This is a genomic window from Variovorax sp. PBS-H4 (assembly GCF_901827205.1).
GTDB lineage: Bacteria > Pseudomonadota > Gammaproteobacteria > Burkholderiales > Burkholderiaceae_C > Variovorax.
On the sequence record NZ_LR594675.1, the window covers coordinates 5,196,026 to 5,252,683 of the forward strand.

The 56,658-nt window shown below is 68.2% G+C and carries 47 protein-coding genes and 1 pseudogene (2 of these 48 only partly in view); 15 read left to right on the top strand and 33 right to left on the bottom strand.

All coding sequences use genetic code 11. The features are described from left to right. Positions 1-403, bottom strand: the 5' end (the start) of a protein-coding gene (locus E5CHR_RS24800; protein ID WP_162582297.1) for an amidohydrolase family protein. Its footprint begins 959 nt before the window's first position; only the first 403 of its 1,362 coding nucleotides appear in the window; its start codon is at positions 401-403; its stop codon lies off the left edge, out of view. Between the two features lie 13 nt (positions 404-416). Next, positions 417-1,907, bottom strand: a complete 1,491-nt coding sequence (locus E5CHR_RS24805; RefSeq protein ID WP_162582298.1) for an ABC transporter substrate-binding protein — start codon at positions 1,905-1,907, stop codon at positions 417-419. Positions 1,908-2,054: 147 nt separating this feature from the next. On the opposite strand from E5CHR_RS24805, the gene E5CHR_RS24810 reads away from it, so the two are divergent. Further along, positions 2,055-2,969: a LysR family transcriptional regulator gene (locus E5CHR_RS24810; RefSeq protein ID WP_162582299.1), complete on the top strand. Its 915-nt coding sequence runs from the start codon at positions 2,055-2,057 to the stop codon at positions 2,967-2,969. Between the two features lie 83 nt (positions 2,970-3,052). On the opposite strand, the gene E5CHR_RS24815 is transcribed toward E5CHR_RS24810, so the two are convergent. The 11 genes and pseudogenes from E5CHR_RS24815 to E5CHR_RS24865 all read right to left on the bottom strand — a co-directional run bounded on the left by E5CHR_RS24815 (position 3,053) and on the right by E5CHR_RS24865 (position 14,510). Continuing rightward, positions 3,053-3,844: an SDR family oxidoreductase gene (locus tag E5CHR_RS24815; protein ID WP_162582300.1), complete on the bottom strand. Its 792-nt coding sequence runs from the start codon at positions 3,842-3,844 to the stop codon at positions 3,053-3,055. A 17-nt stretch (positions 3,845-3,861) separates the two neighbouring features. After that, positions 3,862-4,782 (bottom strand): DMT family transporter, encoded by a 921-nt coding sequence (locus tag E5CHR_RS24820; RefSeq protein ID WP_162582301.1) that lies wholly within the window; start codon positions 4,780-4,782, stop codon positions 3,862-3,864. 6 nt (positions 4,783-4,788) lie between these two features. Then, complete coding sequence (locus tag E5CHR_RS24825; protein WP_162582302.1) at positions 4,789-6,402, bottom strand: gamma-glutamyltransferase family protein; 1,614 nt, start codon at positions 6,400-6,402, stop codon at positions 4,789-4,791. A gap of 4 nt (positions 6,403-6,406) precedes the next feature. Beyond that, on the bottom strand, positions 6,407-7,381 hold the full coding sequence (locus tag E5CHR_RS24830) for a Bug family tripartite tricarboxylate transporter substrate binding protein (RefSeq protein ID WP_162583884.1): 975 nt from the start codon (positions 7,379-7,381) through the stop codon (positions 6,407-6,409). 90 nt (positions 7,382-7,471) lie between these two features. Beyond that, positions 7,472-8,986: a tripartite tricarboxylate transporter permease gene (locus E5CHR_RS24835; RefSeq protein ID WP_162582303.1), complete on the bottom strand. Its 1,515-nt coding sequence runs from the start codon at positions 8,984-8,986 to the stop codon at positions 7,472-7,474. A gap of 11 nt (positions 8,987-8,997) precedes the next feature. Next, entirely contained in the window at positions 8,998-9,486 is a 489-nt protein-coding gene (locus E5CHR_RS24840; protein WP_162582304.1) for a tripartite tricarboxylate transporter TctB family protein, read from the bottom strand. A 122-nt stretch (positions 9,487-9,608) separates the two neighbouring features. After that, complete coding sequence (locus E5CHR_RS24845; protein WP_162582305.1) at positions 9,609-11,483, bottom strand: GspE/PulE family protein; 1,875 nt, start codon at positions 11,481-11,483, stop codon at positions 9,609-9,611. Positions 11,484-11,741: 258 nt separating this feature from the next. Next, a complete protein-coding gene (locus E5CHR_RS24850) occupies positions 11,742-12,497 on the bottom strand; it encodes a spermidine synthase (RefSeq protein WP_162582306.1) in 756 nt (251 codons plus the stop codon). Beyond that, the gene (locus E5CHR_RS24855; protein ID WP_232062184.1) at positions 12,494-13,027 is read right to left on the bottom strand and encodes a DNA-deoxyinosine glycosylase; all 534 of its coding nucleotides are present in this window, start codon (positions 13,025-13,027) and stop codon (positions 12,494-12,496) included. Before E5CHR_RS24855 ends, E5CHR_RS24850 begins: the two co-directional genes overlap by 4 nt. Positions 13,028-13,093: 66 nt before the next feature. Then, entirely contained in the window at positions 13,094-13,528 is a 435-nt protein-coding gene (locus E5CHR_RS24860; RefSeq protein ID WP_162582308.1) for a hypothetical protein, read from the bottom strand. 120 nt (positions 13,529-13,648) lie between these two features. Beyond that, positions 13,649-14,510 (bottom strand): annotated as a pseudogene (locus tag E5CHR_RS24865) (TatD family hydrolase). An 89-nt stretch (positions 14,511-14,599) separates the two neighbouring features. On the opposite strand from E5CHR_RS24865, the gene E5CHR_RS24870 reads away from it, so the two are divergent. Genes E5CHR_RS24870 through E5CHR_RS24890 form a run of 5 tightly spaced genes read left to right on the top strand, consistent with a single transcriptional unit; the run spans position 14,600 to position 19,511 of the window. Next, positions 14,600-15,601, top strand: a complete 1,002-nt coding sequence (locus tag E5CHR_RS24870) for a S1C family serine protease (RefSeq protein ID WP_162582309.1) — start codon at positions 14,600-14,602, stop codon at positions 15,599-15,601. A gap of 56 nt (positions 15,602-15,657) precedes the next feature. Beyond that, positions 15,658-16,677 carry an AAA family ATPase gene (locus E5CHR_RS24875; protein WP_162582310.1) on the top strand — a complete coding sequence of 340 codons (1,020 nt, stop codon included), beginning with the start codon at positions 15,658-15,660 and terminating at the stop codon, positions 16,675-16,677. Then, positions 16,658-17,653: a DUF58 domain-containing protein gene (locus E5CHR_RS24880; protein WP_162582311.1), complete on the top strand. Its 996-nt coding sequence runs from the start codon at positions 16,658-16,660 to the stop codon at positions 17,651-17,653. The genes E5CHR_RS24875 and E5CHR_RS24880 overlap by 20 nt, the downstream gene beginning before the upstream one ends. Next, positions 17,650-18,714, top strand: a complete 1,065-nt coding sequence (locus E5CHR_RS24885) for a VWA domain-containing protein (RefSeq protein ID WP_162582312.1) — start codon at positions 17,650-17,652, stop codon at positions 18,712-18,714. Before E5CHR_RS24880 ends, E5CHR_RS24885 begins: the two co-directional genes overlap by 4 nt. Positions 18,715-18,752: 38 nt before the next feature. Next, complete coding sequence (locus E5CHR_RS24890; protein WP_162582313.1) at positions 18,753-19,511, top strand: SDR family NAD(P)-dependent oxidoreductase; 759 nt, start codon at positions 18,753-18,755, stop codon at positions 19,509-19,511. A 17-nt stretch (positions 19,512-19,528) separates the two neighbouring features. On the opposite strand, the gene E5CHR_RS24895 is transcribed toward E5CHR_RS24890, so the two are convergent. Beyond that, entirely contained in the window at positions 19,529-20,431 is a 903-nt protein-coding gene (locus tag E5CHR_RS24895) for a LysR family transcriptional regulator (RefSeq protein WP_232062185.1), read from the bottom strand. A gap of 126 nt (positions 20,432-20,557) precedes the next feature. Between E5CHR_RS24895 and E5CHR_RS24900 the strand changes: the two genes are divergently transcribed. Then, positions 20,558-21,538, top strand: coding sequence for a tripartite tricarboxylate transporter substrate binding protein (locus tag E5CHR_RS24900; protein ID WP_162582315.1), 981 nt, complete (start codon positions 20,558-20,560; stop codon positions 21,536-21,538). Positions 21,539-21,545: 7 nt separating this feature from the next. After that, positions 21,546-22,958 (top strand): FAD-dependent oxidoreductase, encoded by a 1,413-nt coding sequence (locus E5CHR_RS24905; protein WP_162582316.1) that lies wholly within the window; start codon positions 21,546-21,548, stop codon positions 22,956-22,958. Between the two features lie 19 nt (positions 22,959-22,977). On the opposite strand, the gene E5CHR_RS24910 is transcribed toward E5CHR_RS24905, so the two are convergent. From E5CHR_RS24910 to E5CHR_RS24950, 9 genes are all read right to left on the bottom strand, one after another. Next, positions 22,978-23,943 carry a DUF2272 domain-containing protein gene (locus tag E5CHR_RS24910; protein WP_162582317.1) on the bottom strand — a complete coding sequence of 322 codons (966 nt, stop codon included), beginning with the start codon at positions 23,941-23,943 and terminating at the stop codon, positions 22,978-22,980. A 161-nt stretch (positions 23,944-24,104) separates the two neighbouring features. Continuing rightward, entirely contained in the window at positions 24,105-25,583 is a 1,479-nt protein-coding gene (locus E5CHR_RS24915) for an N-acyl-D-amino-acid deacylase family protein (protein ID WP_162582318.1), read from the bottom strand. Continuing rightward, the gene (locus E5CHR_RS24920) at positions 25,576-26,475 is read right to left on the bottom strand and encodes a MurR/RpiR family transcriptional regulator (RefSeq protein WP_162582319.1); all 900 of its coding nucleotides are present in this window, start codon (positions 26,473-26,475) and stop codon (positions 25,576-25,578) included. The genes E5CHR_RS24915 and E5CHR_RS24920 overlap by 8 nt, the downstream gene beginning before the upstream one ends. Positions 26,476-26,480: 5 nt before the next feature. Further along, positions 26,481-27,791: an amino acid deaminase gene (locus E5CHR_RS24925; protein WP_162582320.1), complete on the bottom strand. Its 1,311-nt coding sequence runs from the start codon at positions 27,789-27,791 to the stop codon at positions 26,481-26,483. After that, positions 27,788-28,759, bottom strand: a complete 972-nt coding sequence (locus E5CHR_RS24930; RefSeq protein ID WP_174255741.1) for an ABC transporter ATP-binding protein — start codon at positions 28,757-28,759, stop codon at positions 27,788-27,790. Before E5CHR_RS24930 ends, E5CHR_RS24925 begins: the two co-directional genes overlap by 4 nt. Then, positions 28,756-29,787 carry an ABC transporter ATP-binding protein gene (locus E5CHR_RS24935; RefSeq protein WP_162582321.1) on the bottom strand — a complete coding sequence of 344 codons (1,032 nt, stop codon included), beginning with the start codon at positions 29,785-29,787 and terminating at the stop codon, positions 28,756-28,758. The genes E5CHR_RS24930 and E5CHR_RS24935 overlap by 4 nt, the downstream gene beginning before the upstream one ends. Before the next feature lie 321 nt (positions 29,788-30,108). Next, on the bottom strand, positions 30,109-30,948 hold the full coding sequence (locus tag E5CHR_RS24940; RefSeq protein ID WP_162582322.1) for an ABC transporter permease: 840 nt from the start codon (positions 30,946-30,948) through the stop codon (positions 30,109-30,111). 11 nt (positions 30,949-30,959) lie between these two features. Beyond that, complete coding sequence (locus E5CHR_RS24945) at positions 30,960-31,901, bottom strand: ABC transporter permease (protein ID WP_162582323.1); 942 nt, start codon at positions 31,899-31,901, stop codon at positions 30,960-30,962. Between the two features lie 21 nt (positions 31,902-31,922). Next, positions 31,923-33,491 carry an ABC transporter substrate-binding protein gene (locus E5CHR_RS24950; RefSeq protein WP_162582324.1) on the bottom strand — a complete coding sequence of 523 codons (1,569 nt, stop codon included), beginning with the start codon at positions 33,489-33,491 and terminating at the stop codon, positions 31,923-31,925. A 182-nt stretch (positions 33,492-33,673) separates the two neighbouring features. Between E5CHR_RS24950 and E5CHR_RS24955 the strand changes: the two genes are divergently transcribed. Together E5CHR_RS24955 and E5CHR_RS24960 are read left to right on the top strand one after the other, a co-directional pair. Next, positions 33,674-34,063 (top strand): RidA family protein, encoded by a 390-nt coding sequence (locus E5CHR_RS24955; RefSeq protein WP_162582325.1) that lies wholly within the window; start codon positions 33,674-33,676, stop codon positions 34,061-34,063. Between the two features lie 4 nt (positions 34,064-34,067). Then, entirely contained in the window at positions 34,068-34,907 is an 840-nt protein-coding gene (locus E5CHR_RS24960) for a peptidoglycan DD-metalloendopeptidase family protein (RefSeq protein ID WP_162582326.1), read from the top strand. Positions 34,908-35,766: 859 nt separating this feature from the next. On the opposite strand, the gene E5CHR_RS24965 is transcribed toward E5CHR_RS24960, so the two are convergent. The 7 genes from E5CHR_RS24965 to E5CHR_RS24995 all read right to left on the bottom strand — a co-directional run bounded on the left by E5CHR_RS24965 (position 35,767) and on the right by E5CHR_RS24995 (position 46,779). Next, a complete protein-coding gene (locus E5CHR_RS24965) occupies positions 35,767-36,159 on the bottom strand; it encodes a hypothetical protein (protein ID WP_162582327.1) in 393 nt (130 codons plus the stop codon). Positions 36,160-36,166: 7 nt separating this feature from the next. Continuing rightward, entirely contained in the window at positions 36,167-42,409 is a 6,243-nt protein-coding gene (locus tag E5CHR_RS24970) for an RHS repeat-associated core domain-containing protein (protein WP_232062186.1), read from the bottom strand. Between the two features lie 69 nt (positions 42,410-42,478). Next, entirely contained in the window at positions 42,479-42,673 is a 195-nt protein-coding gene (locus tag E5CHR_RS24975; RefSeq protein WP_197893873.1) for a hypothetical protein, read from the bottom strand. Positions 42,674-42,932: 259 nt separating this feature from the next. After that, positions 42,933-44,270: a type II toxin-antitoxin system HipA family toxin gene (locus tag E5CHR_RS24980; RefSeq protein ID WP_162582328.1), complete on the bottom strand. Its 1,338-nt coding sequence runs from the start codon at positions 44,268-44,270 to the stop codon at positions 42,933-42,935. Between the two features lie 3 nt (positions 44,271-44,273). Continuing rightward, the gene (locus tag E5CHR_RS24985; protein ID WP_332061328.1) at positions 44,274-44,600 is read right to left on the bottom strand and encodes a helix-turn-helix domain-containing protein; all 327 of its coding nucleotides are present in this window, start codon (positions 44,598-44,600) and stop codon (positions 44,274-44,276) included. A 177-nt stretch (positions 44,601-44,777) separates the two neighbouring features. Then, on the bottom strand, positions 44,778-45,530 hold the full coding sequence (lolD, locus tag E5CHR_RS24990) for a lipoprotein-releasing ABC transporter ATP-binding protein LolD (protein WP_162582329.1): 753 nt from the start codon (positions 45,528-45,530) through the stop codon (positions 44,778-44,780). After that, the gene (locus E5CHR_RS24995; protein ID WP_162582330.1) at positions 45,523-46,779 is read right to left on the bottom strand and encodes a lipoprotein-releasing ABC transporter permease subunit; all 1,257 of its coding nucleotides are present in this window, start codon (positions 46,777-46,779) and stop codon (positions 45,523-45,525) included. The genes lolD and E5CHR_RS24995 overlap by 8 nt, the downstream gene beginning before the upstream one ends. Before the next feature lie 35 nt (positions 46,780-46,814). Here E5CHR_RS24995 and E5CHR_RS25000 point away from each other — a divergent pair, with 35 nt between their 5' ends. Genes E5CHR_RS25000 through E5CHR_RS25015 form a run of 4 tightly spaced genes read left to right on the top strand, consistent with a single transcriptional unit; the run spans position 46,815 to position 51,128 of the window. After that, on the top strand, positions 46,815-47,783 hold the full coding sequence (locus E5CHR_RS25000; protein WP_162582331.1) for a hypothetical protein: 969 nt from the start codon (positions 46,815-46,817) through the stop codon (positions 47,781-47,783). Next, positions 47,783-49,588, top strand: coding sequence for a single-stranded-DNA-specific exonuclease RecJ (gene recJ, locus E5CHR_RS25005; RefSeq protein ID WP_162582332.1), 1,806 nt, complete (start codon positions 47,783-47,785; stop codon positions 49,586-49,588). The genes E5CHR_RS25000 and recJ overlap by 1 nt, the downstream gene beginning before the upstream one ends. Further along, on the top strand, positions 49,585-50,463 hold the full coding sequence (locus E5CHR_RS25010; protein WP_162582333.1) for an NUDIX hydrolase: 879 nt from the start codon (positions 49,585-49,587) through the stop codon (positions 50,461-50,463). Before recJ ends, E5CHR_RS25010 begins: the two co-directional genes overlap by 4 nt. 59 nt (positions 50,464-50,522) lie before the next feature. Next, the gene (locus tag E5CHR_RS25015) at positions 50,523-51,128 is read left to right on the top strand and encodes a hypothetical protein (RefSeq protein WP_162582334.1); all 606 of its coding nucleotides are present in this window, start codon (positions 50,523-50,525) and stop codon (positions 51,126-51,128) included. A gap of 84 nt (positions 51,129-51,212) precedes the next feature. On the opposite strand, the gene E5CHR_RS25020 is transcribed toward E5CHR_RS25015, so the two are convergent. The 3 genes from E5CHR_RS25020 to E5CHR_RS25030 are packed head-to-tail and all read right to left on the bottom strand — an operon-like array spanning position 51,213 to position 56,511. Further along, positions 51,213-51,881 carry a hypothetical protein gene (locus E5CHR_RS25020; protein ID WP_232062187.1) on the bottom strand — a complete coding sequence of 223 codons (669 nt, stop codon included), beginning with the start codon at positions 51,879-51,881 and terminating at the stop codon, positions 51,213-51,215. Positions 51,882-51,931: 50 nt separating this feature from the next. Then, positions 51,932-52,948 carry a response regulator transcription factor gene (locus E5CHR_RS25025; RefSeq protein ID WP_162582335.1) on the bottom strand — a complete coding sequence of 339 codons (1,017 nt, stop codon included), beginning with the start codon at positions 52,946-52,948 and terminating at the stop codon, positions 51,932-51,934. Beyond that, on the bottom strand, positions 52,945-56,511 hold the full coding sequence (locus E5CHR_RS25030) for a hybrid sensor histidine kinase/response regulator (protein ID WP_162582336.1): 3,567 nt from the start codon (positions 56,509-56,511) through the stop codon (positions 52,945-52,947). Before E5CHR_RS25030 ends, E5CHR_RS25025 begins: the two co-directional genes overlap by 4 nt. A gap of 74 nt (positions 56,512-56,585) precedes the next feature. Here E5CHR_RS25030 and E5CHR_RS25035 point away from each other — a divergent pair, with 74 nt between their 5' ends. Further along, positions 56,586-56,658, top strand: the beginning of a protein-coding gene (locus tag E5CHR_RS25035; protein WP_162582337.1) for an urease subunit gamma. Its footprint extends 230 nt past the window's final position; 73 of the gene's 303 nt are visible here — the first part of the coding sequence; it begins with the start codon at positions 56,586-56,588; its stop codon lies off the right edge, out of view.

Consider the following 56,658-nt stretch of genomic DNA (forward strand, 5'->3'; position numbering starts at 1 on the left):
TCATCACGTTGTGGCAGAAGTCCAGAACGGTGGTGATGCCGTGGTCCAGCATCTCGACCCCGCAGGCGAAAGTGGCGTCGTGCATGTCGTCGGCCGAGAACTTCTCGCGCAGCGGGAACACGTGCCGGCTGTAGTCGGCGGCGCCCCACAGGCCGGCGCCGAGGCCCTTGAGCGGCGCCTGCCACATGTGGGTGTGCGAATCGATCAGGCCCGGGATCAGGACCATGCCCTCGGCCTCGATGCACTCGGCGCCTTCCGGCATGTCGAGCGAAGGGCCGACGGCGGCGATGCGCTCGCCATGCACCAGCACGTCGCCGCGGGCGAGCTCGCCCACCTGCGGGTCCATGCTGAGCACGGTGGCGCCCCGGATCAGGAGGAGGCGCTCGGGATTGCTGGCGGTCATGGTGCCCTTCCCTTCAGCGCGCCAGCCGCACATCGGCGTAGCGGAACACCGCCACGTCCCCGACGGTGGAGACCACCTTCGCGATCTTCTTCGGGTTGTAGGCCCAGTAGGCGGCGTAGTCGAAGAAGCCGCAGTCCAGCGCCTCGTCGTTGACCACCTTGATCATCTTCTGCCAGCTCGCGTTCTGGGCCTTCGGGTCCTCGGCGGCAAGCGCCTCCTTGACCGCCGCGTCGACCGCCGGGAAGGTGGTGCCCAGCGGGTTGCCGGCGCCGGTGGGAGCGAAGTGGTAGAGGTAGTAGTCGTAGGGCCCGGTGTCCTGCGAGTCGGTCAGGATGGCGGCCGCGTACTTGCCGCTGCGGAAGGTGCTGAAGAACTGGCCGAAGGTCATCAGGTCCAGCTTCACCTCGATGCCGATCTGCGCCATCTGGCTCTTGAACAGCTCGGCGATGGTGCGCTGGTTGTCGAAGCTCGCCAGCGTGACCTGCGGCTTGGGGTTGCCCAGTTCGGCCATCAGCTGCTTCGCCTTCGGGAGGTCGTGGGGGTAGCCCTTCACCTCCGGGTTGTAGCCGGGGACGCCCTCGCGCACCCGCTGGGTGTGGACCTTGCCGCGGCCGCCCAACTGGGCATCGATGTAGTCCTGCGGGTTCATCGCATGGCAGACGGCCTGGCGCAGCTTGGTGCTGTTGAAGATCTTGACCGTGTCCATCATCTGCAGGTGCCACAGCACCGAAGGGAACCAGCTCACCTTCATGCCCTCGCGCTCGGCACGCGTGGCGATCGACGCGTTGGTCCAGACGATATCGACCTGGCCTGTGCGCAGCGCGTTGTAGAGGCTGTCGGCGTCGTTGATGTAGGTCACTTCGATGCGGCGCACGCCCACTGCTTCCGGCGCGTAGTAGCCGTCGTAGTAGCTGACCACCTGGCGCAGGCCTTTGACCACATCCTTGGCCTCGTGCTTCCAGGGGCCGGTGCCGACCGGCGCGGTTTTCCAGCTGCCGCTGTCGAGCGCCTTCGGCGACACCATGTACGCGCCACGGCGTGCCAGGTTGGGCATCAGGTTGGGCGAGGGCCGCTTGAGCAGCACGTCCACCTGCGTCGGCGAGACAGCGACGAACTTGTCCACGCCGTCCATCACGCCGCGCCACTGGCCGGGCGTGTCGCGCACGCGCTCGAGGTTCTTCACCACGGCGGCGGCATCGAAGGGTGTGCCGTCATGGAAGGTGACCCCCTGGCGCAGCGTCAATTCGACCTTGGTCGGGCTTTCCTTCCAGGCGGTGGCCAGGCGCGGCACGATCGCAACCCCGTCGGGCGCCATCTCGGCCAGGCCTTCGTAGACCAGCGAGGTGTAGGTGCTGTTGGCCTTGGTCAGCGTCTCCCAGTCGTCCAGCTGCTGGTTGGTGCCGAAGCGCAGGGTGCCTGCCGGCTCGGCGGCTGCGAGCCCGAGGCAGCAGGCCAGGCCTGCCGCGAAGGTGAGGCGCCGGATGCGCGCACGCATGGTCATCATTTCTCCTCCAGGTCGTGGGTGGTGGTGGCGGCGGGCTGGTGCCGCTGTGCCAAGGCCCCGTCGTCACTCCTGAAGGAATGTTGACAGTTTCCTTATCACGCATAAACATCTCGAACGAGAAGAATCGCTTTCGAGATTGGAAAGAATTTGGACCGACTGACCTGCATGGCCGTGTTCCGCAAGGTCGTGGAGCGCCACAGCTTCAGCGACGCCGCGGAAGAGCTCGCGATGTCCGCGGGCTCGGTGAGCAAGTACGTCGCCGCGCTGGAGACTCACGTGGGCACGCCCTTGCTGGCGCGCACCACGCGGCGCATCAGCCTCACCGAGGCGGGCCGCACCTACTACGCGAGTTGCATCCGCATCCTCGACGACATCGAGGAGGCCGAGAAGACCGCCGGCCGCCTGCACCCCACGCCGCGCGGCCTGCTCAAGGTGCGCGCCCCGGTGTCGTTGGGGTCGGCGCACCTGGGCCGCAGCATCGCGGACTTTCTTGCGAGCTTCCCCGAGGTCAAGCTCGAGCTGACGCTGAACGACTACTTCGTCGACCCGGCCGAGGCCGGCTTCGATGTTTCCATCCTGATCGCCGGCAAGGACCGCGAACCCATGCGTGGCGCGCGGCCCATCGGCCGCATGGCGCGGGCGATGGTGGCCTCACCGGCCTACCTCGCGCGCCATGGCGAGCCGGCGACCCCGCAGGAGCTCAAGCGCCACAACTGCATGGTCTACAACCGCGGGCAGCTGCCTGACGAATGGCACGTGACCGCGCCCGGCGGGGATCGCACCGTGCGCGTGACCGGAAACTGCCGTTGCAACAACAGCCTGGTGCTGCGCGAGTCCCTGCTGGAAGGCGCAGGCATCGGCCTGCTGCCGACCTTCCTGGTCGCCGACGACATCGCCGCCGGCAGCTTGCGCGCGGTGCTGCCCGAGTGGGCGCCCGAATCACGCACGCTCTATGCGGTGTTCCCGCAGCCGCGCCAGCCATCGGCCAAGGTGCGGGAATTCGTGGACTTTCTTGCGCACAGCTTCGCGGTGGACAGCCAGTGGAGGCTGGCGTTCGAGTGACCTGTTCTGCGTGCCTCTGGCTTGCCGTGGCTGTTGTGGGCAGCGTGAACGAAGTGAACGCGACAGAGTGCGCGGACGAGGTCTCAATAGGTCCCCGGGTACGCCCCACCATCGGCCAGGATGTTCTGCCCGTTCAAATACCCCGCCTGCACGCTGCACAGAAAGGCGCAGATCGCGCCGAATTCCTCGGGCGTGCCGAAGCGCTTTGCCGGGATGGTCTTCTTGCGGCTCTCCCATACCGTATCGAAGTCCTGCCCCGACTTCTTGGCGGCGCCGGCCATCGTGCCCTTGAGGCGGTCGGTCTCGAACGCCCCCGGCAGCAGGTTGTTGAGCGTCACGCCCCGCGCCGCGACCGGGCTGCGCGCCACGCCGGCCACGAAGCCGGTGAGCCCGCTGCGTGCGCCGTTGGACAGGCCGAGAATGTCGATCGGCGCCTTCACCGAGCTGGAAGTGATGTTGACGATGCGTCCGAAACCGCGCGCCGCCATGCCGTCGATCGTGGCCTTGATCAGCTCGATCGGCGTCAGCATGTTGGCCTCGACCGCCTTGATCCAGGCCTCACGGTCCCAGTCGCGAAAGTCGCCCGGCGGCGGGCCCCCGGCATTGGTGACGACGATGTCGAAGTCCTGGTGCGCGGCAAAGGCTGCCGCGCGGCCCTCGGGCGTGGTGATGTCGGCGGCCACCGGCCGGACCCACGGCCCACCCGCACGCGCGGCCGCCTCGAGCTTCTTCGCAGCGTCGTCGAGCGCCTCGGCACCGCGCGCCACGACCACCACGTTCACGCCCTCGCGCACCAGCGCCTCGGCGCAGCCATAGCCCAGCCCCTTGCTGGCACCGCACACCAGGGCCGTGCGGCCCGTGATTCCAAGATCCATGATCGATTCCCCGGGGCCTAGCGCCCCTTTGTGAAGACAAAGATGCCCGCGATCACCAGCGCCGTGCCGGCCGCGATCCACGCAGTGAAGGGCTCGCCGAGGATCAGCGCGCCCATCACGACGGTCGACATCGGCCCGATCATGCCTGTTTGCGCGGCCATCGCGGGGCCGATGCGCTCGATCGCCATCATTACCGCGAGCACCGGCAGCGCGGTACACACCGTCGCGTTGAGCACCGACAGCCAGATCACCTCGGGCGCCACCTGCAGGATCGTGTCCAGCGGACGCAGCAACGCGAACTGCACGATGCACAACACGCAGGCCACGCCGGTCGCCAGCCCGACCAGCCGGAGCGAGCCGAGGCGCTTGACGAACTCGCCGCTGGCGAGCAGGTAGATCGCGTAGCTCACCGCGCTCAGGAACACCAGCAACGTGCCAAAGGCCGCCTCGCTGGACTGGCCCAGGCTCATCTCATGGCCAAAGACCAGCAGCACGCCCGCATAGCTGATCGCCATGCCGGCCATCTGCCAGCGCGTGATGCGGCGGCGGTAGGCGATCCAGCCGAACAGCAGCACCAGCGTCGGGTTGAGATAGAGGATGAGCCGCTCCAGGCTCGCCGTGATGTAGGCCAGCCCGGCGAAATCGAGAAAGCTGGCCAGGTAGTAGCCCGAGAAGCCCAGCCCGACCACGCCGATCCAGTCGCGCCGCGTGAGCGCCGGCCTGCCGCGCCCGGCCCACCACGCCATGAGCGCAAACAGCGGCAGCGCAAACAGCATGCGAAGCATGATCAACATGACCGCGTCCACCCCGTAGCGATAGGCCAGCTTGACGATGATGGCCTTGCCGCTGAAGGCGATGGCCCCTACCGAGGCGAGCGCGAGCCCGGGGCCGAGGTGCTTGTGTGCGCGCGATCCTGTGGCGGCCGGGGCGGAGGACATCGGCGATCAGAACCCGGCGGCGAGGCCGTCGCGGCGCGCATCGCTCGCCGCCACATAGCCTTCGACCGCCGGCTCGCCCGCGCGCCAGATGAACTGGCCGGCGCCGAAGTCCTGGTAGGAGTCGTTGATCACCTCGACCTTGTGGCCGAGCGCGCCGAGGCCTTGCACGAGTTCAGGCTTCATCGCCGCTTCGGCGTTGATCTCGAGCCCGTGGTTGAAGCGCCAGCGCGGAGCATCGCAGGCGGCCTGCAGGTTCTGGCCATGGTCCAGCATGCGCACGAGGGTCTGCATGTGGCCCTGCGGCTGCATGTTGCCGCCCATCACGCCGAAGCTCATCACCGGCTGGCCGTCCTTCGTCAGGAAGGCCGGGATGATGGTGTGGAAGGGCCGCTTGTGCGGCTCGACCACGTTCGGGCTCTTGGCGTCCAGGCTGAAGCCGTGCCCACGGTTCTGCAGGCTGATGCCGAAGGACGGCTCCACGCAACCCGAGCCGAAGCCCATGTAGTTGCTCTGGATGAAGCTCACCATCATGCCGCTCTCGTCGGCCGCGGTGAGATAGATCGTGCCGCCCTTGATCGGGTTGCCAGCCTTGAAGTCCTGCGCCTTGTTCACGTCGATGAGTCTGGCACGTGATGCGAGGTACGCGCCATCGAGCATTTGCAGCGGGGACACCTCCATCGACGATGGGTCCGACACGTACCGGTAGGTATCGGCAAAGGCCAGCTTCATCGCCTCGATCTGCAGGTGCTGCGAGGCCACCGAGTCGACCGGCATCGAGCCCATGTCGAAGTTCTGCAGGATGCCCAGCGCGATCAGGGCCGCGATGCCCTGTCCGTTGGGCGGCATCTCGTGCACGGTGTAGCCGCGGTAGTCCTGCGCGATCGGCGCCACCCACTCGGGCTTCCAGTTCGCGAGGTCGCGCACCTTGAGGCTGCCACCCTGCGCGCCCGAGAACTTCTCCAGCGCCTCGGCGATCTCCCCGCTGTAGAACGCATCCCCCTTCGTGGCGGCGATGGCCTTGAGCGCGCGGGCCGCCGCCGGAAAGCGAAACAGCTCGCCGACCTCGGGCGCGCGGCCCCAGGGCAGGAAAGCATCGGCGAAGCCGGGCTGCGCTTGCAGGATCGGCGTGGCGGCGGCCCACTTCTGCTGCACCACCGGCGGCACCAGGTAGCCGCGATCGGCGATCTCGATGGCCGGCGCCATCAGGTCCTCGAAGGCCAGCTTGCCGAAGTGCTCGGACAGCGCGACCCAGCCGCCCACGGCGCCTGGCACCGTGACCGAATCGATGCCGCGCTGCGGCGGCGTCCTGGCGTCGTTGCCGTACTTGCGCTGGAAGTACTCCGGCGTCCAGGCGGCAGGCGAGCAGCCCGAGGCATTGAGCCCGTGCAACTTCTCGCCGTCCCACAGGATGCAGAAGGCATCGCTGCCCAGGCCGTTGCTCACGGGCTCGACCAGCGTCATCACGGCCGCGGTCGCGATCGCGGCATCGACCGCGTTGCCGCCCTGCTGCAGGATGCGAAGGCCGGCTTGCGCGGCGAGTGGATGCGAGGTCGACACCACGTTGCGCGCGAAGACCGGAATGCGGGTAGACGTGTAGGGGTTGGCGTAGTCAAACTTCATGGCTTCAGTCGCTGATGATCTTGCGTTCGATGATGATCTTCTTCCACTTGGCAGCGTCCTGCGCCACCATCGCCGCGAATTGCGCGGGCGTTCCGGTGGCCGGCTCGATGCCCAACCTGGACAGCTTGTCGCGCACTTCCGGATCGCTCACCGCCTCGTTGGCCGCGGCGTTGACGCGCGCGACGAGATCGGCCGGCAATCCCTTCGGCCCGTAGAGGCCGAACCAGGTGTTCGACTCGAAGCCCGGCAGCACGTCGGCAATTGCCGGCAGCTCGGGTGCCAGCGGGCTGCGCTTCAGCGAGGTCACCCCCAGCGCGCGCAGGCGGCCGTCGCGCACATGCGGCATGCCGGTCGGCAGCGCGTCGAAGAGCACGTCCACCTTGCCGCTGATCAGGTCGGGAATCGCGAGCGCCGTGCCCTTGTACGGAATGTGGGTGACGAACACGCCGGCCTGCGACTTGAAGAGCTCCGCCGTGAGCTGCACGATGGTGCCGTTGCCGCTGGAGGCGTAGTTGAGCTTGCCGGGGTTCTTCTTGGCGTAGTCGATCCATTCGCGCACGGTCTTCGCCGGCGAGCTGTTGGGCACCAGCATGATGCTGGGCGCATCGCCCACATGCGCGATGGGCGCGAAATCGCGAACCGCGTCGTAGGGGAGCTTCGGGTTGATCGCCGGCCCGATCGAATGCGTGCTGGTGGTGGCCAGGAGCAGCGTGTAGCCGTCGGCCGGGGCCTTGGCCGCGAGGTCGGAGCCGATCGCGCCGCCCGCCCCCGGCTTGTTGTCGATCACCAGCGTCGTGCCGAGCTTTTCGCCCATCTTCTGCGACAGCGTGCGCGCGAAGAGATCGGTGGCGCCGCCGGCCGGGAAAGGCACGACCAGGCGGATCGGCTTGTTGGGGTAGGCCTGCTGCGCGAACGCCGCGGGCCCTGCAGTCGCGCACAGCACCAGGGCGGCGGCGCGAAGAAAAGTGGATCTCTTCAGCTTCATGGGATGAGATTCTGACGCTTCGGCGCAGGGTCCGTTCAAAAGCAAAACGGCGCCCGAAGGCGCCGCTCTGCGAAGCGAGGAGCTTCAGTCAGCCTCGACGAAGGCTTCCTCGCGCTTCGACTTGACTGCAGGCAGCAGCACAATCACCACCATCAGTGCAGCGGCGATCAGCAGCCCCGCCGAGATCGGCCGCGTGATGAACACGCTCCAGGAGCCGCGCGACAGCAACAGCGCACGCCGCAGGTTCTCTTCCATCATCGGCCCGAGGATCAGGCCCAGCAGCAACGGCGCCGGCTCGCAGCCCATCTTGATGAACATGTAGCCCACCACACCGAAGATCGCCACCATCCAGACGTCGAAGGTGTTGTTGTTGGTCGAGTACACGCCGATCGCGCAGAACAGCACGATGGCCGGGAACAGCCAGCGGTAGGGAATCGACAGCAGCTTGATCCAGATGCCGATCAGCGGGAGGTTCAGGATGATCAGCATCAGGTTGCCGATCCACATCGAGGCGATCAGGCCCCAGAAGAGCTCCGGGTTGCTGGTCATCACCTGCGGGCCAGGCTGGATGTTGTGGATGGTCATCGCGCCGACCATCAGCGCCATCACCGGGTTCGGCGGAATGCCGAGCGTCAGCAGCGGGATGAAGGAGGTCTGCGCCCCGGCGTTGTTGGCCGCCTCGGGACCGGCCACACCGCGGATGTTGCCTTTGCCGAAGGGCACTTCGCCGGGCTTGAGCTTCATCTTCTTCTCGAGCGTGTAGGCCGCAAAGGCCGACAGCAATGCGCCGCCGCCGGGCAGGATGCCCAGGCAGGAGCCCAGCGTCGTGCCGCGCAGCACGGCGGGCAGGCCGTTCTTGAAGTCTGCCTTGGTCGGCCACAGTCCGTGCACCTCGGCCGTGAAGACCTGGCGGTCTTCCTCGGGCTGCGACAGGTTGGAGATGATTTCGCCGTAGCCGAACACGCCCATCGCGATCACGATGAAGCCGATGCCGTCGGTGAGCTCCGGAATGTCGAAGCTGAAGCGCGCCACGCCGGAGTTCACGTCGGTGCCGACGAGGCCGATCAGCAGGCCCAGCACGATCATGCAGATGGCCTTGAGCAGCGAGCCCGAGGCCAGCACCACCGCGCCGATCAGGCCCAGCACCATCAGCGAGAAATACTCGGCCGGGCCGAACTTGAAGGCCAGCTCGGTGAGCGGCGGCGCGAAGGCGGCCAGGATCAGCGTGCCCACGCAGCCTGCGAAGAAGGAGCCCAGGCCGGCCGCTGCGAGGGCTGGGCCCGCCCTCCCCTGCTTGGCCATCTGGTGCCCGTCGATCACCGTCACCACCGAGGACGATTCGCCCGGCAGGTTGACCAGGATCGCGGTGGTGGAGCCGCCGTACTGCGAGCCGTAGTAGATGCCGGCCAGCATGATCAGCGCAGCCACGGGCGGAAGCGCATAGGTGGCCGGCAGCAGCATCGCGATGGTGGCGACCGGGCCGATGCCCGGGAGCACGCCGATCAGCGTGCCCAGCAGGCAGCCGACGAAGGCGTAGATCAGGTTCTGGACCGTGACGGCTGCGGTGAAGCCGATGGTCAGGTTGTTGATGAGATCCATGGCGCTCGCTCTCAGCCGGTGATGAAGGTAGGCCAGACCTGGAACTGCAGCTTGAGCAGGACCACGAAGGCGACATAGCTGCCCACGGCCAGGATGGTGGCGAGGATCAGGCTTGCTTTGAGGCTGTACTGCTCACCCGCGAGACCCGCGACGAGCACCAGCGCGTAGATGGCGGCGATCAACCCCATCGCCGGGAGCCCGACGCTGGGCAAGCCGCCGAGCAGGATGCCGAAGATCAGGTTGGAGCCGATGATGAAGGCCAGCGGACGCCAGGCGATCTTGCCCACCGGTTCGCCGTCGACCGTCTCGATGGCCAGCGCGGTGAAGATCACGATGACCCCGAGGACACCGAGCAGGATGCCCAACATCAACGGAAAGTAGCCAGGCCCCATGCGGGCGCCGGTGCCGACGCTGTAGGTCGTCGCTCCCCATGCGAAGGCAATGCCGACGATGGTGAACATCAGACCCGCGAAAAAGTCTTTCTGACTTTTGATTTTCACGAACTGTCCCCTCGAAAAATTTCGAACAGCGGATTGTGGGGTCAGCTCCTAGTCAGGATCGATGTGGATACCACCTAGCGCGAGGCGAGGGTTACTCCGGAGGGACAGCCGCGCCGGCTGCGCTATTCGAGCGGCGGGGTGGCGCTCAGCACTTCATCCACCGTGGTCAGTCCTTCGGCCACGCGCAGTGCACCGGCCAGGCGCAGCGGCCGCATCCCGTCGACCACGGCCTGGCGCCGCAGCGCCACGACGTTGGGCTCCTTGTCGACCAGCGACTTGAAGGGCTCGCTGACGGTGAGCAGCTCGTAGAGGCCCATGCGGCCGCGGTATCCCGTCATGCGGCAATCGACGCAGCCGACCGGCTTGTAGGCACGCACCGAGCCGGTGATCTGCCACGGCTTGACGAACGCACCGAGCTGCTCGCGCGTGACGTTTTCGTCGGGCGCCTTGCAGTGCGGGCAGAGCGTGCGCACCAGGCGCTGGGCCAGCACGCCGAGCATGGTGGCATTGATCAGGTAGTTGGGCACGCCCAGCTCCATCAGCCGCGTGATCGCGCTGGGCGCGTCGTTGGTGTGCAGGGTGCTGAAGACCAGGTGCCCGGTGAGCGCGGCCTGCACCGCCATCTCGGCAGTGGCCAGATCGCGGATCTCGCCCACCATGATGATGTCCGGGTCCTGCCGCATCAGCGCGCGCAGGCCTTCGGTGAACCCGAAGTCCAGCTGCGGCTGCACCTGCGTCTGGTTGAAAGAGGGCTCGATCATCTCGATCGGGTCCTCGACGGTGCTGACGTTGACCTCCTCCGTCGCCACCCGCTTGAGCGTCGAGTACAGCGTGGTGGTCTTGCCCGAGCCTGTCGGTCCCGTCACGAGGATGATGCCGTGCGGGCGCGTCACCAGCTGCTCCCAGCGCTGCGCATCGTGCTGCGCGAAGCCCAGCGCATCGAGATCCTTGACTGCGGTGTCGGGGTCGAAGATGCGCATCACCATCTTTTCGCCGAAGGCGGTGGGCAGCGTGGACAGGCGCATTTCGACCTCGTCGTACGCGGCAGCCGCCGAAGGGCTGCCCCTGGGCGGCTGAGCCCCCTCGGGGGGCAGCGAGGACGCGTCGGCGCCGAGCGTGGGGGCCCGAAGCCTGCGCGTCTTGATGCGGCCGTCCAAGGGGCGGCGCTTCTCGACCACGTCCATGCGCCCAAGCAGCTTGATGCGCGAGACCATCGCGTTCATCACGCCCATCGGCATCTGGTAGGCCGGGTGCAGCACGCCGTCGATGCGGAAGCGGATCACGCCCTGGTCGCGTCGCGGCTCCAGGTGAATGTCGCTGGCGCGCTGGTCGAAGGCGTACTGCCACAGCCAGTCGACCACCTGCACCACGCTCTGGTCGTTGGCGTCGAGCTGCTTGTTGCTCCTTCCCAGCTCGACCAGTTGCTCGAAGCTGGCGCCGCCCGCATTGCCGCCGGCCTTCTGCGCTGCGCGCACCGACTTGGCCAGCGAGAAGAACTCGGCCGTATAGCGCTGGATGTCGGTCGGGTTCGCGACGACCCGCCGCACCGGCCGGCGCGCCTGGCGCTCCACTTCGGCGATCCAGTCGGTGACGAAAGGCTCCGCCGTCGCCACCACCACCTCGGTCGGCGCGACCTGCACCGGCAGCACCTTGTGGCGCTCGGCATAGGCGGCACTCATGGTGTCGGCCACCTTGCCGACATCGACACGCAGCGGATCGATGCGCAGGTAGGCCAGCCCGGCACGGCCGGCCAGCCATTCGGTCAGCATCTCGAGATCGAGCGGCTTGCCGTCGCCCTGTCGCGTCATCGCGACATTGGCCAGGCGCACCAGCGGCGGCTGCCGGCTCTCGGCCTGCGCGCAGCGCGTCATCGTGCGCTTGGCCTCCTCGGGCGAGATCACGCGGTCCTTGGCCAGCCACTCGATCAGCTGCCGCAGCTGCAGCGGCCCTTCGTGACGGGGAGAGGAAGCGGAGGCGGGAGAGGTGACGGCGCTCATCGGTCGACTAGGGCCTGTTGATACATGAATCACCCCCGCGCCGGGGCGGCAAGGGGCGCAGGGCTGGGCGCGGGCCGCAGCCCAGGCTGGCCGCCTGGGCAAGGACCGCAACGACGCCCTGCGCCCCTTGCCGCCCCGGCCCTCCGGGTGGGGCCCCGGAGAGGGCCCACTCGTCGTTGCCAGTGCTCACTGGGGTGGCACCCCAGTTCCGCTTGGCGCCTAGATTGGGCCCTCTCCGGGGCTCCACGCGAGGGTGATTCATGTGTCAACAGGCCCTACCGGTTTGAACACCCGCAGCCACTTGGGCGCGGGCAGGCCCCAGCGAGTCTGGATGCTTTGGGCGCGCTCGGCAAGCTCGGGGCGCTTGGGCCGGCTCGGGCTGCGCTGGGCCAGCACGATGGTGTTGCCCTCGCGCGTCGGGCGGAAGGCCCACAGCGCTTCCTCGCCGAATGCCGCGGCGATCTTCTCGACGCTGCGCTCGTAGCTCGAGGAACGGCCGAAGAGATTGACGGTCATGCAGCCGTCCTCCGTGAGCAGCCGGCGGCAGTCGGCATAGAAGTCCTCGCTGTCGAGCACCGGCGCGGCAGCCTCGTGGTCGTAGAGGTCGACCTGCAGCGCATCGACCGTGCCCAGCCATGCGGCCTTGCGGATCTCGGTCTGCGCGTCGGCCACCACCACGCGCAGCTTGGCGTCGTCGGCCGGCAGCTTGAACCAGCCGCGGCAGGCCGCCACCACCTGCGGGTTGAGCTCGATCGCGGTGGTGCGCATGCGCAGCGCCTTGCGCGAGAACTTGGTGAGACTGGCCGCGCCCAGGCCCAACTGCATGGCGTGGCGCTTCGCCACCTCGGCCGGGTCGACGAAGAGCAGCCAGGCCATCATGCGCTGCACGTACTCGAGCTCGATCTCGAACGGCGCGTCCAGCTTCATCGAGCCCTGGACCCATTCGGTGCCCAGGTGCAGGTAACGCACATCCCCGAAGTCGGAGAAGTTGACCTCGGGCAAGGCGCGCTTCATGGGACGGGCAGGTACTGCGCGATCACCTCGCGCCATGCCGCCGCCTTGCGTTCGAGACTCCACGATGCATGTGCCGGGCTGGAAGAGGGCAGGCGATGGACCGGCACGCCGAGCGCGCGCGTGTGCCGCGCATGCCTGAAGCTCTCGCCGCCGTTGTGCGCGATGGCAGCCAGGGCCGGCAGGCGCAGGCTGGCGATGTCGTTCGGCACGGCGTCGCGGATTGCCGCGTCCAGGCTGCCCTCGCGCCGGCAGCACCTGTACACGTCCCACAGGCCGAGCTGGCGCGCGAGCAGCCATTCGCTCCGCCTTTGGTAGCTGTCGGCGCCCGCGGGCAGTGGGCTATCAGGCCAGATGGATTGCAAAATTCTCCAGAATTGGTTTTGCGGGTGCGCATAGTACTGCTGCTGCTCGATCGACCTGGCGCCGGGAAAGCTGCCGAGGATCAACAGCACCGTGGCTTCCGAGACGATCGGCGCCAGACCGGTGAGCACGGCTCGCGCCGGGGACGGAAACCCATCAGGTCGATTCATCGCGCTCCTGGGCATGGAAGTAAAAAACCCGCCACTGGCGGGTTTTCCGTAGCGTCGCGAACCTTATCAGGGCTTCTTCGCGGCTTCGTTCTGGGCCGTGCCCGGGATCTTCTCGCCGATCTTGTCGCCGACCTGGCGCGTCTTGTCGGCGGCCGCCGTGGCGGTGTTGCTCACGGCATGGCCCGCCCTGCTGGCGACGTTCTCGGTCTTGTGGGCGGCCTTCCTGGTGCCGCTCTTGGTGGCGTGCCATGCCTTCTTGCTGGTCTTCTTGGTGCTGGTCCAGGCCTTCTTGGTGCCGTCTTCGGTGGCGTTCACGGCTTTTCGGGTGCCGCTCTTCGTGGAATCCCAGGCCTTCTCGCCGGTGTTCTCCACCTTGTCGACCGTGCTCGGCTGCGCGCTCGGCGCCGGCGCCGGCTGCGTCTGCGCGGTGGCCGACAGGCCCAGAGAGGCCAGGGACAGCGCCAGCGCGACGGGCACCCAGCGAATCGATGATGTCTTCATGGGAAAGGTCCTTTGGAGTTGGAGTGACGAACTTGCCACCGTCATGCAACGGCGATCCGGCGGCAAGGATGACAGCAAAAACGCGCCAGCAGCCCGGTTCGCTCAAAACGCGCCGTCGGCCTACGCGCTTTGCCGCAGATCGGCCGACGCGCCCATCAGCGCAGAGAGACGCGGGAGCGCCCCGAAGGCGTTGTGGGTGGTGGCCTCGGCCAGCGCTTCGGCGGTGATGCCGCGCAGCCCCGCCAGCACTTCAGCAATGCGGGGCAGCTCGCCCGGTTCGTTGCGGCCCTGCGGCTCGCCCGCCGCGCGCTGCGCCTGCGTGCGGTAGAGCCACTGGGGCTGGATGTCGGGCGAGTCGGTCTCGAGCACGATGGCCTCGAGCGGCAGCTCCGGCCGCGAGGCGGCGCAGCTGCAGCGCGCGCTCGAAGGTCAGCGCACCGCCGAAGCCCAGCTTGAGCCCGAGCGCGAGACAGGCCTGCGCCTGCTGCATGCTCCCGTTGAAGGCGTGGGCGATGCCATGCCAACGCCCCTCGGGCGCGACCTGGCGCAGATGCTTGAGCACCTGGTCCACCGAGCGGCGCACATGGATGATCACCGGCAGCCCGTGCTTGCGTGCGAGCTGCAACTGAGTGTGAAAGAAATGTGCCTGCCTGGCAGGATCGAGGCCGGGCACGAAGAAGTCGAGCCCGATCTCGCCCACGGCGACAAGGCGCGGGTCGTCGCGCCGCGCCGCGAGCTCCGCGTCGAGCTGCGCGAGATGCTCATCCTGGGCCTCGCCGGTGCACAGGGGATGAATGCCGAGCGCGTAGGCATCGTCCTGCGCGTGCGCGAGCTCGCGAACCCTTGCGAAATTGCCGGCCGCCACGGCCGGAATCACGCACAGCGCCACGTTGCGCTGCGCCGCGCGCTGGCGCACCACGGGCATCTCGTCGCCGAACTCCGGCGCATCCAGGTGGCAGTGGGTATCGACGAAGACGGCCATCGCCGGATGATGCACGAACGCATGCACAGCCGCGGAAAGCGTGCTACCGTGGCTCCTCACGCGTGGACTTATTTGCCGGAGGTGTCCCGATGCGCAGGCCAGCTTTCTACAGTCGCTCGCCCCGCACGCCGCTCGATGAAGCGGCCAATGCCGGGACGCCGCAGCAGCCCGACGGGTCACCCGGCGACGCACCGGCTCCGGCAGCCGTGCCGCCCCCAGGCGAGGGGCGGTGGCAGCCGGGCCGCCGCAGCTTCGCGCTGCTGCTCGCCCTCAGCATCGGATCCGCCGCCACCAGCCTCGCGCTGTGGCCGCGCCAGAACATCCGCCAGTACACGCAGAAGGACATCGACGCCGCCGTCCTGCGCACCCTGCACACGGCCACCCTGCCCTCGCCGGCTGCCAAGGCCGCCGAGATCATCCGTCCCTCGGTGGTGCGCGTGGTGGGCTACGGTCCCGAGAAGAAGACACCCGAGGCCCAGACCCAGAAGCAGGGCCGCAACATGGCCAAGGGCAAACCGGCGGAAGCGCAGGCGGACGAGCCGCCCGGCGAGGTGGAGCGCGGCGTCGGCACCGGCGTGGTGATCGTCGACAAGGGCATCATCCTCACCAACCTGCACGTGGTCGCGGGTGCCGAAAAGATCAGGGTCACCTTTGCCGACGGCCTCGAGGCGCCCGCCGTGGTCACCGGCGTGCAGCCCGAGAACGACCTCGCCGTGCTGCAGGCGCAAAAGCTGCCCGACGACCTGATCCCGGCCGTGATGCGCTCGACCGCCGACCTGCAGCCGGGCGACCAGGTGGCCGCCGTCGGATTTCCGTTCGGCATCGGTCCCTCGGTCTCCGCAGGCGTCGTCTCGGGCCTCAAGCGCTCGTTCCGCTCGCCCGAAGGCAAGCAGGAGCTCGGCAACCTGATCCAGTTCGACGCCGCCGCCAACCCGGGCAACTCCGGTGGGCCGCTCGTCAACATGAACGGCGAGGTGCTCGGCATCGTCACAGCCATCCTCAACCCGACTCAGCAGCGCACCTTCATTGGCATCGGATTTGCAGTACCGATCGAGAACGCCGCCTCGGCCGCCGGCTCGCCTCCCTTCTGAAACGCTTTGAACCGCGCTCCCTTCCTCCCCCTGGCCCAGCCCCAAGAAAGCACCGCATGAGCACAGAGAACGAATCGAGCCCATCGTCTTCCGCCACCACCGCCGAGCTGATGGAGCAGATCCTCTACGAGGTCAAGCGGGTCGTCGTCGGGCAGGACCGCTTCCTCGAACGCGTGATGGTGGCAGTCCTGGCAGGCGGGCACCTGCTGGTCGAAGGCGTGCCGGGCCTCGCCAAGACCCTCACCGTCAAGACGCTGGCCGACGCGGTGCGCGGACGCTTCAAGCGCATCCAGTTCACGCCCGACCTGGTGCCGGCCGACCTGGTGGGCACCCGCATCTACAACCAGAAGACCGGCGAATTCAGCACCTCCCTGGGCCCGGTGTTCGCCAACCTCCTGCTGGCGGACGAAATCAACCGTGCGCCAGCCAAGGTACAGAGTGCCTTGCTCGAGGTGATGCAGGAGCGGCAGGTCACGATTGCAGGCGAGACCCACCGCGTGCCGCGCCCCTTCCTGGTGATGGCAACGCAGAACCCCATCGAGACGGAGGGCACCTATCCGCTGCCGGAAGCCCAGGTCGACCGCTTCATGATGAAGGTGCTGGTCGACTACCCCACCGACGAGGAAGAATTCGTGATCGTCGAGCGCGTCATCGGCCCTCCCGTCGAGGCCAGCGCGGTCGCGACCACCGACCAGCTCGCCGCACTGCAGGCCGAGGCGCGGCAGGTGTACGTCGATCCCTCGCTCATCCAGTACGCGGTGCGGCTGGTGTCGGCCACGCGCACGCCCGAGCGGCACGGGCTCAAGGACATGCGCCGCTTCATCACGTACGGCGCCAGCCCGCGTGCCAGCATCAACTTGACCGAAGGCGCGCGCGCCCTGGCGCTGCTGCGCGGCCGCAGCTATGCGCTGCCCGAAGACATGACGGCGCTGGTCCCCGATGTGCTGCGGCACCGCGTGACGCTCTCCTACGAGGGCCTCTCCGAAGGCCTCACCCCCGATGGCCTGATCGACCGCATCATGCGGGCCGTGCCGCCGCCGGCCAAGCCGCTCGAGCATGAAAAACTGGTGGCCTAGCCGCCGCCCAGCGGCCAACGACGAACTGGCCGCGGCTGCCGAGGCCGCGTCCGGCGGCGCCGAGCGCGCGCTGCGCCGGCTCGAGTGGACCGTGGTGCGCCGGCTCGACGGCCTGCTGCAGGGCGACTACCGCACCCTGATGCGCGGCACCGGCCTCGACCTGGCGGACCTGCGCGAGTACCAGCACCACGACGACGTGCGCCATATCGACTGGAACGTCACGGCCCGCCTGCAGACGCCGCACGTGCGTGTCTTTACCGAAGACCGCGAGATGGCGGCGTGGTTCATCCTCGACCTGAGCCGTTCGGTCGATTTCGGCTCCGGGCGCAAGGCCAAGCGCGAAATCTCGGCCGGCTTCGTCGGCGTGATCGCGCGCCTGCTCACGCGGCACGGCAACCGCGTCGGCGCGCTGGTCTACGGCAACGATGTCGAAGCCGTAATTCCGCCGCGCACCGGCCGGCGCCACGTGCTTCACCTGCTGCACGCCATGGAACGCCGCCCCGCCGAGAAGGACCAGCCCAGGCAGAAAGGCATGACCCGCCTGGCCGAGCTGCTCAAGTCGGCGGCCGTGCTGATGCCGCGCCGCTCGACCGTGTTCGTGGTGTCCGACTTCCTCAGCGAGCCGGGCTGGGACCGCGCGCTGGCGCAGCTGGTGCGGCGCCACGAGGTCGTGGCCGTGCGCCTGTTCGATCCTCTCGAGCTCGACCTGCCCGACCTCGGCCTGGTGCCGCTCACCGACGCCGAGACCGGCGAGCAGCTCTGGGTCGATACGCACGACGCCGGCTTCCGCAAGCGCTTCGCCCGGCTCGCCGCCGAGCGCGAAAACACCTTGCGCGAGACGCTGGCCAAGGTGGGCGTCGACACGCTCGAACTCTCGACCAACGACGACCTGGTGGAAGCGATCGTGCGCTTTGCCGACATGCGCAAGCGCCGCGTGCGCGCCGGCTCGTCCCAGCCCAAGGCGGTGGCAGCATGAACTTCCTCTGGCCTCAATTTCTCTGGCTGCTGGCCGCCGTGCCACTGCTGGTGCTGCTCTATGTCTGGCTTTTGCGGCGCAAGAAGAAGCTGGCGCTGCGCTATGCGAGCCTCTCGATCGTGCGCGAGGCGATGGGCGTGCGCCAGAGCGTGCGGCGCCACATTCCGCCCGCCCTGTTCCTGCTCGCGATGGTCGCGATGCTGATCGCCGCCGCGCGGCCGATGGCGGTGGTGGTGCTGCCTTCCAACCAGCAGACCATCATCCTGGCGATGGACGTGTCGGGCAGCATGCGCGCGGCCGACGTCCAGCCCAACCGGCTGGTGGCAGCGCAGGAAGCGGCCAAGGCCTTCCTGAAGGACCTGCCGCGCCACGTGAAGGTCGGCATCGTCGCCTTCGCGGGCAGTGCCAACGTCGCGCAGTTGCCCACCACCAATCGCGAGGACCTGGTCCAGGCGATCGACTCCTTCCAGCTGCAGCGCGCCACGGCGACCGGCAACGCCATCGTCGTCTCGCTCGCCACCCTGTTCCCCGATGCCGGGATCGACATCGCGAACTTCGGCCCGAACGGCAGCAGTTCCAGCAACAGCAACAGCCGCACGCGCGGCGTGCCCCTCGACCAGGCCGGCAAGCCGCCACCCAAGGAATTCACGCCGGTCGCGCCCGGCTCCTACACCTCGGCCGCCATCATCATGTTGACCGACGGCCAGCGCACCACCGGCGTCGATCCGCTCGACGCGGCCAAGGTCGCGGCCGAGCGCGGGGTGCGCGTCTACACGGTAGGCATCGGCACGGTGGACGGCGAGACCATCGGCTTCGAAGGCTGGTCGATGCGCGTGCGCCTCGACGAGGAAACGCTCAAGGCCATCGCCAACAAGACGCAGGCCGAGTACTACTACGCGGGTACCGCGGCCGACCTCACCAAGGTCTACAACACGCTGAGCTCGCGGCTCACGGTCGAGAAGAAGGAAACCGAGATCTCGGCCCTGTTCGCCCTCGGCGCCGCGGTGCTGGCGCTGCTGTCGGCCGGGCTTTCGCTGCTCTGGTTCAACCGCATCCTCTGAGGGAGGATGCGCGCCCCGACGCGGGCCATACTCGCTTCATGTTCGATCTCAAAGACAAGACGGCGCTCGTCACCGGCGGCAATGGCGGCATCGGCCTGGGCATGGCGCGAGGCCTGGCGCAGGCGGGCGCACGCGTCGTGATCGCGGCGCGCAACGCGGAAAAATCGGCCGGTGCGGTCGAGGCGCTGCGCGCCCTGGGCAGCGACAGCTTCGCACTGGCCGGCGACGTGAGCGACGAAGCCTCGGTGCAGCGGCTGGTCGACGAAGCGGCTGCGCGCTGCGGCCGGGTCGACATCCTGGTCAACAACGCCGGCACCACCGTGCGCAAGCCCGTCGACCAGCTCGCGCTGTCCGAGTGGCACGCGGTGATCGACACCAACCTCACCAGCGCCTTCCTGTGCTGCCGCGCCGCCTACCCGCATCTGAAGAAGGCCGGTGGCGGCAAGATCATCAACATCGGCTCGATGATGTCGATCTTCGGAGCTCCCTATGCGCCGGCCTACGGCGCGAGCAAGGGCGGGGTCGTGCAGCTGACGCGTTCCATGGCGGCCTCCTGGGCACCCGACAACATCCAGGTCAACGCCGTGCTGCCCGGCTGGATCCGCACCGAGCTGACCGACGGCGCACGCACCCTGGTGCAGGGCCTGGAAGACCGCGTGAATGCGCGCACGCCGGCCGGGCGCTGGGGTGCGCCGGAGGACCTGGCGGGGATCGCGGTGTTCCTGGCGAGCCGCGCCTCCGACTTCGTGACGGGCACGGCGATTCCCGTCGACGGGGGCTATTCGATCGCAGCCTGACGGGCGCTTCTTCGCAGTCAGCGCTGGATTCGCGGTTGTGGAAGCGTCTTGAACGCCTCGTCCCACACACGATTGAACACGTCGCAGAAGGCCTCTTGCACCACCGACATCGGCCGGTACCGGTTGCGGATGATCCGAACCTCCAGCCTTTCGCTGCTCTTGAAGGGCCGCACTGCGAGCCCGGTGAAAGACTGGCCGGCCACGGCGGCGCGATCGATGACGGCAATGCCGGCGCCGGCCTGGGCGAACCAGCAGGCGGTGGTGGCGGAGCGCACCTCGATGTCAAGGCGCAACTGCGCGGCCGCCTTGCCGTAGGCGCGGCGCAGGCTCTGGCCGTACGGCGTGCCGGCGGGCGAGGTGATCACGCGCCGGCCGCGCAGGTCGACCGGCGTGACCAGGGTTTTTGCAGCCAGCGGATGGTCCTCGCGCATCACGCAGGCCAGGCCGCAGGCGTAGCTCTTGACGGTCACCAGGTTCGGATGCTCGTTGGGCAGCAGGCCGATCGCGAGATCCGCTGAATGGTCGAGCAGCGCATCGACCATGATGGGCGACACCAGCACTTCGATGCGGCTTTTCAGCAGCGGAAAGCGTTCGTAAAGCAGGGCGATGGCGCGCGGCGCAAGGTACGAGGCCAGGCTGGCCGAGACGGCCAGGCGCAGCGTGCCGGTCTCGGGTCGGGCCAGTGTTCGCGAGACATCGCGCACACGCTCGACGCCGCGCCACAGATTCTCGATCTCGGCATGGAGCTGCTGCGCCTCGGACGTGGGCACGAGGCGGCCCTTGACGCGCTCGAACAGCACCAGCCCGCTCTGGCGCGCCGCATGTGCGAGCAGCTTGCTTACCGCGGGTTGCGAAACGTGCAGCAGTTCGGCGGCCGCGGCCACGCTGCCGGTGAGCATGACGGCGCGGAAGACTTCCATGTGGCGCAGGTTCATAACCAAAGGTTAAGGCATGGCCATGTCTTTTCATTTGCCGGCTATCGGTGTGCACCGAACAATGAGCACGACTCCCGCCGCGCCGGGAGGAACAGAAGACGGAGACAAGCCATGAAGAAGACGAGCATCGGCCCCGCGCGCCGCCGCCTGCTGCAGGCCGCGGCGCTGATGGCCCTGGCCCCCACGCTGCGCGCGCAGGGCTTTCCGAGCAAGCCGGTGCGCATCTACCTGCCCCAGCCCCCCGGCGGCGCGGCCGATCGGCTCGCGCGCGTGCTCGGCGAACGGCTGGAAGCGCGCTGGAAGCAGTCGGTCATCATCGAGAACAAGCCCGGCGGGGGCGTGGTGATCGGCACGCAGGCGACCGCGCGCGCAGCGCCGGACGGCCATACGCTGGGCCTGCTCGGCAGCTCGCTCAGCATCAACGCCGTGCAGCGCAAGGACCTGCCTTATGACAGCGTGAAGGACCTGCAGCCGATCGCCCGCGTGGGCTACTACACGGTGGCGCTGGTCGCGGCGGCCGACTTCCCGGCCAGCGACATCCGCGAGCTGATCGCACTGGCGAAGAAGCAGCCCGGAAGGCTCTCGTTCGGCTCCAACGGGATCGGCACTTCCGCGCAGCTCGCAGGCGAGATGCTCAACCACATGGCCGGCATCCAGCTGCAGCACGTGCCCTACAACGGCGCGGCCAAGATGTACACCGACATCGTGGGCAAGCAGATCCCCATGGGCTTCTCGGTCGCGAGCTCGGCGGAGACCTTCGTGAGGAGCGGCCAGCTCAAGGTGCTCGGCGTGACCAGCACGAAGCGCAGCCCGCTCTACCCCGACTGGCCGGCCATCGCCGAGACGCTGCCGGGCTACGAGGCCGTCAACTGGGCCGGCTTCGCGGCGCCGGTGGGCGTGCCGCGCGAGATCGCGCAGCGCCTCGCCGACGACATCGTTGCGGTGCTCGCGATGCCCGAGGTCGCCAAGACCATGGCCGAGATGGGCGTCGAGGTCTCGCCGCAGGGCCCGGACGAATTCAAGGCCTTCATCCAGAGCGAGATCCGGCGCTTCGCGGAGGTCACCAAGCCTTTGGGCGCACCCACCAACTGACATCACCATGAACGACGACACCTATACCTTCACGCGCCGGATTCCGTCCGGCGACAGCTACGACCTCGTGGTGGCAGGCGGCGGCCCGGCGGGCACAGCGGCGGCCGTGTGCGCCGCGCGGCTGGGCCTCAGGACCTTGCTGGTCGAAGCCACGGGCTGCCTGGGCGGCATGGGTACTTCGGGCCTGGTCGCGTCCTTCGGGCCGGTGGCCGACGGCGAGCGCATGCTGGTCGGGGGCTTCATGAAGGAGCTGCTCGAAACCATGTGGACCCAGAAGGCCTTCGGTCCGCACGTGGTGCCCGAATTCCTGCACGCGCAGCTCAACCGGTGGGTGCCGTTCAAGCCCGAGCACCTGAAGCGCATCCTCGACGACTTCGCGGTCTCGGCCGGTGTGGAGCTGCGCTTCTTCACGCGCGTGATCGAGGCCGACACCGACGGGCGGCGCGTCAACGGCGTGATCCTGAGCAACGTGGAGGGCCTGCGTCATGTGCGTGCAAGCGCCTTCGTCGATGCGACCGGCGATGCCGCGCTCGCCGCGCTCGCGGGCGCCGAGTGCAAGGTGGTGCTGCGCGACACCGAAACCGTGGCGCCGAGCACGCTGTGCTCGCTGCTCGGCGGCATGCACTGGGACCATCCGGCCTATGGCAGCGACTGGCGGGGGATCGACGAAGTCAAGAACCACACCAAGACCGAGCTGCTCGCCCAGGCCATCGCCGACGGCCACTTCACGCAGGAAGACCGCTTCATGCCCGGCATGAACAAGATCGGCGAGCGCACTGCCACGCTGAACGCAGGACATGTGTTCAACCTCAACCCGCTGTCCAACCGCAGCCTCTCCGACGGCATGGTGTTCGGCCGCAAGCTGGCGGTGGAGTACCTGGAGTTCTACCGGAAGTACGTGCCCGGCTGCGAGGACCTCGAGCTGCAGGCCACGGCGCCGGTGATGGGCGTGCGCGACTCGCGCCGCATCGTCGGCGAGTTCGAGCTCGGCATCGAGGACTTCCGCAACCGCCGTCAGTTCGCCGATCAGATCGCGGTGTACAACCGCCCGACCGACGTGCATCCGACCGACACCTCGAAAGCGGAGTACGAGCGCTTCCTGAAGGACTTCCACGGCAAGGACAACCTCGGCCGCGGCGGCAGCGTGGGCATCCCTTACAGCATCCTGGTGCCGCGCGGTTCCGACAACCTGTGGGTCGCCGGGCGCTGCCATTCGAGCGACACCAAGGTGCACGGATCGATTCGCGCGCAGTCGGCGGCCTACATGATGGGACAGGCGGCCGGCACGGCAGCGGCCCAGTCGATCGCGACCGGGCAGCCGGCGTGCGACCTGGACACGCAGGCGCTGGTGGAGCGGCTGCGGGAGGCTGGCGCCTATCTGCCGCAGGCCGCGCTGTCGCGCGCCATGACGCGCGCCTGACGGCGGCACGCAGCTCGCGTCAACGCCACTGCAGCAGCAAGGACCAGGGCTGCCGGCTCATGTGGCGATCGACACAGGACGGCGTGCCGGCTTCGCAGCCGCGCAGATAGCTCGGGTCGAGCCACCGGGTGCCGGGTGCGAAGGCGAGGCGCCGCAGTGTCACGGACTGCAGCACGTTGCCGCCGATCGCATCGAAGCCCTCGGCATCCACGCCGACCACCACGTCGCAATGCATGGGCAGCGCAGTCCCGCCGGTGCGGCGCGTCGCCAGGATGCGGCCGAGGCCCTCGAAGTCGGCGAGGCCTTCATCGGCGCCGCGCGCATGGCAGACCAGGTCGCCGACACGCGGCGGCGTGCGCGCGAGATCGCAGGCGCGCATGGCATAGGGCGTGGGCCGGCCCTGCACCTCGTCGATGCCCGCCTGCCACGCGGCACCCGCGTAGTCGGCGTGCGCCTCGGAGAAGACGAACTCCTGTGGCGCCAGGCCGGCCTCGCGCGCGAGCCAGCTCACGAACGCGGCGGACCAGGGCGTATCGATGACAGCGACGCGGTCGACGGCGGTCTGCAGCGCGCGCAGTTCATGCGATGCGAGGCCTTGGTCCGGCCCGACGCCCAGACCCTGCAAGTGGGCCGCGGTGGCCTGGTCGAGCGCCTGGCGCAGCAGCCTTCGGCTGGCCGGACGCCAGGCACCGAAGACCACCTGGCTCGGAAGGCGGTCACCCTGCGCATCGACCGCCCTCCAGTAGCCCATGACGCGCTCCCAAGGCGCCGGAACGCGCGACGGCCTGCGCAACGCCTCGGCTTCGGAATAGCCCGCCTCGACCAGGCGGCCTTCGGCATCGAGCGCCTGGCCGCCGAAGGCCTCCTGCTCCTGCCGGGCCGCGGCGGCCAGGGCGTGGGCGCGGGGCGGTGGTGCGGACCGGGTCGCGGTGTCCAGGCACAGCGTGCCGGCGCGGCTGCCGACCGCGCAGGACAAGGCCAACATTGCGACGGCCGTGGTTCCAAGGCCTTGTCGAAAACCGGAGAGAAGGCGGGGCGCGAGATGCATGCTGACCGGCACTTTAGCGGGCAGGCCGGCACGCCGGCGAGCACCCGGCAAAGATGCGTGCCCCGCACGCGCGGGCGGGTCATCGGCCCTGCTGGGCCCTACCCGGCCCGGCGCAACATCCGCCCCGCGCGCGCGCGTACTTCGGGCTCGGGCTCGCCGCCGCGGAACGCGCAGGCACCGTTCACAAACACCCGCTCGATCCCCACGCTGGCGCTCTTCGGCCGGTCGTAGGTGGCGGTGTCGGCAATGGTGCGGGGGTCGAACACCACCACGTCGGCCATCGCGCCCGCGCGCAGCAGGCCGCGGTCCGCGATGCGCAGGTTGCGTGCGGTCATGCCGGTCATCTTGTGCACCGCCTGTTCCAGCGAGAAGAGCCGCCGCTCGCGCCAGTAGCGCGCGAACACGCGCGGGAAGGCGCCCCACAGGCGCGGATGCGGATGGCGGTCGTGCGGCAGGCCGTCGCTGCCGATCATGGTGCGCGGATGGGCGATCACGCGCTCCACGTCCTCCTCCTTCATCTGGAAATAGCAGGCGCCGCCGGGCTGCAGGCGCCGGCAGGCCTCCTTCTGGTCCACGCCCCAGTCGCGCGCGATGTCGGCCAGCATGCGGCCGGTCACGCCGGGGTGCGGATCGGACCAGGTGATGAGGATGTCGATCACGCCGTCGACCAGGTCGTCACGCAGCACGGTGGAACCGGCCACGTAGGGGTACACGTCGAGTGCGATGTCCTGCCGCCCGGCCAGGGCATCGACCAGCGGCAGCGTCTCCTGCGTGCGCCCCCAGTTGGCGGGCCCGGCGCACTTGTGGTGTGAGATCACGAGTGGTGCGCCGGCATCGAAGGCGGTGTCGCCGGCTTCGTGGATGGCCTCGACGATGCTTTCCATCTCGCTGCGCAGGTGCGTGGCATAGACGCCGCCATGGCGCGCCACGATGCGCGCCAGTCCCGTCACTTCCTCGGCGGGCGCGGCGAAGGCCTGCTCGTAGAAGAGGCCCGAGGACAGGCCGTGCGCCCCCTCGCGCATGCTCGCCTCGAGCAGCGCACCCATGCGCGCACGCTCATCGTCCGTGGCCGCGCGGTCGAGCGCATCCATGGTGGCGAAGCGCAGCGTGGTGTGGCCGACCAGCGCGGCCACGTTGAGCGCCGGCTGCGCCGCCTCGACCGCCGCGCGGTACTCGGCCATGGCGGCGTACCGGAAGGAATCGATGCCCAGCAGCGTGAGCGGCGGCTGTGCCTGCGCGGTGCGGTACGGCGCGAGCGAGATGCCGCAGTTGCCGGTGACCACGGTGGTGATGCCCTGCGAGATCTTCGGCAGGTTGAGCGGGTCGCGCAGCACGATCGCATCGTCGTGCGTGTGGGCGTCGATGAAGCCGGGGGCGATCACCTTTTCGCGGCAGTCGAGCACCTCGAGCGCATCGGCGGCGATCCCTTCAGGCAGGCGCTTTCGCAATCCCTCGCCCAGCGCCGAGATCCGGTCGCCGACCAGCAGCACGTCGCCCGGCCAGCCCGGGCCGCCGGAGCCGTCGACGATCAGCCCCGCTTCGAGCAGGACGGCGCTGCCATGGCCGCTGTCAGCCATGCTTGATCCCTCCGCCGTCCCAGCTCTGCAGCGGATGCGTGGCGGCATCGATGCCGTGACGCTGGAAAGCCTCGCGCGCGCGCTGCAGCCGCTGCACCGCGGGCTCGCCGCGGCGCTGTGCGACCAGCACGGTCAGGATCTCGATCACCGTCAGGTGCGTGAGGTAGGCATCGATGCCCACGTGCATCACCGCGTCGTCGGGCACCGAGAGGCCGAGCAGGAAGTCGGCGCGCGCCGCGAGCGCCGTGCCGGGCCGGGTGAGCGCCACCACCTTCGCCCCCTGCCCGCGCGCGATGTCCACCGCGTCCAGCAGCGAGGGCATGCCGCCCACGTGCGAGATCGCGATCACCACGCCGCCCGGCCGTTGGGCCGCGCCCGCCACCTGCTGCAGGTGGTAGTCGGACCAGGCATTGGCCGAGAGGCCGAGGCGGAACAGGCGCGCCTGCAGGTCGTTGGCCATGAACCAGGAGGTGGCGCCCGCCCCGTACAGATCCACGTGAGGCGCCGCGGCGATGGCGCCGACGGCAGCGTCGAGCACCGCCATGTCGAGCTGGCTGCGCACCCCCGACACCGAGGCGGCGGCACTGCGGGCGATCTTGCCCACCACCTCGTCCGCCGTGTCGGCGATGTTGACGCGCCGGTGCAGCGGCGAGCCGCCCAGCGCCAGCTCCTGCGCCAGCGCGAGCTTGAACTCGCGCAGGCCGGCAAAGCCGAGGTCGCGGCAGGTGCGCATGATGGTCGGCACCGAGCTGCGCGAGCGCTCGGCGAGGGACTCGAAGCTCTCCTCGAGCACGCGGTCGGGGTCCTCGAGGATGAGGTCGAGGATGGCGCGGCGCGTGGCTGGCGCGCCGCCGCGCGTGGCAGCCACCTTCTGCAGCAGGGAGTGCGTCATGGCCATCAGAAATGCATCGACACCGCGTCGCTGACGCGATAGTCCTGCTCCACCACCGGCATCCAGTGCCACTTGTCGAAGGTGGTACAGGGGTGCGAAATGCCCAGGCCGATGCGGTCGCCGACCACCGGCGCCTGCGGTGAAGCTGCATCGTCCCAGCGCAGGTAGGCATGCTGGTCGTTGAGGCCGGTGATCTTCCAGTCGGCGGGCACGGCCTCGGGCGCCAGGCTGCCGCGCGCGGCACGCGCGATCGGCACAGGCAGCGAGAGGTCGAAGGAGATGTCGCGCTTGCCCACCGCAAGGATGGCAAGCCCGGGCTCCGGGCGCGACTGCACCATCGCCCAGACTTCCATGGCAGCTCGCAGGCTCTCGCCGCCGTCTTCGCATGGGCAGCCGAGGCGCTGGTCCACCGCGCGGAGCATGCGCTTGTAGAAGCCATGGTCGTGCGTGACGTAGCAGCCCGAGCGCAGGATGCCGCGCACGCCGGCCTTGAGCGCCGGCTTCAGGCGGCCGGCCACCAGGTCGAAGATGGCCGAGCCGCCGGCCGAGACGATCACCTCGCCGCCTTCGAACAGGCCCTGCGCATCGCAGTGGCGCGCCACGGCCTCGACACGGTCCATCAGCGCATCGGCGTACCGGGTGTCCGGGCCGGTCTCGCCGGTGGCGCCCAGGCCTTCGTAGCACTCGATGCCCACGAGGCGCACTGCCGGGCTCCGGTGCAGCGCCGTGGCCACGGCGATGGCCTCTTCCCGCGTGCGGCAACCGGTGCGTCCGCCCTCGACGCCGATCTCCAGCATCACTTCGAAGGGCAGGCTCTCGTCATGGCGCCCGGCCCAGTCCTCGATGAGCGCGAGCTGGGCCTGCGAATCGACCAGGAACACCACGCGCAGGTCGGCGTGTTCGCGCAGCAGCATCTGGATGCCGGCCAGGTCCTCGTCGTTCACCACCTGGTTGGCGATCAGCGTGCGGCGCGCCCCGGCCGCCACGCCGACCGCGAGCTGTGTGACCGTTGCGAAGGTCAGTCCCCACGCGCCGGCATCGAGCTGGCGGCGGAACAGCTGCGGCGACATGGTGGTCTTGCCGTGCGGCGCGAGGTCGATGCCCCATTGCCGCACGCGCGCCTGCATCCAGGCCAGGTTGTGCTCGAGCGCTTCGCGCTTGATCACGGCCAGGGGCAGCGGCAGGTCGCCCGCCAGCACATGCCAGCCGGCCTGGCCGATCTCGCTGCGCCGCATCGGCGGCCGGGTGCGCGGATAGCCCTTGAAGCGGCGGTCGAAGAGCGGGTCGAGAAGTGCGTCGTCAGTGGTGGCGGTCATGGGAACAGGTCCTTGCGGATGCAGGCGGAGAAATGGCCGGGCGACCGTTCATCGAGCGGCGGCACGGTCTGCGCACAAGCCTCGACGGCATGCGGGCAGCGCGTGCGGAACACGCAGCCCGAAGGCGGCGACATCGGGCTCGGGATGTCGCCCTTGAGCGCGACGTGTTCGTTGGGCACCAGCGGATCGGGCCTGGGGCTCGCGGCCAGCAGCGCGCGGGTGTAGGGGTGCCGCGGGCGCGCGAAGAGCTCGCTCGTCTCGGCCACTTCCATCACCTTGCCGAGGTACAGCACGACCACGCGGTCGCACAGGTATTCGACGACGTCCAGGTCGTGCGAGATGAAGAGCATGGTCAGCGACAGGCGCTCCCGCAGGTCGGCCAGCAGGTTGATCACCTGCGCCTGGATGGAGACGTCGAGTGCCGACAGCGGCTCGTCGGCCACGATGAACTCGGGCTCGACCGCCAGCGCGCGCGCCACGCCGATGCGCTGGCGCTGGCCGCCCGAGAACTCGTGCGGGAAGCGGCTGGCATGCTCGGGTCGCAGGCCGACGGTCTCCAGCAGCTCGGCGATGCGCCGCTCGCGCTCGCCGCGTCCTGGCGCCAAGCCGTGGGTGGACAGCGCCTCGCCGAGGATGGCGCTGATGCGCATCTTCGGGTTGAGGCTGGCATACGGGTCCTGGAAAATGATCTGCAGCTTGCTGCGCAGCCGCCGCAGTGCGCCGGAGGCGAGCCGGCCGATGTCGTCGCCGCGGTAGAGCACTTCGCCCTCGGTGCGTTCGACCAGGCGCAGCAGGGTGCGGCCGATGGTGCTCTTGCCGGAGCCGGATTCGCCGACCAGGCCCAGGGTCTCGCCCGGAAAGATGGCGAAGGACACGCCGTCGACGGCGCGCACCGGACGCTCGCCGGAGCCGAAGTATTTCTTTAGGCCTCGCACTTCGATGAGGGGAGCAGCAGCGGCGTTCATCATGCGGCCCTCGCCAGTGTTGGCGCGACGGGCACGCGGATGCAGCGCGCCTGCCGGCCCTCCGGCGTCTCGACCAGCGGCGGCATCGCCTGCCTGCAGGCCTCGATCGCGTGGTCGCAGCGCGGCTCGAAGGCGCAGCCCGGCGGCGGCGCCAAGGGGCTGGACACTTGGCCGCGAATGGCGAACAGGCGCCTGGGCCGGCCCTCGCCGCGCGCCTGCGCCTTGCCCGGCAGGCAGGCGAGCAGGCCCTGCGTGTAGGGATGCTCGGGCGATGCAAACAATGGCCTCACCGTTGCGCGCTCGACCACGCGGCCGGCATACATGACGACCACGTCGTCGGCGTGGTGCGCGACCACGCCCAGGTTGTGGGTGATGAACAGGATGCTCATGCCGGTCTCGGCCTGGAGCTTGCGCATCAGCTGGAGGATCTGCGCCTGGATGGTGACGTCGAGCGCGGTGGTCGGCTCGTCGGCGATCAGCAGCGTCGGGTCGCAGGCCATGGCCAGCGCGATCATCACGCGCTGGCGCATGCCGCCCGAGAGCTGGTGCGGGTACTCGTGCAGGCGCCGTGCAGCGGCCGGGATCTCGACCAGCTCCAGCATGCGCAGCGCATGGGCCAGCGCGGCCTTGCGGTCGAGGCCCTTGTGCAGCCGAACGCTCTCGGCGATCTGCTCGCCGATGGTGAAGACCGGGTTGAGGCTGGTCATCGGCTCCTGGAAGATCATCGACAGTTCGTTGCCGCGCAGCCGGCGCATCTCGCGCTCGGGCACGGCGAGCAGGTCGACCGTGCGGCCGTCACGGGTGACGAAGGCGGTCTCGCCCGACACCTGCGCATTGGCGGTCTTGGGCAGGAGGCGCATCAGGGTCAGGCTGGTGACCGACTTGCCCGAGCCCGATTCGCCGACCAGCGCAGTGGTCTTGCCGGGCTGGATCGAAAAGCTCACCTCCGCCACGGAGCGGACCAGGCCGTCTTCCGTGGGGAAGCTGGTGCCGAGGTTTCGCACGGTCAGGCGAGGAGTTGTGGTCGGCATTCAATGGCTCCGCTGCGCGGTTGCGCCTGACGTTTTGCGGCGCGCGGGGACGCGTGCCGAGGTCACAGGGTGTCCCCCTCCGCGAATGTCCCCCGCCTTCGGCTCCTCCTTTATTTCGCTGCGGGGGACACCCCATGCCCTCGGCACGGGGGACGTCGGGTGGTGCGGGCCGATCTGGAACGGCCGTGATGGATCGCGCCGGTGGGGTGCTCTGCGCAGCGAAATAATGGAGGAGGCTTGCGGCCCTGGGCCGCGCCGGGGGACATTCGCGGGGCAGAGCACCCCGCCGGCGTGATCCCGCCCCGACGTGGACGTGTTCATCTACGCCGCCTTCTTCAGCTTGGGGTCGAGCAGGTCACGCACGCCGTCGCCCAGAAGTTGCAGCGAAAGCGCTGTAAAGATGATCGCCAGCCCCGGGAACAGCACGACCCAGAAGGCACGGTCCGCATACTGCTGGCTGCCAGCGACCATGGTGCCCCAGGTCGGGATCTCGGGCGGCACGCCGACGCCGAGGAACGAGAGTCCCGCCTCTGCCAGGATGGCGTAGGCGAAGATGAAAGACACCTGGACCAGGATCGGCGACATCAGGTTGGGCAGGATGTGGCGCCACAGGATGCGCGAGGTGCGCACGCCTAAAGCGCGCACCGCTTCGACGAAGAGCAGCTCGCGCACCACCAGCGTGGAGGCGCGCACCACGCGCGCGACGCGCGGCGTGTAGACCAGCACCAGCGCCAGCACCACGTTGACCAGCGAGGGACCGAGGATCGCGACCAGCGCGATCGCCAGCAGGATGTCGGGGAAGGACATCATCGCGTCGACCACGCGCATCAACGGCGCGTCGAGCCGGCGGAAGAAGCCGGCGACCAGGCCCAGCACCGTGCCCGCGACGACCGAGCCCAGCGCCGTGAGCGCGGCAATGGCGAGCGAGTACCGTGCGCCGTGCACGATGCGCGCATACATGTCGCGCCCCAACTCGTCGGTGCCCAGCAGGTGCACGGCGCTGGGCGGCTTGAGCCGGTCGAGCACGGCGGTGTCGTTGGGATCGGCCGAGGCGAACCAGGGCGCGCCGAGCGCGAGGACGGCGATCACCAGCAGCACCAAAGCCGAGACGAGCACGATGCGGCGATGCATCAGCTGGCGGAGCGTTCGTGGGAGTTGCATGGAGGGCAGCCTCAGGTCTTCACGCGTGGATCGACGACCGCATACAGCAGGTCGATCGAGAAGTTGATGAGCACGTAGATGGCCGCGATCACGAGCAGGGCTCCCTGGATCACCGGGTAGTCGCGGCGCAGCACCGCGTTCACCACCAGGTTGCCGACGCCCGGCAGGCCGAACACGGTCTCGGTGACGACGGCGCCGCCGATCATCAGCGCGATGGTCAGGCCCAGTACGGTGACGATCGGCACCAGTGCATTGCGCAGCGCATGCTTCAGCACCACCGTGCTCTCCGACAGGCCCTTGGAGCGCGCGGTGCGCACGTAGTCCTCGCCCAGCACGTCGAGCATCGAAGCACGCGTGAAGCGGATGATCAGCGCCGAGTTGAGCAGGCCCAGCACGGTGGCCGGCAGCACCAGCGCATGCAGGCGCTCGGCCAGTGGCGCGCCGGGGGCGCCATAGCCAGAGACGGGAAACCAGCCGAGCGAGACCGCGAAGAACTGGATCAGCACGATGCCGAGCCAGAAGCTGGGGATGCTTGCGCCCAGCATCGCGATGCCGGTGAAGAGCTGGTCGACCACGCGCCCGCGGAACACCGCAGAGACGATGCCGCAGGGCAACCCGATCAGCGCCGCGATCGCGACCGCCATCAGCGCCAGCAGCGTGGTCGGCTCGGCGCGCTCCATCAGCGCCTGCGTGACCGGGCGCTGCAGGAAGATCGACTGGCCCAGGTTGCCTTGCAGCACTTCGCGCAGCCAGTAGCCGAACTGCACGGGCAATGGCTTGTCGAGGCCGTAGTCCTTCTGCACGCGGGCGATGTCGGCGGCCGTGGCCTGGTCGCCCAGCAGCACCGAGACCGGGTCGCCCGAGGCGGCGCGCGTCAGGATGAAGACCAGCACCGCCACGATGGCCAGCACGACCAGCATACCGGCGATGCGAGAGGAGAGGTAGCGGAGCATGACGTGGCCGGCGGCGCTCGCCTACTTGATCCGCGCGTTCCAGAAGAAGGGCCAGGTCATCGGCTGGTAGTTGTCGAGCGCCGGACTCTTCGCCGACAGGCCGTTGAACTTGCCGACGTTGATATAGGGCACCTCGTCGTACACCACCTGCTGCACCCTGCCCCACAGCGCGCCGCGCTTGTTGGGATCGGCCTCGACGTTGAGGGCGCCCAGCGCCGCCTTCTTGGCCGGCGAGTCCCACCAGCCCGGCGCGCCATCGCCCAACTGCGGCGGCGAGAGCATGGGCTCGGGGAACTGGCCCGAGTGGGTGACGTAGATGTCCCACAGCTTCGGGTCGTTGCGCCGCTGCACCAGCGTCGCCCAGTCGACCACGTTGAGGTCGACCTTGAAACCGGCGCGCTTGAGCTGCTCGGCCATCAGGAGGGCCATGTTGTAGTGGAAGTCGTACTGGCGGCTGGTCAGCACCCGGATCGGATCGCCCTTGTAGCCGGCCTTGGATGCGGCTTCCTTGGCCTTAGGCGCGTTGCGCTGGTTGTAGAGCTCCGTGCCGCCAGTCGCGTAGAACGGCGACCCCTTCGGGAAATGGTTGCCCTCCGCGACAAAGAAGCGCGTGTCGCCGAAGCCCGCCGCCAGCATCTCGCCCTCGCCGAGCGCCATCTGCACCGCCTGGCGCAGAGGCTGGCTCGCCATCACGCCTTCCTTGGTGTTGAAGACGAGATAGGGGAAGCCGAAGGCAGGGGTCATGATCGGCAGCGTCTTGCCCCCGGCTTTCTCCAGCCGCGCCAGCGCCTCGGTCGGCAGCAGGTCGGCAAAGTCGTACTGGCCGGCGAGCGCTCCCTCGACGCGCGTGTTGGCGTTGGGCACCGGCACGAAACGCAGTTCCTCGATGGCCGCCTCCCGCTTGCCGCCGTAGCCGTTCGGGGCTTCCTTGCGCGCGCTGTACTTGTCGAACTTCGTGAGCAGCACGTACTGATCGGGGCGGCGCTCCTTGAACTTGTAGGGGCCGGTACCGACGAAGTCCTTCAGCGGCTGCGCGATGGAGTCCTTGGCCATGATCGCGGCCATGCCGCTCGGCAGCGCGAACTGGGCCAGCAGCGGCGCGTAGGGCTGCTTCAGCACCACCTCGACGGCGAGCGGCCCCTTGGCGTTCAGGCTCTCGATCTCCTTGCCCACCGCCTTGCCCCGCGGCGACTGCTCCATCCAGCGCTGCAGGCTGGCGACCACATCGTCGGCATTCAGCTCGCGGCCGTTGTGCAGCATCACGCCCTTGCGGATCGTGATGGCGTAGGTCTTGCCGTCGGCCGAGATCTTCGGCATGCCCTCGGCCAGCATCGGCACCACGTTCCACTTGGCGTCGAAGGTGTAGAGCGGCTCGTACACATGCTGCATGATGGTGCCGACCAGGTCCGCGGTGGAGGCCATCGGGTCAAGCGTCTGCGGCTCGGCCACCATCGCCAGCGTCGCGAAGTTGCGCGTGCCCTGGGCCTGCACCGGCAGCGCGGCCAGGCCCGCGAGGGCCAGCAGGCAGGCGCCGAGCAGGCTGCGCTTCGAAAACTCGGGATGGGCGCTGCGGCATGCGGGTGTCTGCATGTGGAATTCCTCGAAGTGGAAGGCAATGAAAAAAACTTTCTCTTCGGAACGGACTTTGAGCGATCAGACGCGTCATTGCATGCGGGAAAACCCTGCCAATCTGCTTTTTCTCTGAAATAGAATTTCAACATTGGGCGCCAATGCTTCCGTCCACCCACCCCTTTTCCCTTCAGGAGTTCTTTATGCCGCTCGAATACCTCGGCGTCTCGCCCAACGCATCGGACCGCCAAGTCCGCCCCCTCTCGCCAGCCGTCCGCGCGGGCGACTTCGTCTATGTCTCCGGGCAGGTCCCCGCGGATGCCAAGGGCGAGATCGTGACTGGCGGCATCGAGGCGCAGACGCGCCAGGTGATGGAGAACATCAAGGCGGCGCTGGCGCTGGCCGGCGCCACGCTCGAGGACGTGTGCAAGAGCACCGTATGGCTGCACGACGCGCGAGATTTCGGTGCCTTCAACCGCGTCTACATGGGCTTCTTCAACGGCAACTTCCCCGCACGCTCGACCACCGAGGCGCGGCTGATGGTGGACGCCAAGGTCGAGATCGACGTGGTGGCCTACAAGCCCAAGGCCTGAGCCCATGCACCTGAGCCGCCGCGACGCCCTGCTCGGCACCCTCGCGCTGATGACCCTCCCGGCCGCCCGCTCGGCCCCGGAAGCGGCGCTGTCGCCCCGCGACTTGCACGTCCCGGGCGGCGTGGCCCGCCTCTCGCTCGGCCCGGCCGCCCACCGACCGCAGGCGCGCACCCTGGAAGACGTGCCGCTGCTGGTGCTGGGCGATGCCATTGAATGGAGCGCACTGGTCGGCATTCCGCTGTCCGCGCAGCCCGGGGAGGCTCGCGTTCGCGTCCTGCACGAGAACCGCAGCGCGCGAGAGCTGCCTTACGTCATCGCGTCCAAGCACTACCGCGAGCAGCAGCTCAAGGTGGCGCCGGGACAGGTCGACCTCTCGGCCGACGACATGGCGCGCTACGAGCGCGAACGGGTGCATCTGCAGGGTGTGATGGCCACCTTCAGCGAGCCGCCGCCTCAAGGCGATCTGCGCATGCAGGTCCCGGTGCCGGGGCGGCGCTCCAGCTCCTTCGGCCTGCGGCGCGTGTTCAACGGCGAGAAGCGCAATCCGCACAGCGGCATGGACATCGCGGCTGCCACGGGCACGCCGGTGAAAGCGCCGATGGCGGGACGCGTGATCGACACCGGCCACTACTTCTTCAACGGCGGGACCGTCTGGCTCGACCACGGCGGCGGTCTGCTCACGATGTACTGCCACCTGAGCGCGATCGATGTGAAGGCCGGGGAGATGGTGAAGGCTGGCGAGCGCTTCTGCGCCGTCGGCGCCACGGGGCGCGTGACGGGCCCGCATCTGCATTGGTCGGTGGTGCTCAACCGGGCGATGGTGGATCCAGGGTTGTTTCTGTAGTGCGATGAGCCGCCTAGATCAATCCAGACTCATCGATCAGATCAAATACAGTCGCCTTGGCTGCGTCTCTTCATATCGCATCAAGAATAACTTTTTACTAATGCCGCCCAGCGCCCACATTGCCTTTGATGTCTTGAACATCCTGTAGACCCCATCCGGTTTGGTTGATGGGATCGTGCCACGTGGAGCAGCAGAGGAATTTGTTTCGTTTGCAGGCCTTGCGAAGACATGATTGGCGGCCCAATCATTCACCTGACTGAGGGCCTGAGAGGCCGCAGCGCCCCTGCACTCACCTCTAGTGAGGGAACTACCGCCCAAGATTCGGAGCGAAGCGAAGGAGGCGATTCGAAGGAGTACTGCAAAGGTGATGGCGATTTGCGGCTTGCTTGTTTCAGAAAAGCGAAATATTTTGCTCAAATTCTATATCCCCCTTATCTCCCGAAAGTGATCAACACGCCATCGGTCGTACCTTCAGCGCTCGTTCCACGCGGGCACGATAGCTGGCACCGCATACTATTCCCGTCGCATCAAACGCAAGCTCTCCAGAGGCGACCTCTACAATTGCGACAACGTCTGCTTCTATTGTCAGCTTTTTCAGATTAGCAAGAGTCCTGCCTTCGGCCTTGGCCAATCCTCCGCTGATGAGATCAGCAGAGGAGGATAAGCTGTTGCAGGAAAGTCCACCTCCGTTTCAATTCCTGCACAACTATTCTCCTGTTGCCTTAAACAAACGCAGATCGCCCCAACTGACAAGTGATCTGTTATTGACCTCACTGACACCAGCACGCCTCCACTGACGATACGGAGCGAGGCGATGGAGGGCCAAGGGAAGCTGTGGTCTGCATTGGTGCCGCATTGCTCAGCAAAAAACCTCAACCACAGCTGGATTTTTAACCTTTAATGTCAATTCCCATAGATCATTTCGCCTCAAAAACGCAGAAGAAGTTTCTCCTGGGGCAGAAAAAACCTGATTTCCTTCAAGGCCTGCGCTGTCAATGATTTTTTTTCGCAAAAAATCTAGATCTTCGCCATTAGATCCCCATTTTTCGCCTTTTTGAATAGATATGCGAACAAATCGACGGTTTTTGCATCGTTCCGTGATGAAAGTTGAAATTTCATCAAATTTCAACTTTTCAGCGGCGGATGTTTTTACATTCGAGGCACTCATAACTAAAATTTTATTTTGATGAATTGAATCTGGGAATGCATTCCCGCTTGCAATCAAAACAAGAAAAAACCAGAATATTTTCATGTGATTTCTATGGTCTTCTGAGAGGCATTTGTTGAAGTATCTGATTCCTGAATTTAGCCTCAAAGGCTGAACCAAAATCAAGGGCAGGAAATTCCCAAGGGCGCTGTTCGTAGTTCATGTTAGCTTGTTGTTGCGTGGCATTTGCCACCAAGCTTCTATTTTCAGTCGTTGAATGAAGATATTCGTGCGCTACGATGTTGACCTGATTGGTGCTGGTGGTGTTGAAAAAATCAGGGTGCATGGTCGCCGTATTGGCATTCGCAGTATAAGTGGCATAAATTCCAGAATCACGTGCCTGCGTATTTACCAGAGGGACGACAAAATTCATCTGATTAAAGGACGCTGCCGAGCAAGCTGAACATATGTCCGCCACCGAATCCATTCTCGTACCAGCGAAAGAGGTCACTTCATTCACTGTTCGAATGTTGTTCACGCGGATATCGTTAACTGCTCGTACAACGCCAGCCCCCAGCGCTGCTGCCTGGCTGGCGATCAAGCCGGTAGGGTCGGTCCTGTTCGCGGGGTTGCTTCCTACATAGGCATACAGGTTCACATCGTCCTTGTAGCCAATCGGGTCCGTCTGCAGGAACCTCCCCAGGCTCGGCGAGTAGAAGCGCGCCTTGTAGTGGTACAGCCCCAGATCACCGAGGAGCTGCTGGCCGGTGTAGCGGAACCTCGGGCCCGTCGTGGTGTTCGGCTCGCCGTAGGGCCCATAGCTGTAGATGCCCGTGGAGGCCCCGGTTGCATTGGCCGTGGCCACGATGCTGCCCAGGTGGTCCGCATAGAACCAGTTCTTCGCAGTGGTGCCTGCGCCCTCGTACCAGACGATCGGCTCGTCGGTGCCCGGTCCATGCACATAGCGCCTTTGCAGCGTCGTGCCCGCCGCGTCGTACTCGGCAATCAGGTTCGCGGCGTCGTACAGCAGGTTCGTCGTGCTGGCCCCGATCACCGTCTGCCTGAGCCTTCCTTCGGCGTCATAGCTCAGGGTCGCCGCGGTGCCCGTCTTGCTCGCCGTCTTCAGCCGGTTGTCCAGGTCGTAGCCGTAGCTCCAGATGCCGTCGCCCGTGAGGTTGCCGTTGGCGTCGTAGCTCTGCGCTGCGCCTGCAGCGGCGGTGTACTGGTTCAGCCCGTTGCTGGTGTAGCTCTTCGTGCCCGGTGTGGCTCCGCTCCACTGGTACAGGTTGTTGGTCCAGGCAACGCTCTTGAGTTCTCTGAGCTGGTTGCGCGTATACGCGTACTGCACCTCCTGCGATGGTGAGGCCAGGAAGTTCTTCAGCGTGGCCAAGGCGCCCTGGTTGTCATAGGCACGCTGCACGGTGGTGCCGTTGCCCAGCGTCACGGTGGTGCGCCGGCCGAGGTCGTCGTAGGCGTAGCTGGCGAGGTTGACGCTGCCGTTCTCCTGGATGACGCTCGGCCGGTTGAGGGCGTCGTAGCTGGTGCTCGTGTAGAACGCGTCGGGCCAGGTGCTGCGGATTCGGTTGCCGGCGGCGTCGTACTGGTGGCTGAGGGTCTTGCCGCCTGCGGTGGTGCTCGTGAGACGCCCGGCGTTGTCCCAGGCGTAGCTGATGGCATGGCTGCCATTGGCGAACTGGGCGGCAGTTCTCAAGCCACGAAGGTCGTAGCCGAACTGGACGTTGTCCGCCGTGTTCGGATAGGACCGGGCGGTCAGGCGGTTGAGGTTGTCCCAGCCCTGGGTGATGGTCTGGCCATTGCGCCTGCGCAGGCTCGTGACGTTGCCGTTGGCGTCGTACGCGTTCTCCTCGTAGTCGTTCGCATTGGCATAGAGCGGCTGGTTAGGCAACGGGTAGTAGGTACGCGCCAGGCGATCGAAGCCGTCGTAGGTGTGGACGGTGAGGTTGTTCTTGGCGTCCTTGACCGAATCGACATTGCCGTTGGGCGTGTAGGTGTAGCTGACGTAGGCCTGGGCCAGGCTGGTGCCCACGGCCTTGTTGACGGCCCGCACGCTGTCGTCGAGGTTGTAGACGGTCTCGGTGACGCGGTTGCCGCCGTCGACTGCGGGGAGGTATTGCGCGGCCCGGAAGGGCCGATCCAGGTCGTCGTAGGCGGTGTCGGCGATGGGCGTTGGCGCCGCCTCGGTGGGACAGCTGGTGGCCGCGGCGGTGACGCCCGGGCCCCAGGTCCGGGTGAGCTTGCCGGTCTCGCTGTAGCGGCTGCAGCTCACGAGCCATTGGGCGCCCTGCTGCGCTGCGCTCTGGACCGCACGGCCATCCGCGTCATAGGCCGTGCGCGTCTGCTTGCCCATCGCATCGGTGACCTGCGTGGGCCGGCGCTCAGTGTCGTAGGTGGTGGCGATGGTGTCAGCGACATCGGTGCGCGGGCCATCGACGCCGGTGAGGTTGCCGACGGCGTCGTAGGTGAAGGTGCTCGTCAGGTTGAGCTTGCCGGCGCCACTGTCGACCGTGCTGGTCTGCGGCACGTACTTGTTGGCGGCGTTGTAGGCGGTGGCGGTCAGCACCGTGCTGCTGGAACTGGTCTTGACGGTCTTCGAGCTCGGCAGGTAGAAGGTCGTGAAGCCGCTGGGCGTGAAGGCGCTGTAGGCGTAGGTGGTCTGCGGCGGCGCACCGGCAGCATCGGCCGGCGCGGTGATGGTCAGCGGTAGACCCAGCATGTAGCTGTAGCTGGTGGTCTTGCCTCGGGCATCGGTGGCGCTGGACACCTGGTTGAAGGCGCTCTCGTAAGTGAAGCTCTGCACGCGGTTGGCCAGACCACTGCCGGGCTTGGCGATGCTGGTGAGGGTCTTGACGTTGTGCGTGCAGCGCTTGGCGGGGGCCACGGCGCAGGGGGCGTCGTCGTAGGCGTACTCGGTGGCGTTGCCCTCGGGGAATTGCTTGCGGATGAGGCGCGACTGGCCGTCGTAGGTGTTGGTGGTCCAGTTGCCCGCGGGCGTGCTGGACTGGACGGTGTTGCCCTGGGCGTCGATGTAGTTGGTGCGCGCAGTGCCGCCCGGGCCGACCTCCTCGGTGCGCGAGCCGGCGAAGAAGTATTCGTAGGTCTTGCCGCGCGCGTTGGTCTGGGTCTTCACGCGGCCCAGGCTGTCATAGACGTTGGTGGCGGCCGCCACCGTGGGGAAGCTCGGGTAGTACAGGCTCGTCATCTGGCCGGGCAGGCCGTAGGCGAAGGTGGTGGCCTGGCTCAGGGTGTTGGTGAAGGTCTTGAGGTTCGCGTTGGTGTCGTAGCCGTAGCTGACGGAGCGCGTTCCGTCGCTCACCTGGGTGATGCGCCCGCTGGCGTTGGTGAAGCTGAGGGTGCGGCCCAGGCTGTTCTGCACCTGGGTGAGGTCGCTGCCCGAGTAGGTGAACCTGGCCTGGATGCCGCTGGGCTCGGTGTAGGTTTCGGCCTTGCCGGCGGTGTTGAACTTGAGGACGGCGCGGTTGAGGGCCTCATAGCTGTAGGTGTTGTCCGCGGCGTTCCTGCTGAGCTTGATGGGCTTGCCTGGCGGCGGGTTGTAGCTGCCGTCGGGCAGCTTGACGAAGACTTCGCCGTTGAGGCCCTGGGTGACGACGACGGTGTTGTCGATGAGCTGGTCGCCGAACCAGCGCTGGCCGAGGGTGGCGGTGACGAGCTTGGCGAGCGGGCGCGCCGGGTCCATCAGGAGGTCGAAGGAGGCCTTGTGCTCGACGAGGGTGCCCACGGCATCCAGGGCGGAGTCCTCGCCCATGGCCTGGAAGCCATCGGAGTTGACGGCCGCGGTGGCGTTGAAGTTGTGGGTCCAGCCCTTGCCCAACGGGCCGTTCTGGTTGCGCAGGCCGGAGCTGTACAGGCGCTGGAAGCCCAGGCTCTGGGGGAAGCTGCCGATGCCGACGTTGAGGTCCTCGTGGTTGTAGAGGAAGTGGCCCTGCACCATGTCGATGGGGTCGCCGTAGGCGGAGCCGGAGTAGTTCTCGACGGTGGGCGGCGAAGGCATGGCAGCACCGGCGATGGTGTTGGCGAAGACGGCGGCCTGCGGCTGGGTGCCGTAACCACCGGACAGCCCATCACTGATGACGGAGCCCAGGTACAACCCGGAGCCGACGGTGAAGTAGCCGGCCCCCGCCCAGCTGTTCTCGGCGATGTCGCAGCGCGCGGGCAGGATCAGGCGCAAGCCGGAGGCGAGGTAGCTGCTGAAGTTGCCGAGGTGCGCGCCGCAGTTGACCAGGTTGGGTTGAACGGCGCTGGCGTAGTTGGCGGAGGTGGCGTTGTAGATGCGCTGGCCACTGGCAGAAGCGAGGTCGATGAGCTTGACGGTGGAGACGGCCGGCACGCCGGTGGTCTGCTGCACGGCGGTGGACTCCAGGATGCTCAGGTGCATGGCCCAGTTGGCGAAGGCGGCACTCTCCTTGTCGAGGTTGCCCGCGAGGTTGGCCACGGCCAGGACGTTGCTGGGGAGGTCGACGTAGGCGCTGCCGGTGTAGCCGACGATGCCGACCTGGTGCTGGTGCAAGAGGGTGGTGTCGGCGATGCGCTCGGTGAGGGTGCCGGCGTGGGTGTTCTGGGCGATCCACTGGGCGCCGATGACGCCCAGGGTGCTGCCCAGCAAGGGTTCGGAGGCGTCGGCGGCGCCGGAGGCCTTGAGGTCGCTGAGCGTCCTGCGGTAGTTCTCGGCAGGGCCTCGGCCGGCGGGGCCCCAGCCGTTGGCGATGAGGAAGGTGTTGGTGCCGCCGCCTCTGATCCTCTGGGTGAAGCTGTGGTTGGCCCAGGTGGAGACGTAGGCGTTGTGGGTGACGGTGAAGGTGATGGGGGCGGAGGTGCCGGGGGTCACTGCGGTACCGGGAGCGCCGACCGCAAGGCCGTCGAGCTTGAGGACGGGCTGGTTGGCGCCGTTGTAGGTGATGCTCAGGCGTTTGCCGTAGATGGCGTCGGAGGTGTAGGTCTGGTCGATGCCCTGGTACTGCACGCGCAGGGTGGGCTTCATGTAGCCGGGGAGCTCGGCGAGCTCCTCGCTGCCCCAGGCGGTGTTCTGGTAGGGCAGCGCGGTCTGGCGCAAGGCGCCGTAGAAGGGGGTGATGGCCTTGCCGCCGAGGACGTCGTCCAGGGTGGCGGCGGGTTTGTTGGTGCGCAGGTAGCCGGCCAGCTGGGTGGCGTAGGTGGCGAGGTTGTTGCGGATGTTGGTGCGGTTGAGGTTCTGGACGTAGTCGGCCGCGACGGTGGCGCCGCTCTGGGCAGATGACAGGTAGTTGGCGGCGTCGTAGCCGGTGGTGGCGGCGCTGGCGAGGTCGATGCCGCTCTTGAAGGTGTGGGGCTTGTAGCTGGGGTCGAAGACGTACCAGCTGCCGTTGATCCTGGTCTTGACCCAGACGTGCTCGATGGAGACGTCGGTCAATGCGGCCACGGTGCCGGGGCAGGTGCCGGCGGTGGTGGCGTTGATCTCGTAGACGGGGATCTGGGCCTGGCCGAGCAGCGAGAGGACACCGCAGGCGTTGGCGGTGTTGACGCCCCACCACTCGGCGAGCTGGGCGGCGCTGAGCTTGGCGATGCCGCGCACGTAGTTGGCCTCCAGGCCGGAGGCGCGCAGGAGCTGGACCATCAAGGCGGCCTGGTCGTGGGCGGTGGCCTGGTTGTCGAGGACTGCGCCGAGCGCGCCCTTCTGGATACCGAAGGTGGGGTAGTACTCGATGTTGTTGCGGATGTACTGGTAGATGAGGTCGGGGTGGTTGCGCAGGGACCGGGCGAGCTCGGCGATGGAGGCGGGGCCGGAGGCGGCGGCGTCGCCGGCGATCTTGGCGGCGGAGGCGGAGGTCTTGCCGGTCTTGGGGGCCGCAGAGGCAGGCAAGACGCCCTGGTTGACGTTGGCCGGAAGGACTCGGGTCTTCAGGACGCTTTGCGCGTCGGCGAAGCTGACCGGGGGCATGTTGGCGCGCAGGACGCCAGGGGCGGGGGCGAATTGACCGGGGGTGCCGGGGGTGCTGCGGGTGCCGGTAGCGCCTGCCCCGCGGGCCGAGACGTTGGCCTCCTTGGCACCGTCCTTGACGGCCTCGCGCCGCACGGGGTCCTTGGTGCTGGGCAGGTCGACCGCTTGGTAGCGCAGCGCGGGCTGGCCACTGGTGAAGCTCAGCGGACTGCCAGCGCCCGACGTGCTGCTGGAAGAGGAGCGCAGGCTGACACCCGACTTGGCAACGGGAACACCGAGCGCGATGGATGGAGGTGCAGCCTTGCGTGCAACGCCGCTCTGGATCTGTGCGGCAGCAATACCGCCTGCAAGCGACGTGGCAACGGCCACGGCAACGGCGCACGCGCGCGCGAGCTTGGACATGGGAACTCCCTGAGTTTTTTTATTGGAGAACTGGCTGCACACGCTGGGCGTGCAGCGGGAACCGGCGGGCTACGACGAGGTGGCCGCGACCGAAGTTCGATTACCTGCGGCGTCGTAGCTGTAGGTGATGGTGGTGGTGGAGGTACCGTCGCTGTAGACGGTACTGGCCAGGCGGCCTAGGGCGTCGTAGCTGCAGCTCACAGAACCGGCATGCGCTGCGAGGGCAACGGCGCACAGGCCGGCGGCGATAACTGTGCGGCTCAACATCCGCGCCAGCACATGATGACCGGGTGGGATCAAAGCGTGAAACTTCGATGCACACGCTGGCAATGCAGCGGTCTTCTTATTCATTGGGGAAGCTCGTTTCTTTTTGGAGTGGCGGACTGTAGTCGAGCGTCCCTCAAATAAAAACTGGCTTTTTGTCGCGCGAATCTGGCGAATGCCCCCATGCGCGGTGACACATGGAGGTAGTGAACGCGGAGCGGCCGAACGGCGACATCTTGCGATCGAGTCTGCCCAGTCCCTACTCCCTGGGCATCGCCTCCAGCGCCGCCGCGGACGCAGCGAGCCCGCGCAGGATGGGCTGCGCCACCTTCGCCGGAAAGCCCGCCGGCAGCTGCGCCTCGATGCGCGCGATGACGCCAGGGGTGCTGTCGAGGACGAAGGCAACGATGTCCTCTGCGTCCGCCCCATAGCCGCACAGGCGCGCCGTGGCATTGAAGTGACGGCGCCTGACGGTCGACCTCCGGTAGTGCTTGTTCTTTCCGACCATGGCCATGGCCAGCGTGGTGTCATGGCGCGAGAACTGGTTGGGCCCGGCGCCCTCCACCGGCCAGATGGACATGACGTCATAAAGCGGCGCGAGCCTGAAGCGCCCTTCCGGCAGCAGGTGGATGCTGAAGTTCTTGGCATGGCCATCGGGTGCGGCGAGCATCCAGAAGATCAGCTGGGCGGCCAGCAAGGTCCGCAGGTCCTCGCGCGCGCTGACCGACTGGCGCAGGATCTTCGCTAGGTCCAACACGCCGGGCCCGCCGTCGGCCTCGTACTTCAGGTGCGACGGCACGCCCAGTGCCTGGCAGAAGTCTTCCTGCGGCAAGCGCATGAGCCAGCTTCCCGAGGAGTGCAGCTGCCGGTCGAAACGTTCGACGGCCAGCACTTTCTGCGCGCCGAAGGCGAGGATGGCACAGCGCGGAACCGGAAGCCCATAAGCCTGCAGGATGTGCAGGCAGAGCCATTCGTTCTCCACGGAAGTGCTGAAGTCCGCCTGCCGATGCCCCACAAGCCCTAGCGGCAGCTTGAGGATGTGCGTCGTCGGCGTCGCGCCGTGCGGTCGCATCCATTGCTGGTCGTGCCACAGGAGCGCCGTCTTCTCCTGCGCACCCGCGAGCGAGATGCGCAGCACGTCCTCTTCCCCAGGCAAGCCGCCGAGGCGGCCCGGCGTCACGGTCTGGCGCAGCAACGCCTCGACTTCTTCGACCGACATCGGCGTCCCCGAGATCCGCCGGAGGCCCTCGGGCGCCTCGTCTTCATCGAGCAGCTGGATGGCGCCGACGCAATCGCGTCCGACGGCCCGCAACAGCGCGAATGCATCCGTGGACGCGGTCCCGAAGCGCGTCGCGAGACGCTCGCGGATGGCGCGGCTGTCAGGCAGCAGGTTGTCGAAATAGCTGTTGACGACCTGGCCCCTGAGCCCTCTCGCAGCGAGCGGAAGCGACAACGACAAAGGGCGCCCTGCCGGCGAAGCCATCCATGCGGGGTCGTAGACGAGCTCGGGCTCGCCGCGCGCGGGAAGGCGCCACGCGCCGACCCGCTCTCCGTTGGCCCAGATCGAGAGGGCCTGCGAAAGCGACCTCCGGCCCACGATTCACCATTCCTGCGCTATAGGCGCGGCGGATCGGGACTGGACGATGAGCTCCATGCCAAGCAGGCCGAAGAGCGCGAGCAGCTGCTCGAGGCTCACCGATTCCGGGTGGAGCTCCATGTGCGAGATGCGGCTCTGGCTGATGCCCATGCGGCGGGCCAGCTCGGCCTGCGGCAGGCCGGCTGCGCGGCGACCGGACTTCAGGAGCAGGCCGAGTTGGGAGGGTGTGGAAAGCACCTGGCGCATGTATGTTTTACCCACAGGACGGATATCCGCCATTTTACTCACCACACGCGTATTTTGAAAATAGCAGTGTGGTTGGTAAATCATGCTTTACTGCTTGCCGTCATCCTGTCCGCTTCGGCGACGGCGCCCGATACCTCAGGGCTTCGATGACCAGGGCGAGCGCCGGAGCAAGCTGGCGGCGATTGGCGTAGTAGAGGACCGCGTGGACGCGGCGGCGGCCAGCAGGGCGCGTGAATCCTTGGCCCGCCAGCTTGCCGCGCGCTACTGACCGTTGTCCAGCCGCCCCGCCGCCAGCCGCAGCACGCGATCGCAGCGCCTGGCCAGGCTCTCGTCATGCGTGACCACCACGAAGGCGGTGCGGCGCTCATGCGCCAGCTTCAGCATCTGCGCGAACACCCCGTCGGCGGTGCTGCGGTCGAGGTTGCCGGTGGGCTCGTCGGCCAGCACGCAGTCGGGCTGCGTCACCAGCGCGCGAGCGATCGCCACGCGCTGGCGCTCGCCGCCGGAGAGCTCGGCCGGGCGATGATGAACCCGTTCGGCCAGCCCCACGGCCGCCAGCATCGCAGCAGCAGCCTCGGCCGCTTGCTGCGGCGGCGTCCGGCGGATCTTCAGCGGCATTGCCACGTTGTCCAGGGCGCTGAACTCGGGCAGCAGATGGTGGAACTGGTAGACGAAGCCCAGGTGCGCGTTGCGCAACCGGCCCTGCTCGGCCGCATCGGCATGCGCGATGTTCTTGCCGTGCAGTTCCACGCTGCCGGCGGTGGGTGCATCGAGCCCCCCCATCAGGTGCAGCAGCGTGCTCTTGCCGGAGCCGGAGGCGCCGACGATCGCCAGCGTTTCGCCCGCCCGCACGTCGAGGTCGACTCCGTGCAGCACCGTGAGGTCGATGCGGCCTTCGAGAAAACGCTTGGTCAGCCCCCTCACCTGCAGCACGACAGGACGCGCCGAGTTGGCAGCGGGCTCCTCGACACGCAGCGTGGACACGCCGGTGCCGAGCGTTGCGGCACTATTCATAGCGCAGCGCCTCCGCCGGGTTGACGCGGCTCGCGCGCCAGCTCGGATACAGCGTCGCCACGAAGGACAGCGCCAGCGAGATCAGCGCGATCGGCAGGATGTCGCCGCGCTGCGGATCGCTGGGCATCCGGCTGATGAGGTAGATGTCCTGCGGCAGGAAGCGCGCGTTGAAGAGCCGCTCCAAAGCCGGCACGATCACGTCGATGTTGTAGGCGATGCCCAGGCCCAGCAGCAGCCCGGCGAGCGTGCCTATGACGCCCACCATCGCGCCCTGCACCACGAAGATGCTCATGATGCTCTTCGGGCTCGAGCCCAGCGTGCGCAGGATCGCGATGTCGGCGCGCTTGTCGGTCACCGTCATCACCAGGGTGGACACGAGGTTGAAGGCCGCGACCGCGACGATCAGCGTGAGGATGATGAACATCATGCGTTTCTCGACCTGCACCGCCGCGAACCAGGTCCTGTTCTGGCGGGTCCAGTCGCGGATCAGGAATTCGCCGGGCAGCGTGACGGCCAACTCGTCCGCCACCTCGCGCGCACGGTGCAGGTCCTTGAGCTTCAGGCGCAGCCCGCTCGGCCCTTCGAGCCGGAACACGCGCGCTGCGTCCTGCTCGTGGATCATGGCCAGCGCCGAGTCGTACTCGTAGTGGCCCGAGTCGAAGGTGCCGACCACCGTGAACTGCTTCAGCCGCGGCACCACGCCGGCCGGCGTGACCTGGCCGCCGGGCGCGATCAGCGTGACCTGGTCGCCCACCTGCACGAAGAGCGAGCGCGCCAGCTCGACGCCCAGCACGATGCCGAACTCGCCCGGCACCAGCTTGTCCAATGCACCCTTCTGCGCGGTGGTGGAGATGTCGGTCACCTGCGGCTCCAGCGACGGCTCGATGCCGCGCACCAGGGTGCCCTTCATGTCCTCGCCGCGCGCGATCAGTGCCTGCGCGGCAATGAAGGGCGCGACGCCGATCACGTTGGGGTTCTTGCGCGCGGCCTCGGCGATGGCGTCGATGTCGGCCAGTGCCTGGCCGTCGCGCGAGAAGATCTCGATGTGCGAGATCACGCCGAGCATCCGGTCGGTCACCTCTTTCTGGAAGCCGTTCATCACCGACAGCACGATGATCAGCGCCGCCACGCCCAGCGCGATGCCAAGCATCGAAACGCCGGATATGAAGGAGATGAAGCCGTTGCGCCGCGTGGCCCGGCCTGCGCGCGTGTAGCGCCAGCCGAGTTGCAGTTCATAGGGGAGAGGCATAGAAGTGGAATTGTGGCATCCCGGACAATAGGCCCATGCCCGTGCCGCCCTCTGCCTCCCATCTGCTCATTCCTTTTGCCGGCCGCGGCACCCCGGCCTGCCGCGAGGCGATGCGCAGCCTGCGGCTGCCCAGGCTGGAAAGCCTGCTCTCCCGCCTCGCGCTGGTGCACGAAGACCTGCAGGACGAAAGCACCCTGTCACCCCCGCACGAGCGCGCCTTGGCCGCGGCGCTCGGTATCTCGGCACCCGACGGGCAGATCCCCTGGGCCGCCCTGGAAGCGCGCCGCGCGGGCCTGGATGGCGCTGGCGAAACGGGCAGCTGGGGCATCGCCACCCTGTGCCACTGGCAGGTGGGCATCGACGACGTGATGCTGGGCGATCCGGGCGCGATCCGCATCGAGGCGGCCGAGTCGGCCGCCCTGCTCGAGATCGCCAGGCCCTACTTCGAGGAGGACGGCATCGCGCTGCATGCTTCGGCCACGCCACACCGGTGGCTGGCGCAGGGCCGCATGTTCGACGGGCTGGCGACCGCATCGGTCGACCGCGCGGTCGGGCGCTCCATCGCACAATGGTCGCCGCTGTCCGACGGCGCCCGTTCGCTGCGCCGGTTGCAGAACGAAATGCAGATGCTGCTCTACACCGAGCGCGTCAACGACGAGCGCACCGCACGCGGCGAGCCACCGATCAACTCCTTCTGGCTCAGCGGCACGGGGCGGCTGCCATCCGACGCCGCGCCCTCGGAGGCCGAGCCCCGGGTGGCCGACAACCTGCGCGAGGCGGCCCTGCGCGACGACGGTGCCGGCTGGGCACACGCCTGGGCGGCGCTCGACGACGGGCCCGTGGCCGAACTGCTGGCTGCCTACAACGCAGGCGCCGAGGTCATGCTGACGCTGTGCGGCGACCGCGCCGCGCAGCGCTTCGGCGTGCAGCAGCGCGGCCTCGCGCGCTGGGCGCGGTCCCTGTTCCAGCGCGCCAGCGCGCCGCCCGTGCTGGAGGGGCTGTGATGAAGATCGTCGCCCGCGACATCCCGCCGCGCAGTGCCTGGGCACTGGAACAGGCCGGCGTTCATCCGCTGCTGGCCCGGCTCTATGCCGCGCGCGGCGTGCAGAACCGTGAAGAACTCGACGACGGCCTGGCGCGCCTGCTCGCACCCGATGGCCTGCACGGCGCGCGCGAGGCCGCCGTGCTGCTGGCCGATGCGATCCGCGACGACAAGCGCCTGTGCATCGTGGCCGACTACGACTGCGACGGCGCCACCGCCTGCGCCGTGGCGCTGCGCGGGCTGCGCCTCCTGGGCGCCCGCCATGTGAGCTACCTGGTGCCCGATCGGGTGATCGACGGTTACGGCCTGACGCCGCCGATCGCCGAGCGCGTGGCCGCGACCGGCGCCGACGTGCTGATCACCGTGGACAACGGCATCGCCAGCGTCGAGGGCGTGGCCGCCGCCAAGGCACGCGGGCTCACGGTGCTGGTGACCGACCACCACCTGCCCGGCCCGGCGCTGCCCGCGGCCGATGTGCTGGTGAACCCCAACCAGCCCGCCTGCGGCTTCGACAGCAAGAGCATCGCCGGCGTCGGCGTGATGTTCTACGTGCTGCTGGCGCTGCGCTCGGAGCTGCGCGCGCGGGGTGTATTCGATCTGCCGGCCACCGCCAGGCCGCCCCAAGGCGGTCGAGCCTTCCCCTCGGGGGCTAGCGAAGCACACGAAGAGGCAAGTCGCGGGGCCAGCAGACCGCAGCCGAAGCTCGATGCCCTGCTGCCGCTGGTCGCCCTCGGCACCGTGGCCGACGTGGTGAGGCTCGATGCCAACAACCGCCGCCTCGTGGCCCAGGGCCTGCGCCGCATTCGCGCCGGCGCCATGCCTGCCGGGTTGGCCGCCCTCTTCAAGGCCGCCGGCCGCAATGCGGCAGCGGCGACCACCTTCGACTTCGGCTTCGCACTGGGGCCGCGCATCAATGCGGCCGGACGCCTGGCCGACATGACGCTGGGCATCGAGTGCCTGACCACCGACGACAGCGCCCGCGCAGAGGAGCTGGCGCGCCTGCTCGACGGCATCAACCGCGAGCGGCGCGATATCGAGGGCGGCATGCGCGAACAGGCGCTGCTGATGGCGGAATCGCTGTTCGACCTGGGCGGCAGCGAGACACCGCCCGCCGCCATCAGCGTCTTCGACGCCGAGTTCCACGAAGGCGTGGTCGGCATCGTCGCATCGCGCATCAAGGACCGCTACCACCGTCCCACCTTCGTCTTTGCCGCCAGCGGCGCGCCGGGCAAGGAGCACGAACTCAAGGGCTCGGGCCGCTCGATCCCGGGTTTCCACCTGCGCGATGCACTGGACCTCGTGGCCAAGCGCCACCCCGGCGTGCTGCTGCGCTTCGGCGGTCATGCGATGGCGGCCGGCTGCACCGTTGCGCACGAACACTTCGACACCTTCGAGCGCGCGCTCGCCCAGGTCGCTGCCGAGTGGCTCGACGCGGCCGCGCTGATGCGCCGCCTGGACACCGACGGCCCGCTGGCGCCCGAGTACCTGCGCGTCGACCTCGTCGACACGCTGCACCGCGAGGTCTGGGGCCAGGGCTTCGCGCCGCCCACCTTCAGCGAGGAGGTGGAGGTCATCTCGCAGCGGCTGGTGGCCGAGAAGCATCTCGCGCTCAAACTGCGGCACAAGGGGCAGCCGGTGGACGGCATCTGGTTCGGCCACACGGAGCCGCTGCCGCCGCGGGTCGTGATCGCCTTCCGGCTGGATGCGGACGAATGGCAGGGCGTGAGGCGCGTGCGCTTTCTGGTGGAAGGCGCGGAGACCCCATGAACACTGCCATGACCGAAACACCCATTCCCATCCGTTCCGCCGCCACCGTGCTGATCTGCCGCGACGGCGCGGCAGGGCCCGAAGTGCTGATGATGCAGCGCCATGCGCTGTCGGACGTGCACGGCGGCTCCTACGTGTTTCCGGGCGGCAAGGTGGATGCGTCGGATGCGCAGCTCGATCCGGCGGCCCATCTCGACGAGCCGCCCGAGCGCTTGCACGCGCTGCTCGCCGAGCCGGCCATCAATGCCGCCACGGCCGCGGCAATTCACGTCGCGGCCGTGCGCGAGGTCTTCGAGGAATGCGGCCTGCTGCTCGCCGAAGGCCTCGACGGTCCAGGCGCACTGGAGGCCACGGCCCTCGGTGCGCAGGGCGTGTCCTTCAACGACATGCTCGCGCGCCTCGGCCTGCGCCTGGCGACGCGCGCCATGCGGCCCTGGTCGCGCTGGATCACGCCGCCGCAAGCCCTGCATTCGCCCGGCAAGCGCTTCGACACGCGCTTCTTCATCGCACGCGCGCCCGCCGGCCAGGAGCCGCTGCATGACGCGCACGAAGCCGTGCTATGCGCCTGGATGCGTCCGCACGACGCGCTCGAGCGCTACTGGCGCGGCGACATCGTGCTGGCGGGGCCGCAGATCATGAGCCTCGCCCACCTGAGCCGCCATGCGAGCGTCGGCTCGATGATGGCGGAGGCGGAATGCCGCGCCCCCTGCGTCGTGCGCCCGCTGACCTTCGACATCGATGGCCACCGCGCCGTCGCCTACCCCGGCGACCCGCTGCACCCGGAACGCTCGCGCGTCATGCCGGGCCCATTGCGCCTGGTGCTGCGCGGCAAGCGGCTGGAGCCGCCCGGGGGCTTCGACGATCTGTGGCAATAAGCTGCGCTCCTTCGCTCAATACACTCGCCTGCAGTCTTCATCGCCGCCGGACACATTTCATGGAATTCCTCACCCTGGCCGCCGTGCTCCTGCTCGCCGTGCACTTGCTGAAGACCCGCGAGCAGAAGAGGCGCATCCTGCTGCTCGCCAGCCACCTTGGCCGCTACCAGATCGAAAGGCTGATGGAGAACCTGACCGAGGGCTATCTGCGCTGCCTCGGCGAAAACGACCCGGCGCGGCGCGAGCAGATCTGGAAACTGCTCGACACCACCGAGCAGACGCTGGCCGGCCAGTTCCAGCGCTTCGCCGCCGATTTCGCGCGTGTCGAAGACGCCGATGCACGGGTGAGCACGCTGCCGCTCGCCCTTCCGTTCGCGCAGCGCCTGCTTCCGGCGTACAGCTTCGACATGCGCCGCGCCCTGGCGCTCCACGCCCGAGGCATCGCCGAAGCGGCGGCCAACAGCCTGCAGCGAACGCCCCGGGACAAGGCGTACACCCTGTCCGCAGAGCTCTTCCTCATGCAGCACACCTGCCACTGGTATTGCCGCTCCAAGGCCGTCGCATCGGCGCGCATGCTGGCGCGCCACAAGACCCCCCATGCGCAGCTGGTCGACTCGGTCGCACCGGCGACGCGGCGGGACTACCGCGCGCTCGTCGGCGGCTGATGCACCCGGAACAGCGGCCTCGCGGCTGGACGGCATCCTTCGGGAAAGGTGCTGGATTGGCAGCTCAGGGCCAGCAGGCCGGCTTCAGCGGCCGAATTCGTGATTCAGCCCAACGGAAAAGCTGCGCACGCCGCCCGGCCCGGTGCGCGCCGCGCTGAGGTCGATGCTCATCAGCGGCGTGATGCTGACGCGCGCCCCGACGCGCGAGGTCCACAGGCCAGAGGCGCGGTCGCGTTCCGCGATCAGCGAGACCGTGCCGTTCAGCGCCCACTCGCCCGCCAGGCCGCGGCGAGCGGTACGCGCGCCGCTGCCGGTGGCCCAGTCGGCACCCAGGTTGGCATGGACCATCAGGCTGTCGGTGGCGCGCCATGTCACCGGAACGACGAACTGCCCGCCACTGCGCCCGCCACGCCTCGGCAGTTGGGAGGCGAGGCCCATCGAAACGGCAGCGCTCCAGCGGGCCTCGGGCGCTTGCCCGAGGAAGGTCCATTTGAGCTGCGGCCCGAGGGCGTGGACCGTATCGCCGGGCACGGAGATCCGATCGATGTTGAACCCCAGCTCGATGGGGCCGACGCGGCAGGCCGGCCCCAGATGCCAGAGCGTGCTGTGCGCGCTGCGCACGCGCGTCCCCCAGAACTCGTACTGGCATCGGCCCGGGTCGAGCATGCCCGCATCGTCCACGTCGAAGTGGCCGCCGGCCTGGGCGGATGCCGCGGCCAGCCAGAGGAGGACTGCCAGTGCGCGTCGGATCATGGCCGCGCATTCTAGGATCCGGCCGTGTCAGGCCATCCGCGCGCGCACCCTCACAGCTCGAACTGCGGCTGCAGCTCGCGGATGCGCTTGATCGCCACGCCGGCGGCTGCGGTGCGGGTCTCGACACCCAGCTTCACGTACACCCGCTCCAGGTGCTTCTTCGCCGTGGCCGGGCTGCTGCCGAGGATCTCGCCGATGTCGCGGTTGGTCTTGCCCTTGACCACCCAGTAGAGCACCTCGGCCTCGCGCGCCGTGAGCTTCAGGCTCAGGCTCATGGCCTCGATCACGGCCGAGCCGGAAACCTCCCGCATGATGATCAGCCAGTCGTCGCCCGCGTCGTCCTGGCCGGTCTGCTGGTGGAGGCGAAGGTTGAGCGCGGCGGCGCCGTGCGCGATGGAGAGTACGGGCGGTTCAATCTGGTGCTGCCGCGCATCGGGCAGGTGGCGGTGCAGCCACTCCAGCACGACTTGCGGCGTCGCCGGTGCGCTGCTGCCGCAGTAGCGCTGCAGCAGCTCGCGCGCGAGTGCGGTCTGCCACACCAGCTTGCCTTCGGGCATGCGCACGGTGACGCTGGCGTAGCCGAAGGCATCGAGCGCGTTGCGCGCCTGGCCGGCCTGCTGCGCCGCCTGCCGCGCGCGGCGCGCGCCCTGCAGATGCACATTCATCCGCGCCAGCACCTCCTTCGGCTTGATCGGCTTGGTGACGTAGTCGACGCCGCCCGCCTCCAGCGCCGCGACCAGGTGCTCGGTTTCGGTGAGGCCGGTCATGAAGACGATCGGGATGTGGGCGGTCGCGGCATCCGCCTTGAGCCGGCGCGCGACCTCGAAGCCGTCGATGCCGGGCATCATCGCGTCGAGCAGCACGATGTCCGGGCGCGTCTGGGCCGCACGCTGCAGCGCCTGCTCGCCGCTGGTGGCGACCAGCACCGCATAACCCGATTCGTCCAGCGCGTCGTGCAGCACGGCGAGGTTGTCGGGCACGTCGTCGACGATCAGGACCAGGTCGCCGGTGCCGGCGTGCTCGCGCAAGCTGTGGCCCAGGGGCGGCGCGCTTGCTTCGCCGCTCATGGAATGCTCCCCGCCGCAACCAACGACCGGCTCATGGCCTCGAACTGGAACTGCCGCGCCAGCGCCCGCTGCGCGGCGGTCCAGGCCGCGCACTCGGGCTGGGCGGCATCGATGGCATCGAGCGCGTTCATCACGCCGCGAAAGTAGCCCAGGCTCACCGCATCGCCGAGGGCGCGAAGGCGCGCTGCGTCGGGCAGCGCGGCGGCGGGCTCGGCCGGCACCGGCTGCGCTGCCACGGCGACGTCGGTCCACCGCAGCGCCAGCCGCCGCTCCAGCCAGTCGAGCAGCTCGCTGTGGCGCACGGGCTTGACGAAGAAATCCTCGGGTGCGATGCCGACGTCGTTGTCCAGCCGTTTGTCGAATGCGTTGGCCGAGACGATGGCGACCTGCGCATCGCACAGGCCGAGCGCGCGCACACGGCGGATGGTCTCCCAACCGTCGATGCCGGGCATCGCGAGGTCCACGAACATGGCATGCGGGTGCCAGCCGGCCGCCACCAGGTCGAGCGCATCGTGGCCGCTGGCGGCGGTGCGCAGCTCGAAGCCCAGGGGCGCGAGCAGTTGCACGAGCAGCTCGCGGTCGGCCTCTTCGTTGTCGACCACCAGCAGCCGCCGGTGCGGGCCTTCGTAGCCGCGCCGCTGACGGGGCGCCGCCGCGGCCGCGACGCGCCGGATGCCCGCCCCGCTCGCGTCATGCACGCGCGGCAGGAACAGCCGCACCCGGAACAGCGAGCCCGCGCCCGGCGCGCTCTGCACCTTCATTTCGCCTCCCATCAGGTCGATCAGCATCTTCGCGATGGTCAGTCCCAACCCCGCGCCCGGCGCCGAGCTGCCGGCGCTGGCCCCGCGCGCGAAGGGCTCGAAGATGCGGCCCAGTTCCTCGGCCGACATGCCGGGGCCCGTGTCCTCGACCTCGATCGCCGCGAACTCGCGCGCATAGCGCAGGCGCAGCGTGACGCGCCCGAGGGTGGTGAACTTGATCGCGTTGCCCAGCAGGTTGATGAGGATCTGCCGCACGCGCCTCTCGTCGGCGCGCACCAGCTCGGGCAGATCGCCTTCGGGCTCGAAACGAAAGGCGAGGCCCTTCTCGGCCGCCTGCAATTCGAACATGTCGGCAAGCTCGACCATCAGGTCGGCAAACTGCATGGGCCGGGCATGCAGGGTGAGCTTGCCGGCCTCGATGTGGGCGATGTCCAGCGTGCCCTCGATCAGCGACAGCAGGTGCTCGCCGCCACGCTTGATCACCGCCACTGCCTGCCGCCGGTGCGGGGGCACGGCCGCGTCCTCGCCCATGAGCTGCGCGTAGCCGAGGATGCTGTTGAGCGGCGTGCGCAGCTCGTGGCTGATGGCGCTGATGTAGCGGCTCTTGGCCTGGTTGGCCTGGTCCGCCTGCTCGCGAGACCGCTCGGCCGTCTGCTTGGCGGCCTGAAGCGCACGGTCGGTCTCGCGGTGCAGTTCGATCTCGCGCATCAGCAACCGTGTCTGGCGGTTCGATTCCTCTTGCGCCACCTTGCGGGTCTGCTGAGCCAGCACCAGCCACCAGGCGACGATGCCGGCGATCAGCAGGAGCGCCATGTAGGCCTTGAGGAAGCCGGAGCGCAGCGAGGTGGTGGCCTGCGCCATGTCGGCCAGCGCGCTCTCGCCGATGCCCCGCAGTTCCTGCCGGTACAGGACGCCGAACACCGCGGCGAGCAAGGGCACCACGATCAGCATCAGCAGCAGGAAGTGTCCGAGCCCGGTGTCGAGGTAGGGCCAGACCCGCCGCGGCAGCAGCCAGCGCAGGGCGCCCGACCACTGCGCCGACAGGCTCGCCTCGGGCTTGCACAGGTCGCCGCAGCGTGCATCGAGCGTGCAGCACAGCGAGCAGATCGCGCCCTGGTAGGCCGGGCAATGCGCCATGTCGGGGCCTTCGTAGTCGCGCTCGCAGATCACGCAGCGCTGCGTGCTCAGGCGCGGGTAGCTGCCGGCCTCGGATTCGACCCGCGCCCAGCGCACCATGCGCGGCCCGGTGCCTGGCGCGAAGGTGCCGGCCCCGCCTTCGGCCGACACCCGGGCGATGTAGTACTTGCCGCGAGTGGCCCAGGCGATCAGCGGCGCAGCGGCAAAGGCGGTACCCAGTGCGATCAGCGCCGAGAACGCTTGCGCGGTGCGCCCGAAGGCGCCCAGGTGCGCGCTGATGGACAGCACCGAGGCCAGCGCCATCGCGCCCACACCCACAGGGTTGATGTCCCACAGGTGCGCGCGCTTGAACTCGATGCCCGGCGGCGACAGCCCCAGCGGCTTGTTGACCACGAGGTCGGCCACCACGGCCATCATCCAGGCGATGGCGATGTTGGCGTAGAGGCCCAGCACATCCCCCAGGGCCTCGAACACGTTCATCTCCATCAGCATGAAGGCGATCAGCGCGTTGAACACCACCCACACCACGCGTCCCGGATGGCTGTGGGTGACGCGCGAGAAGAAGTTGCTCCAGGCAAGCGAACCGGCGTACGCGTTGGTGACATTGATCTTGAGCTGCGAGATCACCACGAACAAGGCCGTGGCCGCCACCGCCCAGCCATACTGCGGGAAGACGTACTCGTAGGCCGCGAGGTACATCTGGTTCGGGTCCACCGCACGCTCGGGTGGCACCATGTGGCCGATCGCGAGATAGGCCAGCAGCGCCCCGCCGAGCATCTTGAGCACGCCCAGCGCTACCCAGCCCGGGCCGCCCGCCAGTACGCCGGCCCACCAGCGGCCACGGTTGGCGGCGGTGCGCACAGGCATGAAGCGAAGGTAGTCGGCTTGCTCGCCCATCTGGGTGATGAGCGCGATGCCGACCGTGAGCGCGGCACCGAAGAGGTGCAGATCGAACCCGGTTTCGCCCGCCTTGACGCCGTTGTAGTGCGCGATGCCCGAGAACGCACCAGGATCGCGCGCCACCACATAGACGAACGGCACCACCAGCATGACCAGCCAGAGAGGCTGCGTCCACACCTGCAGCCGGCTGATGGCCGAGATGCCGTGGGTGACCAGCGGAATCACCACCAGCGCGCAGACCAGGTACCCCCAGGCTGCCGGAATGCCGAGCGCGAGTTCCAGCGCATAGGCCATCACCGCCGCCTCGAGCGCGAAGAAGATGAAGGTGAAGGAGGCGTAGATCAGCGAGGTCAGCGTGGAGCCGATGTAGCCGAAGCCCGCGCCGCGCGTGAGCAGGTCCATGTCGACGCCGTAGCGCGCTGCATAGACGCTGATCGGCAGGCCGGCGAGGAAGATGATCAGCCCGGTGACGAGGATGGCCCAGGCCGCGTTGACGAAGCCGTACTGCACCAGCAGCGTGGCGCCCACCGCCTCGAGGATCAGGAAGGAGGCGGCGCCGCCGAAGGCCGTGCTGGCCACGCGCCATTCCGACATGCGGCGAAAGCGTTGCGGCGTGAAGCGCAGCGCATAGTCCTCGAGCGTCTCGCGCGCCACCCAGCTGTTGTAGTCGCGCCGGACCTTGACGATGCGCTGCGGCGCTTCGTCGCTGGCGAGCGGGGGAACGGCGGTCGGGTCCACGTCGCCCAGGTGCAGATTCCGTGCCATCGGCACGACTGTTGCAATGCCTCCGGCTTGCCCATAATGACTCGCCCCGACGAAGCGACGACCCGCCTTCCGCCATGGAACTGACACCGCGCGAAAAAGACAAGCTCCTGATCTTCACCGCCGCCCTGCTGGCAGAGCGGCGCCGCG

What these genes read in the sequence shown, in the direction of transcription:
- E5CHR_RS24805 (WP_162582298.1), bottom strand. Translation starts at nt 1,907, where the DNA reads ATGATGACCATGCGTGCGCGCATCCGGCGCCTCACCTTCGCGGCAGGC.
- E5CHR_RS24815 (WP_162582300.1), bottom strand. Translation starts at nt 3,844, where the DNA reads ATGGATCTTGGAATCACGGGCCGCACGGCCCTGGTGTGCGGTGCCAGC.
- E5CHR_RS24820 (WP_162582301.1), bottom strand. Translation starts at nt 4,782, where the DNA reads ATGTCCTCCGCCCCGGCCGCCACAGGATCGCGCGCACACAAGCACCTC.
- E5CHR_RS24825 (WP_162582302.1), bottom strand. Translation starts at nt 6,402, where the DNA reads ATGAAGTTTGACTACGCCAACCCCTACACGTCTACCCGCATTCCGGTC.
- E5CHR_RS24835 (WP_162582303.1), bottom strand. Translation starts at nt 8,986, where the DNA reads ATGGATCTCATCAACAACCTGACCATCGGCTTCACCGCAGCCGTCACG.
- E5CHR_RS24845 (WP_162582305.1), bottom strand. Translation starts at nt 11,483, where the DNA reads ATGAGCGCCGTCACCTCTCCCGCCTCCGCTTCCTCTCCCCGTCACGAA.
- E5CHR_RS24850 (WP_162582306.1), bottom strand. Translation starts at nt 12,497, where the DNA reads ATGAAGCGCGCCTTGCCCGAGGTCAACTTCTCCGACTTCGGGGATGTG.
- E5CHR_RS24855 (WP_232062184.1), bottom strand. Translation starts at nt 13,027, where the DNA reads ATGAATCGACCTGATGGGTTTCCGTCCCCGGCGCGAGCCGTGCTCACC.
- E5CHR_RS24860 (WP_162582308.1), bottom strand. Translation starts at nt 13,528, where the DNA reads ATGAAGACATCATCGATTCGCTGGGTGCCCGTCGCGCTGGCGCTGTCC.
- E5CHR_RS24870 (WP_162582309.1), top strand. Translation starts at nt 14,600, where the DNA reads ATGCGCAGGCCAGCTTTCTACAGTCGCTCGCCCCGCACGCCGCTCGAT.
- E5CHR_RS24875 (WP_162582310.1), top strand. Translation starts at nt 15,658, where the DNA reads ATGAGCACAGAGAACGAATCGAGCCCATCGTCTTCCGCCACCACCGCC.
- E5CHR_RS24880 (WP_162582311.1), top strand. Translation starts at nt 16,658, where the DNA reads ATGAAAAACTGGTGGCCTAGCCGCCGCCCAGCGGCCAACGACGAACTG.
- E5CHR_RS24885 (WP_162582312.1), top strand. Translation starts at nt 17,650, where the DNA reads ATGAACTTCCTCTGGCCTCAATTTCTCTGGCTGCTGGCCGCCGTGCCA.
- E5CHR_RS24890 (WP_162582313.1), top strand. Translation starts at nt 18,753, where the DNA reads ATGTTCGATCTCAAAGACAAGACGGCGCTCGTCACCGGCGGCAATGGC.
- E5CHR_RS24895 (WP_232062185.1), bottom strand. Translation starts at nt 20,431, where the DNA reads ATGGAAGTCTTCCGCGCCGTCATGCTCACCGGCAGCGTGGCCGCGGCC.
- E5CHR_RS24900 (WP_162582315.1), top strand. Translation starts at nt 20,558, where the DNA reads ATGAAGAAGACGAGCATCGGCCCCGCGCGCCGCCGCCTGCTGCAGGCC.
- E5CHR_RS24905 (WP_162582316.1), top strand. Translation starts at nt 21,546, where the DNA reads ATGAACGACGACACCTATACCTTCACGCGCCGGATTCCGTCCGGCGAC.
- E5CHR_RS24910 (WP_162582317.1), bottom strand. Translation starts at nt 23,943, where the DNA reads ATGTTGGCCTTGTCCTGCGCGGTCGGCAGCCGCGCCGGCACGCTGTGC.
- E5CHR_RS24915 (WP_162582318.1), bottom strand. Translation starts at nt 25,583, where the DNA reads ATGGCTGACAGCGGCCATGGCAGCGCCGTCCTGCTCGAAGCGGGGCTG.
- E5CHR_RS24920 (WP_162582319.1), bottom strand. Translation starts at nt 26,475, where the DNA reads ATGACGCACTCCCTGCTGCAGAAGGTGGCTGCCACGCGCGGCGGCGCG.
- E5CHR_RS24925 (WP_162582320.1), bottom strand. Translation starts at nt 27,791, where the DNA reads ATGACCGCCACCACTGACGACGCACTTCTCGACCCGCTCTTCGACCGC.
- E5CHR_RS24930 (WP_174255741.1), bottom strand. Translation starts at nt 28,759, where the DNA reads ATGATGAACGCCGCTGCTGCTCCCCTCATCGAAGTGCGAGGCCTAAAG.
- E5CHR_RS24935 (WP_162582321.1), bottom strand. Translation starts at nt 29,787, where the DNA reads ATGCCGACCACAACTCCTCGCCTGACCGTGCGAAACCTCGGCACCAGC.
- E5CHR_RS24940 (WP_162582322.1), bottom strand. Translation starts at nt 30,948, where the DNA reads ATGCAACTCCCACGAACGCTCCGCCAGCTGATGCATCGCCGCATCGTG.
- E5CHR_RS24945 (WP_162582323.1), bottom strand. Translation starts at nt 31,901, where the DNA reads ATGCTCCGCTACCTCTCCTCTCGCATCGCCGGTATGCTGGTCGTGCTG.
- E5CHR_RS24950 (WP_162582324.1), bottom strand. Translation starts at nt 33,491, where the DNA reads ATGCAGACACCCGCATGCCGCAGCGCCCATCCCGAGTTTTCGAAGCGC.
- E5CHR_RS24955 (WP_162582325.1), top strand. Translation starts at nt 33,674, where the DNA reads ATGCCGCTCGAATACCTCGGCGTCTCGCCCAACGCATCGGACCGCCAA.
- E5CHR_RS24960 (WP_162582326.1), top strand. Translation starts at nt 34,068, where the DNA reads ATGCACCTGAGCCGCCGCGACGCCCTGCTCGGCACCCTCGCGCTGATG.
- E5CHR_RS24965 (WP_162582327.1), bottom strand. Translation starts at nt 36,159, where the DNA reads ATGAAAATATTCTGGTTTTTTCTTGTTTTGATTGCAAGCGGGAATGCA.
- E5CHR_RS24970 (WP_232062186.1), bottom strand. Translation starts at nt 42,409, where the DNA reads ATGTCCAAGCTCGCGCGCGCGTGCGCCGTTGCCGTGGCCGTTGCCACG.
- E5CHR_RS24985 (WP_332061328.1), bottom strand. Translation starts at nt 44,600, where the DNA reads ATGATTTACCAACCACACTGCTATTTTCAAAATACGCGTGTGGTGAGT.
- lolD (WP_162582329.1), bottom strand. Translation starts at nt 45,530, where the DNA reads ATGAATAGTGCCGCAACGCTCGGCACCGGCGTGTCCACGCTGCGTGTC.
- E5CHR_RS24995 (WP_162582330.1), bottom strand. Translation starts at nt 46,779, where the DNA reads ATGCCTCTCCCCTATGAACTGCAACTCGGCTGGCGCTACACGCGCGCA.
- E5CHR_RS25000 (WP_162582331.1), top strand. Translation starts at nt 46,815, where the DNA reads ATGCCCGTGCCGCCCTCTGCCTCCCATCTGCTCATTCCTTTTGCCGGC.
- recJ (WP_162582332.1), top strand. Translation starts at nt 47,783, where the DNA reads ATGAAGATCGTCGCCCGCGACATCCCGCCGCGCAGTGCCTGGGCACTG.
- E5CHR_RS25010 (WP_162582333.1), top strand. Translation starts at nt 49,585, where the DNA reads ATGAACACTGCCATGACCGAAACACCCATTCCCATCCGTTCCGCCGCC.
- E5CHR_RS25015 (WP_162582334.1), top strand. Translation starts at nt 50,523, where the DNA reads ATGGAATTCCTCACCCTGGCCGCCGTGCTCCTGCTCGCCGTGCACTTG.
- E5CHR_RS25020 (WP_232062187.1), bottom strand. Translation starts at nt 51,881, where the DNA reads ATGATCCGACGCGCACTGGCAGTCCTCCTCTGGCTGGCCGCGGCATCC.
- E5CHR_RS25025 (WP_162582335.1), bottom strand. Translation starts at nt 52,948, where the DNA reads ATGAGCGGCGAAGCAAGCGCGCCGCCCCTGGGCCACAGCTTGCGCGAG.
- E5CHR_RS25030 (WP_162582336.1), bottom strand. Translation starts at nt 56,511, where the DNA reads ATGGCACGGAATCTGCACCTGGGCGACGTGGACCCGACCGCCGTTCCC.